The 56,077-nt window shown below is 59.3% G+C and carries 54 protein-coding genes and 1 tRNA gene (2 of these 55 only partly in view); 18 read left to right on the forward strand and 37 right to left on the reverse strand.

What is annotated here, in order from left to right:
• Nucleotides 1-650: the 3' portion of an HD-GYP domain-containing protein gene (locus B149_RS16920; RefSeq protein ID WP_245533211.1), read on the forward strand. The gene continues 43 nt to the left of window position 1, outside the view; only the last 650 of its 693 coding nucleotides appear in the window; the start codon falls outside the window, past its left edge; it ends in the stop codon at nt 648-650.
• A 125-nt stretch (nt 651-775) separates the two neighbouring features.
• Here B149_RS16920 and B149_RS0109875 read toward each other — a convergent pair whose 3' ends face one another.
• The 11 genes from B149_RS0109875 to B149_RS0109925 form a co-directional block, all read right to left on the reverse strand.
• The gene (locus B149_RS0109875; protein ID WP_018125029.1) at nt 776-1,204 is read right to left on the reverse strand and encodes a response regulator; all 429 of its coding nucleotides are present in this window, start codon (nt 1,202-1,204) and stop codon (nt 776-778) included.
• 27 nt (nt 1,205-1,231) lie between these two features.
• Nucleotides 1,232-1,849 (reverse strand): ATP-binding protein, encoded by a 618-nt coding sequence (locus B149_RS17945; protein WP_018125030.1) that lies wholly within the window; start codon nt 1,847-1,849, stop codon nt 1,232-1,234.
• Between the two features lie 19 nt (nt 1,850-1,868).
• Complete coding sequence (locus B149_RS0109885; protein ID WP_018125031.1) at nt 1,869-2,213, reverse strand: response regulator; 345 nt, start codon at nt 2,211-2,213, stop codon at nt 1,869-1,871.
• Nucleotides 2,210-3,946 (reverse strand): sensor histidine kinase, encoded by a 1,737-nt coding sequence (locus B149_RS0109890; protein WP_018125032.1) that lies wholly within the window; start codon nt 3,944-3,946, stop codon nt 2,210-2,212. Before B149_RS0109890 ends, B149_RS0109885 begins: the two co-directional genes overlap by 4 nt.
• Before the next feature lie 21 nt (nt 3,947-3,967).
• Nucleotides 3,968-5,170, reverse strand: coding sequence for a response regulator (locus tag B149_RS0109895; RefSeq protein WP_018125033.1), 1,203 nt, complete (start codon nt 5,168-5,170; stop codon nt 3,968-3,970).
• A 15-nt stretch (nt 5,171-5,185) separates the two neighbouring features.
• Nucleotides 5,186-7,309 (reverse strand): SulP family inorganic anion transporter, encoded by a 2,124-nt coding sequence (locus tag B149_RS0109900; protein ID WP_018125034.1) that lies wholly within the window; start codon nt 7,307-7,309, stop codon nt 5,186-5,188.
• Complete coding sequence (locus B149_RS0109905; protein WP_018125035.1) at nt 7,303-7,914, reverse strand: TetR/AcrR family transcriptional regulator; 612 nt, start codon at nt 7,912-7,914, stop codon at nt 7,303-7,305. The genes B149_RS0109900 and B149_RS0109905 overlap by 7 nt, the downstream gene beginning before the upstream one ends.
• Before the next feature lie 271 nt (nt 7,915-8,185).
• Nucleotides 8,186-8,755, reverse strand: a complete 570-nt coding sequence (locus B149_RS0109910; RefSeq protein WP_018125036.1) for a manganese efflux pump MntP — start codon at nt 8,753-8,755, stop codon at nt 8,186-8,188.
• A 78-nt stretch (nt 8,756-8,833) separates the two neighbouring features.
• Nucleotides 8,834-9,718, reverse strand: a complete 885-nt coding sequence (locus B149_RS0109915) for a universal stress protein (protein ID WP_018125037.1) — start codon at nt 9,716-9,718, stop codon at nt 8,834-8,836.
• Nucleotides 9,719-9,824: 106 nt separating this feature from the next.
• Nucleotides 9,825-10,190, reverse strand: coding sequence for a SpoIIAA family protein (locus B149_RS0109920; protein ID WP_018125038.1), 366 nt, complete (start codon nt 10,188-10,190; stop codon nt 9,825-9,827).
• An 86-nt stretch (nt 10,191-10,276) separates the two neighbouring features.
• Entirely contained in the window at nt 10,277-11,242 is a 966-nt protein-coding gene (locus tag B149_RS0109925) for a D-2-hydroxyacid dehydrogenase (RefSeq protein WP_018125039.1), read from the reverse strand.
• 94 nt (nt 11,243-11,336) lie between these two features.
• Between B149_RS0109925 and B149_RS0109930 the strand changes: the two genes are divergently transcribed.
• The 3 genes from B149_RS0109930 to B149_RS0109940 all read left to right on the forward strand — a co-directional run bounded on the left by B149_RS0109930 (nt 11,337) and on the right by B149_RS0109940 (nt 15,329).
• Nucleotides 11,337-11,981, forward strand: coding sequence for a cysteine hydrolase family protein (locus B149_RS0109930; RefSeq protein ID WP_018125040.1), 645 nt, complete (start codon nt 11,337-11,339; stop codon nt 11,979-11,981).
• 355 nt (nt 11,982-12,336) lie between these two features.
• Nucleotides 12,337-14,214 (forward strand): asparagine synthase (glutamine-hydrolyzing), encoded by a 1,878-nt coding sequence (gene asnB, locus B149_RS0109935; RefSeq protein WP_026167556.1) that lies wholly within the window; start codon nt 12,337-12,339, stop codon nt 14,212-14,214.
• The gene (locus B149_RS0109940; protein WP_018125042.1) at nt 14,214-15,329 is read left to right on the forward strand and encodes a glycosyltransferase; all 1,116 of its coding nucleotides are present in this window, start codon (nt 14,214-14,216) and stop codon (nt 15,327-15,329) included. The genes asnB and B149_RS0109940 overlap by 1 nt, the downstream gene beginning before the upstream one ends.
• 297 nt (nt 15,330-15,626) lie before the next feature.
• Here the strand turns inward: B149_RS0109940 and B149_RS0109945 are convergent, their stop codons facing one another.
• On the reverse strand, nt 15,627-15,884 hold the full coding sequence (locus tag B149_RS0109945; RefSeq protein ID WP_018125043.1) for a hypothetical protein: 258 nt from the start codon (nt 15,882-15,884) through the stop codon (nt 15,627-15,629).
• A gap of 13 nt (nt 15,885-15,897) precedes the next feature.
• Nucleotides 15,898-16,566, reverse strand: a complete 669-nt coding sequence (locus B149_RS0109950) for a YkgJ family cysteine cluster protein (RefSeq protein ID WP_018125044.1) — start codon at nt 16,564-16,566, stop codon at nt 15,898-15,900.
• Nucleotides 16,567-17,047: 481 nt separating this feature from the next.
• On the opposite strand from B149_RS0109950, the gene dsrA reads away from it, so the two are divergent.
• The 4 genes from dsrA to B149_RS0109970 all read left to right on the forward strand — a co-directional run bounded on the left by dsrA (nt 17,048) and on the right by B149_RS0109970 (nt 21,321).
• A complete protein-coding gene (gene dsrA / locus B149_RS0109955; RefSeq protein WP_018125045.1) occupies nt 17,048-18,367 on the forward strand; it encodes a dissimilatory-type sulfite reductase subunit alpha in 1,320 nt (439 codons plus the stop codon).
• An 18-nt stretch (nt 18,368-18,385) separates the two neighbouring features.
• Complete coding sequence (dsrB, locus tag B149_RS0109960; protein WP_018125046.1) at nt 18,386-19,531, forward strand: dissimilatory-type sulfite reductase subunit beta; 1,146 nt, start codon at nt 18,386-18,388, stop codon at nt 19,529-19,531.
• A 75-nt stretch (nt 19,532-19,606) separates the two neighbouring features.
• On the forward strand, nt 19,607-19,855 hold the full coding sequence (locus B149_RS0109965; RefSeq protein ID WP_018125047.1) for a dissimilatory sulfite reductase D family protein: 249 nt from the start codon (nt 19,607-19,609) through the stop codon (nt 19,853-19,855).
• A 74-nt stretch (nt 19,856-19,929) separates the two neighbouring features.
• Nucleotides 19,930-21,321 carry a cobyrinic acid a,c-diamide synthase CobB gene (locus B149_RS0109970; RefSeq protein ID WP_018125048.1) on the forward strand — a complete coding sequence of 464 codons (1,392 nt, stop codon included), beginning with the start codon at nt 19,930-19,932 and terminating at the stop codon, nt 21,319-21,321.
• Between the two features lie 4 nt (nt 21,322-21,325).
• Here the strand turns inward: B149_RS0109970 and ilvN are convergent, their stop codons facing one another.
• Together ilvN and ilvB are read right to left on the reverse strand one after the other, a co-directional pair.
• Nucleotides 21,326-21,619 carry an acetolactate synthase small subunit gene (ilvN, locus tag B149_RS0109975; protein WP_018125049.1) on the reverse strand — a complete coding sequence of 98 codons (294 nt, stop codon included), beginning with the start codon at nt 21,617-21,619 and terminating at the stop codon, nt 21,326-21,328.
• On the reverse strand, nt 21,612-23,291 hold the full coding sequence (gene ilvB / locus B149_RS0109980) for an acetolactate synthase large subunit (RefSeq protein ID WP_018125050.1): 1,680 nt from the start codon (nt 23,289-23,291) through the stop codon (nt 21,612-21,614). Before ilvB ends, ilvN begins: the two co-directional genes overlap by 8 nt.
• 386 nt (nt 23,292-23,677) lie before the next feature.
• Between ilvB and B149_RS0109985 the strand changes: the two genes are divergently transcribed.
• Nucleotides 23,678-24,172 (forward strand): peptidylprolyl isomerase, encoded by a 495-nt coding sequence (locus B149_RS0109985; protein ID WP_018125051.1) that lies wholly within the window; start codon nt 23,678-23,680, stop codon nt 24,170-24,172.
• Between the two features lie 70 nt (nt 24,173-24,242).
• Here the strand turns inward: B149_RS0109985 and B149_RS16930 are convergent, their stop codons facing one another.
• A complete protein-coding gene (locus B149_RS16930) occupies nt 24,243-24,965 on the reverse strand; it encodes a sulfite exporter TauE/SafE family protein (protein ID WP_018125052.1) in 723 nt (240 codons plus the stop codon).
• 124 nt (nt 24,966-25,089) lie between these two features.
• Between B149_RS16930 and B149_RS0109995 the strand changes: the two genes are divergently transcribed.
• The 6 genes from B149_RS0109995 (at nt 25,090) to B149_RS0110025 (ending at nt 32,686) form a co-directional block, all read left to right on the forward strand.
• Entirely contained in the window at nt 25,090-25,272 is a 183-nt protein-coding gene (locus tag B149_RS0109995; RefSeq protein ID WP_018125053.1) for a ferredoxin, read from the forward strand.
• Nucleotides 25,273-25,392: 120 nt separating this feature from the next.
• Nucleotides 25,393-28,071, forward strand: a complete 2,679-nt coding sequence (locus B149_RS17950) for a PAS domain S-box protein (protein WP_083909210.1) — start codon at nt 25,393-25,395, stop codon at nt 28,069-28,071.
• Nucleotides 28,072-28,786: 715 nt separating this feature from the next.
• A complete protein-coding gene (locus B149_RS0110010) occupies nt 28,787-29,989 on the forward strand; it encodes a quaternary amine ABC transporter ATP-binding protein (RefSeq protein ID WP_018125056.1) in 1,203 nt (400 codons plus the stop codon).
• A complete protein-coding gene (locus B149_RS0110015; protein ID WP_018125057.1) occupies nt 29,976-30,812 on the forward strand; it encodes an ABC transporter permease in 837 nt (278 codons plus the stop codon). Before B149_RS0110010 ends, B149_RS0110015 begins: the two co-directional genes overlap by 14 nt.
• A 34-nt stretch (nt 30,813-30,846) precedes the next feature.
• Nucleotides 30,847-31,695, forward strand: coding sequence for a glycine betaine ABC transporter substrate-binding protein (locus B149_RS0110020; RefSeq protein ID WP_018125058.1), 849 nt, complete (start codon nt 30,847-30,849; stop codon nt 31,693-31,695).
• A 103-nt stretch (nt 31,696-31,798) separates the two neighbouring features.
• Nucleotides 31,799-32,686, forward strand: a complete 888-nt coding sequence (locus tag B149_RS0110025; protein WP_018125059.1) for a glycine betaine ABC transporter substrate-binding protein — start codon at nt 31,799-31,801, stop codon at nt 32,684-32,686.
• Nucleotides 32,687-32,760: 74 nt separating this feature from the next.
• Here the strand turns inward: B149_RS0110025 and cysC are convergent, their stop codons facing one another.
• The 4 genes from cysC to B149_RS0110045 all read right to left on the reverse strand — a co-directional run bounded on the left by cysC (nt 32,761) and on the right by B149_RS0110045 (nt 36,578).
• Nucleotides 32,761-33,360: an adenylyl-sulfate kinase gene (gene cysC, locus B149_RS0110030; RefSeq protein WP_018125060.1), complete on the reverse strand. Its 600-nt coding sequence runs from the start codon at nt 33,358-33,360 to the stop codon at nt 32,761-32,763.
• Nucleotides 33,357-34,187 carry a 3'(2'),5'-bisphosphate nucleotidase CysQ gene (cysQ, locus tag B149_RS0110035; RefSeq protein ID WP_018125061.1) on the reverse strand — a complete coding sequence of 277 codons (831 nt, stop codon included), beginning with the start codon at nt 34,185-34,187 and terminating at the stop codon, nt 33,357-33,359. Before cysQ ends, cysC begins: the two co-directional genes overlap by 4 nt.
• Before the next feature lie 131 nt (nt 34,188-34,318).
• A complete protein-coding gene (gene gltA / locus B149_RS0110040; RefSeq protein WP_018125062.1) occupies nt 34,319-35,740 on the reverse strand; it encodes an NADPH-dependent glutamate synthase in 1,422 nt (473 codons plus the stop codon).
• Complete coding sequence (locus B149_RS0110045) at nt 35,730-36,578, reverse strand: sulfide/dihydroorotate dehydrogenase-like FAD/NAD-binding protein (protein ID WP_018125063.1); 849 nt, start codon at nt 36,576-36,578, stop codon at nt 35,730-35,732. Before B149_RS0110045 ends, gltA begins: the two co-directional genes overlap by 11 nt.
• Before the next feature lie 266 nt (nt 36,579-36,844).
• Here B149_RS0110045 and B149_RS0110050 point away from each other — a divergent pair, with 266 nt between their 5' ends.
• The 3 genes from B149_RS0110050 to B149_RS0110060 all read left to right on the forward strand — a co-directional run bounded on the left by B149_RS0110050 (nt 36,845) and on the right by B149_RS0110060 (nt 40,076).
• Nucleotides 36,845-37,246 (forward strand): hypothetical protein, encoded by a 402-nt coding sequence (locus B149_RS0110050; RefSeq protein ID WP_018125064.1) that lies wholly within the window; start codon nt 36,845-36,847, stop codon nt 37,244-37,246.
• Between the two features lie 121 nt (nt 37,247-37,367).
• Complete coding sequence (locus tag B149_RS0110055; protein WP_040372614.1) at nt 37,368-39,851, forward strand: heavy metal translocating P-type ATPase; 2,484 nt, start codon at nt 37,368-37,370, stop codon at nt 39,849-39,851.
• 24 nt (nt 39,852-39,875) lie between these two features.
• Complete coding sequence (locus tag B149_RS0110060; RefSeq protein ID WP_018125066.1) at nt 39,876-40,076, forward strand: heavy-metal-associated domain-containing protein; 201 nt, start codon at nt 39,876-39,878, stop codon at nt 40,074-40,076.
• Nucleotides 40,077-40,112: 36 nt separating this feature from the next.
• On the opposite strand, the gene B149_RS0110065 is transcribed toward B149_RS0110060, so the two are convergent.
• The 17 genes from B149_RS0110065 to B149_RS0110150 form a co-directional block, all read right to left on the reverse strand.
• Entirely contained in the window at nt 40,113-40,307 is a 195-nt protein-coding gene (locus tag B149_RS0110065; RefSeq protein WP_018125067.1) for a hypothetical protein, read from the reverse strand.
• Between the two features lie 199 nt (nt 40,308-40,506).
• Complete coding sequence (gene hslU, locus B149_RS0110075; RefSeq protein ID WP_018125069.1) at nt 40,507-41,871, reverse strand: ATP-dependent protease ATPase subunit HslU; 1,365 nt, start codon at nt 41,869-41,871, stop codon at nt 40,507-40,509.
• Nucleotides 41,872-42,411, reverse strand: a complete 540-nt coding sequence (gene hslV / locus B149_RS0110080) for an ATP-dependent protease subunit HslV (RefSeq protein ID WP_018125070.1) — start codon at nt 42,409-42,411, stop codon at nt 41,872-41,874.
• Nucleotides 42,412-42,429: 18 nt separating this feature from the next.
• Nucleotides 42,430-42,978, reverse strand: a complete 549-nt coding sequence (locus B149_RS0110085; RefSeq protein WP_018125071.1) for a macro domain-containing protein — start codon at nt 42,976-42,978, stop codon at nt 42,430-42,432.
• A gap of 53 nt (nt 42,979-43,031) precedes the next feature.
• On the reverse strand, nt 43,032-43,991 hold the full coding sequence (locus B149_RS0110090) for a hypothetical protein (protein WP_018125072.1): 960 nt from the start codon (nt 43,989-43,991) through the stop codon (nt 43,032-43,034).
• Nucleotides 43,992-44,002: 11 nt separating this feature from the next.
• Nucleotides 44,003-45,832, reverse strand: coding sequence for a chloride channel protein (locus tag B149_RS0110095; RefSeq protein ID WP_018125073.1), 1,830 nt, complete (start codon nt 45,830-45,832; stop codon nt 44,003-44,005).
• A gap of 4 nt (nt 45,833-45,836) precedes the next feature.
• Nucleotides 45,837-46,814 (reverse strand): bifunctional riboflavin kinase/FAD synthetase, encoded by a 978-nt coding sequence (locus tag B149_RS0110100; protein ID WP_018125074.1) that lies wholly within the window; start codon nt 46,812-46,814, stop codon nt 45,837-45,839.
• Nucleotides 46,815-46,925: 111 nt separating this feature from the next.
• Entirely contained in the window at nt 46,926-48,326 is a 1,401-nt protein-coding gene (locus tag B149_RS0110105) for a beta-barrel assembly-enhancing protease (RefSeq protein ID WP_018125075.1), read from the reverse strand.
• A gap of 120 nt (nt 48,327-48,446) precedes the next feature.
• The gene (rho, locus tag B149_RS0110110) at nt 48,447-49,694 is read right to left on the reverse strand and encodes a transcription termination factor Rho (RefSeq protein ID WP_026167561.1); all 1,248 of its coding nucleotides are present in this window, start codon (nt 49,692-49,694) and stop codon (nt 48,447-48,449) included.
• A gap of 355 nt (nt 49,695-50,049) precedes the next feature.
• Nucleotides 50,050-50,577 carry a CarD family transcriptional regulator gene (locus B149_RS0110115; protein WP_018125077.1) on the reverse strand — a complete coding sequence of 176 codons (528 nt, stop codon included), beginning with the start codon at nt 50,575-50,577 and terminating at the stop codon, nt 50,050-50,052.
• A 49-nt stretch (nt 50,578-50,626) separates the two neighbouring features.
• Nucleotides 50,627-51,274, reverse strand: a complete 648-nt coding sequence (gene pth / locus B149_RS0110120) for an aminoacyl-tRNA hydrolase (RefSeq protein WP_018125078.1) — start codon at nt 51,272-51,274, stop codon at nt 50,627-50,629.
• 72 nt (nt 51,275-51,346) lie between these two features.
• Nucleotides 51,347-52,000 (reverse strand): 50S ribosomal protein L25, encoded by a 654-nt coding sequence (locus B149_RS0110125; RefSeq protein ID WP_018125079.1) that lies wholly within the window; start codon nt 51,998-52,000, stop codon nt 51,347-51,349.
• Nucleotides 52,001-52,068: 68 nt separating this feature from the next.
• Entirely contained in the window at nt 52,069-53,007 is a 939-nt protein-coding gene (locus B149_RS0110130; RefSeq protein ID WP_018125080.1) for a ribose-phosphate diphosphokinase, read from the reverse strand.
• Between the two features lie 26 nt (nt 53,008-53,033).
• Nucleotides 53,034-53,109: transfer RNA gene (locus B149_RS0110135), tRNA-Gln, on the reverse strand.
• Nucleotides 53,110-53,116: 7 nt separating this feature from the next.
• Nucleotides 53,117-53,977, reverse strand: coding sequence for a 4-(cytidine 5'-diphospho)-2-C-methyl-D-erythritol kinase (ispE, locus tag B149_RS0110140; protein ID WP_018125081.1), 861 nt, complete (start codon nt 53,975-53,977; stop codon nt 53,117-53,119).
• 44 nt (nt 53,978-54,021) lie between these two features.
• The gene (locus tag B149_RS0110145; RefSeq protein ID WP_018125082.1) at nt 54,022-55,446 is read right to left on the reverse strand and encodes a DegQ family serine endoprotease; all 1,425 of its coding nucleotides are present in this window, start codon (nt 55,444-55,446) and stop codon (nt 54,022-54,024) included.
• 137 nt (nt 55,447-55,583) lie between these two features.
• On the reverse strand, nt 55,584-56,077 hold the 3' end of the coding sequence (locus tag B149_RS0110150) for a Bcr/CflA family efflux MFS transporter (protein WP_018125083.1). The gene runs 661 nt beyond the window's last position; 494 of the gene's 1,155 nt are visible here — the last part of the coding sequence; its start codon lies off the right edge, out of view — the gene reads right to left on this strand; it ends in the stop codon at nt 55,584-55,586.

A 56,077-nucleotide genomic window follows, 5' to 3' on the forward strand; every position in this document is an offset into this window, starting at 1 on the left:
ATGTCCGGGTGACGCTGCATGAATTTGCCGAGTCCCTTGGCAACGCGATCGACGCGCGGGATCACGGCACGTGGGCGCATTCTGACGAGGTGGCGGAGGTGTCGCTGGTGCTGGCGCAGTGCATGGGGGCTTCACCCGTGCAGCGGCAGCTCATTCATATTGCCGGGCATTTGCACGATATTGGGAAGCTGGCACTGCCGGACAATGTGCTCAACAAGCCCGGCTCCTTGAGCGACGAGGAGTGGGCCATGGTGCGCGAGCATCCCGGGCGCGGGGCCGACATCGTGCGTCCCGTGCCGGAGTTTGCGGCCAAGGGCGGCGTGGCGGATATGATCCGGGCGCATCATGAGCGGTGGGACGGCGGCGGCTATCCGGACGGCCTTTCCGGCAAGGCGATTCCTTGTGGGGCGAGAGTGATCGCCGTGGCTGACGGGCTTTCAGCCATGATGCAGGACAGACCCTACCGCAAGGGGATGAGCTTCGTCGATGCCTGTAGGGAGGTCGAGCGATGCTCTGGGACACAGTATGATCCCATGGTGGTTTCGTGTCTGCTGGCGAACCGGAGAGCGGTGTTCGATGCGTTCATGAGCGTGGAGGAGAGCAGGGTGCGTTCGTTCGCTGTGAGAAGGCGAAGTCGCGAAGGAGCATAGCTGTTCGTTGCGCTTCAGCACATCATTTGGCCGCAGTGGACCGCACGACGGTGAGGGCGTCGTTTTCTGCGGTCGGCCTCGCGGAGCCACCGGGACTCCGCGAAACCGATCGGCAAAAGCGTCAGCTACCAGGCGCGTCCGTGAAGGATGTCATGGATACGTTCCTCGGTGGCCTCTTCGACGAGCAGCATCTTCTTGGCCTGAGCCTTCCTGACCTTTTCGCTGAGCACGTCGATGTCCGCGGGCTTCTCGATGAAGTCCATGGCGCCGAGCTTCATGGCCTCGATGCCCTTTTCCACGGAGGCGTGCCCGGTCAGCAGGATGACCTGCAGGCTCGGGTGCAGCTTCTTGATCATCTTCAGGCTGTCGATGCCGTTGGTGCCGGGCATCTGCAGGTCGAGGAAGATGGCGTCGAACTGCTTGTCGGCCATGATGTCCAGCGCTTCGGAGATGCTGGTGCAGGCTTCCACTTCCATGCCGCGCAGGCGCAGGCGCTCGCTCATGGTTTCCAGGAATTCCGGTTCGTCGTCTATGAGAAGGACCTTTTCTGACATATCAGGCTCCTTTTGCTTGAGTTGTGGTTACGCGCCGCTGAAGCGTACAGCGACGTGATGGGGATCGGAGCTGACGATCTCGGCTCCGACGCTCTCCGCGAGGGGGGCCAGAGGCCCCGTTTCCACAGACGTTCCCTCGGGGGCCGCAACGGCCACCGAAGGCGGCCCGGCTTGGGTGGTTACGGACACACCTCCCGATGTCCCGGTCGCTTTCACGGCGGCCTCGATGAGTCCGCAGACCAGCCGGATCACCTCGAATCGCGATGCCGTCACCGAAGTGCTCGTTTCGGCTTCGACCTTGATCGAGGTTTCGTGCAGCTTGGCCACCCGGTTGCAGAGACCCGACGCCAGAAGCGCCGCTTCCCCCAAGTCCACCTGAGACGCATCGTGATCCGTGCTGTGCGCGAAGTCGTTGAGGCGGCGCATGATGCCGTCGCCCCGTTTCACCTGCTCCCGTATCCTCCCGCTGGCGTGTGTCAGTCGGTCAGGGGTAAGTTGCCCGCGTTCGGCGAGAGCGCAAAGGTCTTCGAGCAGCCCGGCGTTTTCGTTCACGATGGCCAGGACGTTCTTGAGGTCGTGGGTTGCCGCTGCCGTGATCCGGCCGAAAAAACGCAGCCGTTCACGTTCGGAATTCACTGTATCCATATTCTCACATCCTCCCGATCTAGGCCTGTTTGACCCGTTCGATGAGTTCATCGATGTTGACCGGCTTCATGAGGTACGAGGAGGCCTTGGCGGACCCCTCGCGGAAATCTTGATGGGATCCGTGTCCGGACAGGAACACGTACCGCATTCCGGGCCGTATTTTCTCCAGGCGTTCCTGCAGTTCGAGTCCGCTCATGCCGGGCATCTTCACGTCCAGCACGGCCACTTCGTATTCGTTGTTGCGGGCCAGTTCGATGGCGTCCTCGCCGTTGTCTGCCCAGTCCGCATCGATGCCACGGAAGGAGAGTCTCTCGGCCAGTGCCGATATGAGTTCGACTTCGTCGTCTACCAGAAGAATTTTCACGTCTGTTCCTTGCCTTGGTCTTTGAGCGGGAGCCGGATGATGAAGGTCGTCCCTGTTCCCACTTCGCTCACAACTTCCATCTCGCCGCCGAGTTCGTTGACCAGCCCGTAGGTGATGGATAGCCCCAGTCCGGTGCCGCTGGTCTGCTTCTTGGTGGAGAAGAACGGCTCGAAGATTCGTTCCAGATTTTCGCGGGAGATGCCGCACCCGTCATCGGAGAAGACCAGCTCGGCCGTGTCTTCCCCGATACTGCGCACGGTGATGTCGAGGCTGCCGCCGTCATCCATGGCCTGAAACGCGTTGTTGATCAGGTTCAGGAATATCTGCTGCAACTTGCCCCGGTCGGACACCACGGTGGGCAACTCGTTTTCGGTGTGAATCTGTACCTCGATGCTGCGGTATTCCGCTTCCTTCTGCACGAAGCTCAGGACTTCGCGGATGACTCCCACGAGGTTCAGGGGAGCCATGAACGTATCCACCTGCCGGGCGAATCCGAGCAACCGCTTGGTGATGGTGCCGCACCGCTCCACAGAGGAGATGATGGAATCCACCATGCGCACGAGCCGGTCGTCGCCCTTGTACTCTTCCCGGAAGGTGAAGAGGTCCCGCAGCAGGCCGGCCTTTTCGTTGATGATGGCCAGCGGGTTGTTGATCTCGTGGGCCACGCCTGCGGCGAGGCGGCCAATGGAGGCCATGCGGTTGGCGTGCTCCATCTGGCGCTGCGCCTTGACCCGCGTCAGCTCGGCCTCGTAGATGCGGCCGACCATGAAGGTGGCCACGGCGAGAATCACCACGATGATGACGACGCCGCTCAGGCCGGAAATCCAGAGAATCTCTTCCACGGCCTCGTGCATGGAATTCATGAGCATGGCCTGCCGCTTGACGATCATCACGATGAAGGGCGTGCCCTCCACGTAGGCGTAGCCGGTGATGAGCGGATCGCCCGAGTCCTTCTTGAGCACCAGCGAGCGGGTGCTTGGGGCGTATTCCGGGATGGGAAGATCCATGTGCTCCAGAACCCCGCCGTGGTAGCGCGAAGGCACCTGCAGAACGCCCTGCCGGTTGACGATGAATGCGTCGCCGTCGCCGGAGAGGTTGAGTCCGGAGAGCAGATTCTTGAAAAGACTGATGTCGATGGTGGTACGCAGGATGGCTTCGTTTCCGTTGTCCATGGTGAACCGCACGGCAAGAACGAAGTGGGGCAGATCCCTGTACCCGAGAAATACGTCGCTGATGTAGGAACCCTGTTGCAGGGTCTCCTTGAACCATGGCTGGTCGCTGTAGTCCTTTCCCTGAAGGTCGAAAGGGCCCACGTAGGCGACCTGTGTGCCGGTGTTGTCGATGAGGCCGATGTCCGTGAAGCCGCCGAAGGCTTCGCGCAGGCCGGAGAGGATGTTGGAAAGCCCCTTTGCGCTCATCAGGTCGTTGCCCGGCACGGTCCGTGTCACCAGGGCAAGCGCCGCGCGGCGCTCTTCAAGGAAGAAGCTCACCGCGCGGCGCGTATTGGATGTGGTCCTGGTGGTCCGCAGGAGGTTTTCGCTCATGATCGCGTTGCGGGTGGCGCGATAGTCCATGGAAGCCACGAAGAGCAGCGGGATGATTGCCACGCATGCCAGCAGCCCCACGGCTATCGCCCAGGCGCGGCGATAGTTCAGGAACCAGCGTCCCGTGCCCACGCCTTCGGTCTCGGCGTGCCAGAACTTCGGGATGAGCATGTTTTTCAGGGACTTCACGAAAACCTCTGCAGTGTTGTCTTATCGGGCCTCGTTGGCCTTCTTGATGGTTTCGCTCAGGGTCTCTATGTCCACCGGCTTGTGCAGGTAGGCGAAGGCGCCCAGCTTCATGCACACGTCGCGATCTTCTTCGGAGCCGTGGCCGGTGAGGATGATCACCTGCACCTCGGGGCGGTTCTCCTTGATGCGGCGCAGTACCTCGATGCCGTCGATGCCGGGCATCTTGAGGTCCAGCACGATGACTTCCGGATCGTCGTTGGAGACGATGTCCAGAGCCGACTCCCCATCATACGCCACCGCGGAACCCATGTCACGCAGGAGCAGTCGCTCGGAGAGCGTCTGGACGAATTCGCGTTCGTCATCGACGAGAAGCACCTTGCTCGGCACCTCGAAGTCCACCTTGCGGTAGATGTCGGACTTGTGGAAGTCCGGGCCGACCTTGGTTTCCACCGACTTCACGCCTTCGACCTTCTCCGCGAGCTCCTTGAGTTCGCGTTCCAGCCGTTCCAGCATGAGCACGTTCTTGTGGATGATGATGGTCACGGCCTGATTTTTGGCGTGCACTTCCACGTGGTGGCCGTTGGAGCCGAGGAAGGTCTCGACCCGGGCCGCGAGCAGGAAGTCCTGCACGGCGCGCTCGGAGGAGGCCGTGGGCTTCACCGCCGGGTTGGCCAGCTGGGTGAGGATCTGTTCGGCGGCGTCGGCGACGCCGGTCTTGTCCACAGGGATGACCAGATCGTAGAGCGAAGTGTCCCACGGGTCCTTGGAGCCGCGGATTTCTTCGGTCCACTCGGCGCGGTCCTCGTCGCCCTTGTGAATGTGACGCTTTGCTTCGGCCTGCGTGACCCCGGCCTTTTCCGCCACGTCCACGCGGTGCTGCAGGCCTGCGATGATGCAGGTGCGCAGCACGTGGCTCACGGACTCCGGCGGAAGCTGGGCCGAGAAGCCATGCATGACCATGGGGCCGCCTTCGGCCAGAATTTCGGCCGCGGCGAGCCTGAGCCAGGAGACGGAGCGTTCCTTCTCATGGCTGAAGCGGTTGAAGATGGACGTTCCCGCGAAGAACGCCTTGGCGATGCGGTCCTCGTCCATGCCGGAAAGGGACGCTGCGCGGGCAACGACTTCACGGTCGGACACGGAGCGGGCGCCGGTGCGGTCCAGCACGATGGAGGCGATCTCGTCGGCCTCGCAGTACAGGCCGCTGAAGAGGCATGCGATGCTCATGGAACTACTCCTTTATTACGTGAGTCGGCACACGGTTGTCAGGGGGCAGGCGTTCTCGTCGCCACCCTTGTGTGCGGTTTCATGCGTTGCGCAGACTGCCATTTCGGTATTCGCGAAGACGTGGTCCTCGCCGATCTTTTCCAGCAGGTGGGTGCGCTCCAGCACGGCCATGACCGATTCGTTGACGCCGGAGAGGGATACGTCCAGACCGGCGCTGCGCACGCGGTCCACGATCAGCGACAGGGCTTCTTCGCCGGAGGCGTCCATGTCGTTGATGCCTTCCGCGGCGATGATGATGTGCTTGAGGTTGGGCATTTCCATCATGCGGGCCGTGATCTGGTCTTCCAGGAAGCTCGCGTTGGCAAAGAACAGCGGGCCGTCGAAGCGGACCACCGCCACGTGGGAGCATTCCCTGAGGCCGTGGGCAGTGGCATCGCGCAGGTGTTCGTCTTCCGCCCGGGAGAGGGTGGCGACGCGCGGACGCATGTTCTTGTAGAGGAACACGCCCAGCGAGAGGACGACACCGACCATGATGCCCTTGTCCAGATGCGGCGCGAAGGCCAGCGTGCAGACGAAGGAGATGACGGAGATGGCGCCGTCGTACCACTGGGCCTTCCATGCGTGGATGAAGCCCGAGGCGTTCACGAGGCCGATGACCGCCATCATGATGATGGATGCCAGCACCGCCTGCGGGAGGTGGTAGAGCAGCGGCGTAAAGAACATCAGCACGATGACCACCATAAGGGAGGTCACGACACTGGAGAGTCCGGAGACCGCGCCCGCCTGCAGGTTGACTGCGGAACGGGAGAAGGAGCCGGACGTCGGGTAGCTCTGTCCGCATGCACCGGCCATGTTAGCAAGGCCCTGACCGATGAGTTCCTGGTTCGGGTCAAGGCGCTGGCCGGTCTTGGCGGCCATGGCCTTGGCGATGGAGATGGCCTCCATGAAGCCGAGCAGCGAGATGATCGCGGCGAACGGCAACAGGCGCAGCATGATCTTGAAGTCGAAGGTCGGCATGGCCAGCTTGGGCAGACCGGACGGAATGGTGCCGACGACCGCGCCGCCGCCCATCATCTTCAGGTTGGAAGTGTCCACCTGACTGTTGCCGATCTTCAGACGCCAGGTGCGGCCGTCGCCTTCTGCTCCGGCGGGCAGGCTGTTCTGCGGGTAGAAGACCAGTCCGCCGCCGGTTTCCACGCCGGTGAAGAGCTGATCGCGCAGCCAGCTGCGGACCTCGTGCTGGTGCTGCTTCTGGCGGGCGATGTTGGTGGCGATGACGTTCAGATCGTGTTCGGCGTCGATGACACCGATGGCGTCGCTGTTTTCCTTGGCGGTATCCAGCGACTCGTTGATGCCGGTACGCTGTTCGCCGAGCTGGTGGATAGCCGTGACGGTCTGGTTGAATTCCTGAACCTTTTCACGGAACTCGGGGTACTTGATGGAGGCGACGTCCACGCGCGCGTCGTGGTTGAAGCCCAGCGACCACGAGAGCAGGGTGGTGATGACCACCGCCACGAGCACATTGGGAATGCGCGGGTTGATTTTCTTCAGGCCCACCATGATGGCGATGGAGAGCGCGCCCATGGCCAGTGTGGGCCAGTGGGTGTAATGGAAGGCGCTTTCCACCACGCGGATGATGGTTTCATAGTGATGGGCCGCCTTGTCCACGTACACGCCGAAGAGCTTGGAAAGCTGGGAGGAGGCGATGATGATGGCCGCGGCGTTGGTGAAGCCGTTGACGACCGGGTGGGACAGGAAGTTCACCACAAGGCCGAGCCGGAGCACGCCGAGCAGGAACTGGAACACGCCCACAAGGAAGGCGAGCATGACGGCATAGGCGATGAACCCTTCACTGCCGGCGGTAGCCAGTGGTTCCAGCGATGCGGCTGTCATGAGCGAGACCACTGCCACCGGGCCGGTTGCCAGCTGGCGGCTGGAGCCGAACAGGGCGGCGACGAGCGGCGGCAGGAAGGAAGCGTAGAGTCCGTAGTATGCGGGCAGCCCGGCCAGCTGCGCGTACGCCATGGACTGCGGAATCAGGACAAGTGCGACGGTCACACCCGCCAGAACGTCCGTCCTCAGGTCACTCAGGGAATACCCCTTGAACCACTCGAGGAATGGGAGTATGCGGCTCAACATGGTGCATTTTCTCCATCAGGCTTGAGCATTCGCTCGCATGAGGTCATCAGGTCGTTGAACAGGGCTCCCGCGTCGTAGAGGTTGAAGCTCTTGAACCGTACCATACCGTCCACCATGGTGAACAGCATGAGCGCGGTTTTCCGCGGATGCACGTCGCCGACGGAGCCGTCCTGCTGTCCCCTGAGGATTCCCTTCTCGAACATGTCCGCGATGCAGTTGTAGATGGCTTCCAGATTTTCCCGGAAAGCCTTGTTCTCCAACGCGAAGCGGTAAAGGAAATGCCTTTGCAGCAGCAGAAACTGGAATTCCATGAGCCCAGCAAGGTACAGGTAGAAGGAGATCATTTCCTTCACCATGTGCATGCCGTCCTCGAACTCCCGTCCGTCAAGAAACCTGTCGAACGCCTCCACGATACTGTCGTTGGTGTCCTCCAGTATCGTGAGCAAGAGATGCTCTTTGTTTTTGAAGTGGTAGAAGATGGTGCCTTCCGCCGCTCCGGTGAGCTCGGAGAGCTCATGCATGGATGTGTCCGAGAACCCCTTATTCGCGAACAGCATCGTGGCGGCCTTCAGGATGGCTTCCTTCTTCTTCGGCATCTTCGACATCAAATATTCTCCTCGTAAAAAAACCGACTGAGCACTCAGTCGGTTTATGAAACGGCAAATTGTTTGTCAAGCGCATGTGACATTTTTCTCAAGGTGGAGCGTGTTTCACAATAAAGACGGTCGCTTGTGACCCAAAAAAAGTCGCTATCCAGCAGTGGGGCGACTTTTCGAGCAGAGGCTGCGTTTTTCCGGTGGTCCGGAAAAGACAAATGGTATCAGTGAAATGGAGTGGGGAAGGGGGAGTCGGGGCGATTACATCTGAGCGATGGTATTAATACGGTATGGCCCCATGGTCCCAAAGAATCTTGAAGCCGATGGCGAGCAGGACCACGCCGCCGACCACTTCGGCAGATGTGCTGAGCAGGCGGGCGCGGGCGGCGCGTTTGCCTATCTGGAGCCCCATGAAGGTGAAGCCCAGTGCCACGAGGCCGATGACCAGCGCGGGCCACCACACGGATATGCCGAGGACCGAAAGGCTCAGGCCCACGGCCAGCGCATCGATGCTGGTGGCGACGGAGAGCATTATCAGGCTCATGCCCTTGGTGGGGTCCTTGAGCTCCTCCGCCTCGTCCTCAAAGGCTTCCCGGATCATCTTGATGCCGATGTAGCCGAGCAGGGCAAAGGCGATCCAGTGGTCGAAAGCCTCGATGAACGTACGGACCTTGACCCCGAGCAGCCAGCCGATGATGGGCATCATCCCCTGAAACAGACCGAAGTGCCATGACAGGCGAAACGTCTGGCGCGGACTGACGCGCTTGAGGGCCACGCCGGTCGCCACGGCCACGGCAAAGGCGTCCATGGCCAGCGCGATGGCGATGATGATGAGTTCCGTGTTGCTCATGAGGGGGATCTCATAGAACGGAACATTGGGGATGGCAAGGATGCGATTTTGCGAATCATCCGAGGGAGAATGCCATCGCTACTTGCTGATCCAGAGAGCCGTTTCATCCAGCAGCCGGAGCAGCCGGATGGAAAGGGAACTGGGGAAGAAGGTATCCATGGTGCCGGGCTTGTTTCCCCGCTTGCCCAGCGCGATGGCGGCGTATCGTCCGTCGCCGTTTTCACGCATGATGGCGCGCGCCACGTTGTCGGACCGCATCACCTTGTATTCGATGCGCTCTTCGGGGATGCCGTTTTCGCGAAGCAGGTCGGTTGCACGGGAGAACATCTCGTCCACCTCGCCGCCGAAGTCGAGCTGTTTTTCCGCCACGTGGGCCAATGTGATGGAGTGCCGGTCCTGTCCCTGAAGCATGTAGCCGACGTGGTCCGCCATGCGCATGGAGGGTTCGGAACCGTCCACGCAGAGCAGGACGTCCTTGCGCGGTTCCTCGGGCGGGCGCTTGCAAATCCAGATGGGAAAGTCGATGTCGCGCCAGAGCAGGCCATGGGAGACGCTGTCCTCGAAGAGTTCCTCGAACCAGGTGTACGCCTTGCGGCCAAGGACTGTGCAGTCGTACAGGCCCTTGCGGGATTCGTCGATGATCTCGCGCACGGTGCCCTTGCGGCTGGGAACGATCTTGGTCTTGACGTTATCGAGGCTGCATCCGGCGATGTCGTGCATCCATTCGCTGGCGGTGCTGAGGGTGGCGTGCCCCTTGCTTTTCTTGATGCGGTCCATCTTTTGCCGTTCCGAAGCGTCGAGCATCGCGTCCGGACCTGTGGACTGCCATGAGGCCGACATGGGCGCGATGTACATGAGGGTCAGTTCGATATCGCAGAAATCTTCGAAGATGCTGCGGACGAAGCGCAGGGAGTAGGACGCGCTGGCCTCGTCCGAAACGGTGACAAGTATATTCTTCTTCACGGGTCCCTCCGGGATGGTATGCTACCTGACATCATACACAAGTGTCCGAAAATCGGAAGCGTTTCCCGCTGCGGGAATACGCGACTTTTGCCATGCGTGAGGTGAATCAGTCTTCTTCGCCTTCGATCCAGCGCCATGCTTCGTCGATCTCGTGAAGGTCGAAATACCGTTCTTCCCACGGCGTGAGCAGGTTCTCCACGCTCGTGGCCGCCTTCCACCAGTCGCGGTTGCTGACCACGGCGAGGCGATCGATGTCGTTCCAGTGCCTGAGACAGAAGCTCACGTCCGCTGCGAACTCCTTGAAGCCGTAGCCGCGAATGTTCTTGATGACGAAAAGCATGTTGATGGTGCCGTGCTTTTCGATGGCTTTCTCAATGGTCGGAAGCACCTCGTTGAAGCGAGAAAGAGAGATGGTGCCGTCGCAGTCGAGGCCGATGGTCCGTTCGCCGGAGCGTTCCAATATGCGTATCATGCCTGCCCCCGTGTCATGGGTCGGACGTTTCGATTCAGTCCGATTGTATGACACGGGGCGGCACTGCGCGCAAGGCTTCGCCGTGCTCAGGAGACGCCGTTGACCACGTTGGTCGGGGCTCCATTTGCAAAGGCGCGGATGTTGTCGGCGGTCATCCTCATGAGCCGCTGTCTGGACTCCAGCGTGGCCCATGCCACGTGCGGGGTGATCAGGCAATTGGGTGCGCGCATCAGCGGGTTGTCCTTTGCGGGCGGCTCCTGCGCCAGCACGTCCAGCCCGGCTCCGGCGATGGTGCCCGCTTCAAGGGCCTTTGCGAGGTCGCCTTCATTGATAAGCGTTCCGCGCGCCGTGTTGATGATAAACGCGGAAGGCTTCATGCGGGCCAGCAGGGCGGCATTGACGAATTCCTTGTTCTCCTCGGTCTGCGGGCAGTGCAGGGAGATGGCGTCGGACTCGGCGAAGACCGTGCCGAGGTCCGCAAACTCCACGGTTCCCCACTGCGGCTGCGGCTTGGGGCGGGGGGCATGGGCAAGAATCCTCATGCCGAAGGCGTGGCCGAGGCGCGCGGCTTCCTGGCCGATGCCGCCAAAACCGATGATGCCGAGGGTCTTTCCGGCAAGCTCCGTCTGGCCGAAGGCGATGTTGCAGAAATCCGGCTGGCCTGACCAGTCGCCGTTTTTGGTGGAAGTGTCATAGTCGCCGGGGCGGGAGGCAAGCTCCAACAGCAGGGCCATGACGTGTTGCGCCACGGCCGGGGTGGAGTATCCCGGCACGTTGGAAACCGCAATGCCGCGAGCGGCCGCGGCCTTGACATCCACCACATCGTACCCGGTGGCGAGCACTGAGATGTATTTCAGCTCGGGCAACTCGTCGAGAATCTCGGCGGGCAGTTTGGTCTTGTTGGTCAGGATCACATCGGCCCCGGCTGCGCGCTGTGCGATCTCGTTGTGAGGGGTCCTGTCGTGCACTTCCAGCGTGCCAAGCGTTTCGATCTCGTCCCACGGGTTGTCCCCGGGATTCAGTGTATATCCATCCAATACGACTATTTTCATGGTGATGCTCCTTGTCTTTTGCCGGAGCCTAGCACCGGCGGGATGCGAACGCCAGACCATTGCGGTTCCCCTGCGCCGATGCTAATGAAGCGAAATGCTTTTAACGGATGAACATACAAGGCCGGATTTCGGATCCTGCGTGCTGGTGGTCGTGGACATGCAGAACGATTTCGTTCAGCCGGAGGGGACAGCCTCTTCCGAACAGGCTCTTGAAATCCTGCCGAGAACCGCAGATCTCGTGGGGTCGTTTCGGGAGGCCGAAAAGCCCGTGGCGCACGTGGTGCGGCTGTATCATCCGGACGGCGGCAACGCGGAACGTGGTCGCCGGACCTTCCTTCGCTCCGGCGGAGAGCTTGTTGTTCCGGGCACTTGGGGCGCGCAGGTTGCCGAAGGGCTTCTTCCCGAAGGGGCGAAAGTGGACCATGGGGAACTCATTTACGGTGAGCCGATCTCCCTCGGTGCCAACGAAAGCATTCTCTACAAGCCGTCGTGGAGCGCCTTCTTCAAGACCCAGCTCGAATGGCGCATCCTCGATACGCTGGCCGAGACCGTGCTCGTCACCGGCACATGGTTTCCCAACTGCATCCGCCAGACCATCTACGACGCCATCAGCCTCGACTACCGCGTGGTCGCCGTGCGCGACTGCATCGCGGGCATCACGGACAAGGACTGCGACGACCTGACCAAGGTCGGCTGCTCCGTGCTGACGGCGGACGAAGTGGCCGAAGCGATCAAGTAATCTTTCCCCATGACGGCCTGTGCAATCCTTCGTGATTGTTTTCCATGCCGTTTCTTTGTACCACCGGCACATGCGGCGGGCGCGCCCTGATGCACTCCGCGCAGATGTTTTGGGCGCTCTTGGACATCGGAATTTGCTAAACGGTAGCGATGACGATCCTCGTAGCCAGTACAAGTATGTAATATATAGGCAAATTTCTGGTGATGGGGGCTCGGGTTATATTTGAATCAAATGTATGAGCTGCTGGGTTTATTAGAACCCGGCGGTGGGTTGTAAAAACCGAATTATGAGCGCAAAGGGCGGGGAAGTGACGGTCGGTTGCGCTTCGAGTTGAATCCCTAGGACGTGACTATTCATGTGTGGCATAACTGGCTTCATTTCTTCAGGCTCAGGATCCGACAGCCATTGCATTGAGCGAATGGTGGAGAGTCTTTCTCACCGTGGTCCCGATCAGTTCGGCGTCTGGAATGATGGCGCGGCGGGGGTGGCTCTCGGGCATCGGCGTCTGTCAATTCTCGACCTTTCTCCACTGGGGCGCCAGCCCATGGTGTCTGCCTGCGGGCGTTATGTCATCGTTTACAACGGTGAGGTATACAATCACCTTACTTTGCGCAATGAATTGCATTCCTACCCATTTAAGTCGTCTTCCGACACGGAAACCATCCTTGCCGCGGTGTCTGCATGGGGGGTGGGTAAGGCTATCGAAAAATTCGTAGGAATGTTCGCATTCGGTTTATGGGATAAAAAAACGCGCAAATTGACTTTGGTGCGTGACCGCCTTGGAATCAAGCCGCTGTATTATGGTATTGCAGAAGATGGTGCCTGGGTATTCGGATCCGAATTGAAGGCGCTACACCGCTATCCTGCCTACTCGCCATCCATTGATCGCAATGCCCTAGCCCTATTTTTTAGACACAACTACATTCCTGCGCCTTACTCCATTTATGAAAAAACATGGAAGCTCGAACCCGGGCAGATGGTCGTACTCGGCGAAGAAGAGCCGGAAGTGACTAGGTGGTGGGATATTGATGCCGTTTGGCGTGAAGGTTTCGATAATCCTTGGCAAATGAGTGACCATGACGCCGTGAACGAACTTGAATCCCTTTTATCCGATGCTGTTGGCATCCGGATGCTTTCTGATGTTCCACTAGGAGCATTCCTATCCGGGGGGATTGATTCTTCTACTATAGTGGCACTGATGCAGAAGCAGGCCACCAGCCCGGTTAAAACATTTTCTATTGGATTTCATGAAGCGGCGTTTAACGAGGCAAAACATGCTAGAGCCGTGGCAGATCACCTTGGGACTGATCATACGGAACTGTATGTGACTTCTGGGGATCTGTTGGATGTCGTTCCTTCCATGCCTCAATGCTGGGATGAACCCTTTGCGGACCTGTCGCAGATTCCGACATACATCCTGAGTAAACTCACTCGCGAACAGGTTACAGTATCTCTTTCCGGAGACGGCGGGGATGAATTGTTTTCCGGATATGCAAGATACTTTTATGCCAGCAAATGGGACACTTTGACGAAGCTGCCCGTGGCTTTTCGTAGGATTATAATGGGGGCTTTGAAAGTTTCCCCGCCATCCCTTTTTAAATTACTTGGCAGCTTTGGGCCAAAGCTCCGTTGGCGGCTTGATCTTTTGGGGATGAGAGAGTTTTGTGAATTTTACCGTTACATCCTATCGCATTTTAAACATCCCGATGAATTCGTACTTGGTGCACAAGAGTGGCCAACGCCGTTGACTGACGGCAATCCTGTCATGTCTGATCGCTTTGCATACATGGCATTGAAGGATTTGCAGATGTATCTACCCGGCGACATCCTAACGAAAGTGGACCGTGCGAGCATGGCTGTTGGCCTTGAAGCGCGGGTGCCTCTTCTTGATCATAGAGTAGTAGAGTTTGCTGCCCGAACTCCTGTTTCTTCCAAAATTCGAGTTGGGGAAGGGAAATGGTTGCTTCGTCAGGTGCTTTACCGCCATGTGCCTCAGAAAATTGTAGATCGGCCCAAAATGGGTTTTGGTGTACCAATTGAGGGCTGGATGCGTAACGAGTTGCGTGAATGGTGCGAAGACATGCTTTCGCCAGAGGCTATCGCTCGGCAAGGCTTTATAGACCCGAAGATGGTTGAACGTATGTGGAACGAGTTTCTAGGTGGTGAGACTGACTGGAATTATTACCTTTGGGATATTCTCATGTTTCAGTCTTGGCTGGAGGAGTGGGCGTAATGAGAGTGTTGCTTTTGGCGCCCTCTCTTGCTGTTGGTGGAGCCGAAAGGCAACTAGTTTGCTTGGCAAATGGGTTGGTCAGTCGCGGACATATTGTTACGGTTGCGCTTTTTCAAAAACACGGTGATTTGCTAGGTCTTTTGAATGGTGCGGTATCGGTTCGTAATCTTGAGAAAAAGGGGCAGAAGGACATTTTCGGCTTTTTGTTTCGCCTCAGGCGAGTCATCAAAGAGCTTAATCCCGATGTCTGCTACTCTTTTTTAGGTGTGCCTAACTTGTGCCTCGTAGTCATGAAAGCCTTGCGCATATCGGTTCCGATAGTCTGGGGTATTCGGGCTTCTAACATGAATCTTAATCAATACGGCTGGCTTTCTCGGGGTTGTCACGTCTTGGAGAGACGTTTGTCCAGATTTGCCGACCGCATAATATTTAACTCCGAGGCGGGGAAAAAACATGCGCGTAAGCATGGGTTTTCGCTAGACTCCTCGCGAGTTGTGTATAATGGCATTGATACGGAGCTGTTTGCTTTTTCACCAGAAGCAGGGATCGCCCTTCGCCGAGAATGGGGGGTGGAGGATGGCCAGAGCCTTATAGGTATTGTTGCTCGATTGGATCCCATGAAAGGGCACGAGGTCTTTATTAAGGCGGCAAAAGAAGCTTTTAAGCGTAACTGTACCCTCCGGTTTGTCAGTGTCGGCGAAGGGGTTTTGAGTGATGACTTGATGAAAACCGTTCGTGCTTATGGCTTGAGTGAGTATTTCATATGGGCCGGCGGGCGGCGGGATATGAACGCGGTTTACAATGCTCTTGATGTGTGCTGCCTTCCATCTTTCGGTGAGGGTTTTCCAAATGTCCTCGGTGAAGCCATGTCTTGCGGGGTGCCCTGCATAGCAACAGATGTCGGGGATTCAGCTGTGGTGTTGGGTAAAACAGGCAAGGTCGTGCCGCCAGGGAGTATAACCGCTCTTGCAACAGCCATGATTGATACTGTTGAGAAAAAGAAAAGTGATACGGTCAACCTCACGCGTGGCAGAATTGTCGAATTTTTTTCGCTAGCAAAAATGGTGGAAAAGACAGAGGCAATATTAATGTCATTGTGCAATAAAAGCGAATGAATAAATACTGGCGCTAGTGAGTCAGAGGGAGTTGTTTTTAAAGAAGGTGTCCTCTGAACCTTTTTTAGCCTTTACTGTCATTGGTGGGCTAAAAACCTACTAGTACAATGGATTAAGAGATAGGATTTTTTGCAAGGAATACAGTTTTCGATAGCTGATCGAGATAGGGACAATTAAGTTTTTTGAAAGACTTGGCGTTGGTTGTTTTTCAAAAAAGGCTCTCGACTCCAACATTCTTGCTGCAATCGAGAGCCCGTGCGGAATCTCTTGTAAATAATCTGGATATGGCCCGGCCCCTTACTTCCCGCTAAGCAACAGTCTCGCCGTCTCCACGTCGTAGAGTGCCATGGGATTGCGGCCGGTGCCGCGCTGGCGGTACATCTCGGCGGCCTGCTCGATCACGCTCAGGGGTAGCCAGCCGTGGCGATCCCAGATCTCGGGCTGGCCGTCGTTGTAAAGGCGGAATTCGATTTCCTCGTCGCCATGGCGCACATACATCCGCACGCTCTTGTCCTGAAGGGAGGGGTGGTAGTAGTAGCCGCGTTCGTCCTTCATTTTTCGAATCTCCTTACTTGCCTCGGAAAACCAGTTTCATGCCCTGTGCGCCCTGTCGAACCCGAACGCCCATGTTGGCCAGCAATGCCTCGATGGACCGTCCGAGGAAGAAGTCCAGGCTTTCTTCGGGAAGCCCCCCTTTCTCGACTGCCAGGCGGCGTATCTCCTGATCGTATGTGATCTTTTCGACAAGCTCCCGGTAAGCGTCCACGTCATCGTTGCGGGCGGCCTTGGCCAGCTGGGTCAGGCCGTGCGGATCGCACTTCGCATCATGATCGGCGATGAGTTCGAACAGGGGGTGCCCTTCCGGCAGCAGGTCGGCGCGGGAGATGCGGTCCTGATCGTACATGGCGGTCAGCGGGGCGGGGTCGTGACAGTCGAGCACGCGGCATTCTGCCGGGCGCTGGTCATACATGGTGCAGGTGTGCCCTTCGGTCTCGTAAAATATGCAGGTCCAGGTGCTGTCCTTGCCGCGGACCTTGATGATTTCTTCGGGGAGCGGGGCCAGCACTTCCTGAACAGGGTCGTGTGCTATCTCGCCCCGGCGCAGGGTTACCAGATCCGTCAGGTCGAGGACGGCCTCGCGGATGAGCGCCATGTCTTCATGGTGCAGGGTCGGGCCGCCTTTGATGCAGCATGTGCCGCACATCTTGCAGCTCGTTGTTTCACCGGGGTTGGTCATCGAAATCTCCTTTGGACGTTTCCCGTCACCGGTATCTGGCCCGGCGCGAATCCGGGGTACTGATACTCTGAGACGGCGGTGAGCGCAAGGGTACGTAAGGTAGGAATTGAAAACGGATTTGAGTGCTTGCCGGGGAAATGATTTTGAGGTAACCAATTGTCAGTTTGAAAGTTGCACCCCTTTGGTTTGTGAAGCAAGGTGCAAAGGGTGCACAGACTGAGGCGAACAACTCCCTGAACGACCCCTTTCAATACCTATATTACAATAGGTTCGGGGGTTTTGGGGTTGACAAAAAACTGGAGGGTCCAGTAGGTTGGGCTCCCCCAGTATCCAGCGAATGGCGCCGCCTCCCATGGGCGCTTTCGTTGGCTTGCCATGTTGAGAAAGGCGTCCGGGGGTACTTTTCGAGTGGAGCTCAATCGTCCCGGACGAAAACAACGGTTGATGGCAACGTTTTAACCAAACTATGGAGGTTAAGGGAATGGCGAAACACAAAACTCCTCTGTTGGACCAGCTGGAAAGCGGCCCGTGGCCCAGCTTTGTGTCCGACATCAAGCAGGAGGCCGAGGCTCGCTCCAAGAACGAGAAGGGTCTCGACTATCAGATTCCTGTTGACTGCCCCGAGGACCTGCTCGGTGTTCTTGAACTGTCCTTCACCGATGGTGAAACCCACTGGAAGCACGGCGGCATCGTCGGCGTCTTCGGTTACGGCGGCGGCGTTATCGGCCGTTACTGTGACCAGCCGGAAATGTTCCCCGGCGTGGCGCACTTCCATACCGTTCGCGTGGCTCAGCCCGCCGGTAAGTTCTACACCACCAAGTTCCTGCGTGATCTCTGCGACCTGTGGGACCTCCGCGGTTCCGGTCTGACCAACATGCACGGCTCCACCGGTGACATCGTGCTTCTCGGTACTCAGACCCCGCAGCTCGAAGAAATCTTCTTTGAACTGACTCACAACCTGAACAACGACCTTGGCGGTTCCGGTTCCAACCTGCGTACCCCCGCCGCCTGCATGGGCATGTCCCGTTGCGAATACGCCTGCTACGACTCTCAGGAGCTTTGCTACAACCTGACCATGGAGTACCAGGACGAACTGCACCGCCCGGCATTCCCCTACAAGTTCAAGTTCAAGTTCGACGCTTGCCCGAACGGCTGCGTGGCCGCTATGGCCCGCTCCGACATGGCGTTCGTCGGCACCTGGAAGGGCGACATCCGCATCGACCAGGAAGCCGTTGCCGCCTACGTCGGTGGCGAATTCGCTCCGAACGCCGGTGCTCACGCCGGTCGTGACTGGGGCAAGTTCGACATCGAGAAAGAAGTTGTTGGCCTCTGCCCGTCCCAGTGCATCAGCTATGCAGACGGCAAGCTCGCCATCAACAACAAGGAATGCGTCCGCTGCATGCACTGCATCAACACCATGCCGCGCGCCCTGCGGATCGGCGAAGAAACCGGTACCTCCATCCTCTGTGGTGCGAAGGCCCCGATTCTCGACGGCCCGCAGATGGGCTCCCTGCTCGTCCCGTTCGTCGAAGTGAACAAGGACGACGACTACCAGGCCGTCAAGGACATCGTCGAAGGTGTCTGGGACTGGTGGATGGAAGAAGGCAAGAACCGCGAGCGTCTCGGTGAAACCATGAAGCGTCTCGGCTTTGCTGCTCTGGCTGAAGCCGCCGGCGTCCCGGTCGATGTCCGTATGGTTCAGGAACCCCGCCACAACCCCTACATCTTCTGGAAGGCTGAAGAAGTGGAAGGCGGATGGGACCGCGACATCAACGAATACCGCGAACGCCACCTGCGCTAAGCTTAGGAGGAAACAGATATGGCTTTCATTTCTTCCGGATACAATCCTGAAAAACCGATGGAAAACCGCATCACGGACATCGGGCCCCAGCACTTCACCGAGTTCCTGCAGCCGGTTATCAAAAAGAACTTCGGTAAGTGGCTCTACCACGAAATCATCGAGCCGGGCGTGCTGCTGCACGTTGCCGAGTCCGGTGACGAAGTGTACACCGTCCGTGCCGGTACCGCTCGCCTGATGTCTGTGACCATGATTCGCGAAATCTGCGACGTGGCCGACAAGTTCTGCGACGGTTACCTCCGCTTCACCACTCGTAACAACGTCGAGTTCATGGTGGAGACCAAGGAAGAGGCGCTGAACCTGAAGAAGTACCTGAACGAACAGAAGTTCGAGCAGGGCTCCTACAAGCTGCCTGTCGGCGGCACCGGCGCCGGTGTCTCCAACATCGTTCACACTCAGGGCTGGGTGCACTGCCACACCCCGGCAACTGACGCTTCCGGTACCGTCAAGGCTACCATGGACGCCGTGTTCGATCACTTCACCGACATGAAGCTGCCTGCTCCGGTCCGCATCGCCATGGCTTGCTGCCTGAACATGTGCGGCGCAGTTCACTGCTCCGACATCGCTATCCTCGGCGTGCACCGCAAGCCGCCGATGATCGACCACCAGTACCTGGACAACCTTTGCGAAATCCCGCTGGCCGTGGCTTCCTGCCCCACCGGCGCGATCCGCCCCTCCAAGGTGGAAATCGAAGGTACTCAGTACAAGACCGTGGCGATCAAGGAAGAACGCTGCATGTTCTGTGGTAACTGCTACACCATGTGCCCGTCCCTGCCGCTGTCCGACAGCCAGGGTGACGGTGTCGCCATCATGGTCGGCGGTAAGATCTCCAACCGTATCACCAAGCCGGCTTTCTCCAAGGTCGTGGTGCCGTTCCTCCCGAACAACACCCCGCGTTGGCCTGAAATGACCGAAGTGATCGAGAAGATCCTCACCGCTTACTCCGAAGGCGCCAACAAGTACGAGCGCCTCGGCGACTGGGCCAACCGTATCGGTTGGGAACGCTTCTTCGAAGTCTGCGACCTGGAGTTCTCCGAACACCTGATCGACGACTTCCGCGATCCCGCCTACTACACCTGGCGCCAGACCACTCAGTTCAAGTGGTAGGAAGCCTTTAGGCAATCAAGGGGTGCGGGATTTCCCCGCACCCCATTTTCTCTCAAACGAGAAGGAGCGAGCGATATGCCTCTCGATTTTGACGCTGCTAAGGAAGAAATCCTTCAGTTCTGCGAATCCAAGTCCAAAAGCAAGTCGAAGTTCTACTTCAATGACTTCACCAAGCTTTTCCCGGACGCCAAGAGCCGCGAGGTCAAGAAGGTCCTCACCGCTCTGGTGAACGAAGAGAAGATGGTCTTCTGGTCCTCCGGCAGCACCACCATGTACGGTCTTGCCGGTGCCGGCAAGCAGTCCGCCGCCGAGGGCGAAGGCTAGTCTTTCTCTTACGACGGTAAGCAAGCCTTGCCCATCCCTTGGGCAAGGCTTTTCTCATTCGGGGTCAAATCAGCGTGTCCATATCCCGCTTCGTCATCACCGGGCTTTCCGGCGGGTCCGGCAAGACCATCGTTTCTCTTGGTCTCTGTCGCGAATTCAGCCGCAGGTCCATCGACGTCAGACCGTTCAAAAAAGGCCCTGATTACATAGACGCGCGCTGGCTTGGCATTGCCGCCGGACAGACCTGCTCGAATCTCGACCCTCACTTCCTCCCCATGGAGCGCATTCGCTCCCAGTTCGCCCACTATTCGGATGGTGGTGAGTTGGCCGTTATAGAGGGCAATCGCGGCCTGTTCGACGGTAAAGACGAGCATGGAAGTTGCTCCACGGCCGAACTCGCCAGACAACTCGACGCTCCTGTGTTCATGGTGCTCGACGCCACCAAGATGACCCGCACCGCTGCCGCCGTCGTGGCCGGGTGCGCCACATTTGAAAAGAATCTGAATCTGGCGGGTGTCATCCTCAACAGGACAGCCGGAGAGCGGCACCGCTCCATTCTGGAAAAAAGTATCCGGACGCATACGGATATCCCTGTCCTCGGGATGCTCCCGAAAATTCGGAACAACCCGATCCCCGAACGCCATATGGGCCTCGTTTCCGACTCGGAGTACGATGCGGAAGGCTACAAGGGGCGTGAACGCGCACTTGACGCCGTTGCCGACCTCATTCGCGATAACGTGGATATCGACGCCATCCGCAGTATCGCCGATCAATCGCCCGACCTTCCCGCCGCTGCCCCTTTGTGGCCTGAAACGACTCCTGAGAAAACGGTTCGCATCGGATACGTCTATGATGATGCTTTCTGGTTCTACTACAGGGAGAATCTGGAAGCGCTTGAACGTGCCGGGGCAGACCTGATTCGCCTGTCATTGCTTTCGGATGAGCCGTGGCCGGAACTGGACGGGCTGTACGTAGGCGGCGGTTTTCCCGAGACGTTTGCTTCCGCCCTGGCCGATAAGACCGTGACCCGCGAGCACGTGCGAGCCTTGTCCGAGGCCGGAGTTCCGATTTACGCCGAATGCGGCGGTTTCATGTATCTCTGCGACGCGCTGGAATTCGAAGGGGCGACGTATCCCATGGCCGGCGTTTTTCCGGTGACGACTTCCTTTTGTCCCAGACCGCAGGGGCTCGGATATACCTGCTCCGAGGTTGTTGCACAGACCCCGTTCTTCAATGTCGGTGACGAACTGCTCGGGCACGAGTTTCATTATTCCCACTGCGTCGGCGAGGCCGAATCGTCCGACTTCGCCCTGCGCATGAAGCGAGGCGGCGGCATGATTCAGGGCATGGACGGGCTGGTGCGCGGCAACACCTTTGCCGCCTATAACCACATCCACGCGCTGGCGGTTCCCGACTGGGCGACACGCTTTGTCGCCGCAGCCGAGACCTGCCGGAGCGGACGCTAGCCCGCTACGCCGCCGAGTATTCCTGTACCATTCGCTCGAAGGATGAGCCCGCTGCTTCTTTGACCTGCACCTCGTGCACGTCGCGAAGCTTTTCCGCCTGCTTCACCATTTGATCCAGCCGTTGGTCAGCGTTGACAAGGAGTTGAATCCGGCTGGTTTCACCACCGCCAAGCGGCAGGACAAGGATGGCTTCCACATTGAAAGCCCGTCGTGCGAACAGGCCACAGACGTGGGACATGACGCCGGGGTGGTTGTTGACGTTCAGTTCCAGAACCACCCGGTTTTCGAGACTAATCATTTGCGGCTCCTTCAATCATGGTGGTGTTTGCGGCACCCGGGGGCACCATCGGGTAGACGTTTTCCGCCGCATTGACGGGAATACGAATCAGCGCCGGCCCATTGCTTCCGAGAATATCGCGTAAATCGGAAGCAGGGTCTTCTGAATTGGCAAGGTCTGCCGATGCGATGCCGAATCCCTTTGCGATGGTGGTGAAGTCCAGTGCGTTGCCATAACTGGATGCAAACTTCCTGTTTTCATAAAATAGCTCCTGCTGTTGTTGCACAAGGCCGAGCGCCCGGTTGTCCGCAAGCACTATCTTGATGTTCAGGTTGTGCTCCGCGGCGGTGGCCAGTTCCTGAATGTTCATGAGCAGGCTACCGTCACCGGTGAAACAGATGACGCTGCGATCAGGATGCGCCAGTGCCGCTCCGATGGCAGCCGGAAGGCCGAAGCCCATGGTTCCGAGTCCGCCGGATGTCAGGAATTGTCGCGCGCGGGTGACTGGGTACGCCTGTGCCGCGCGCATCTGGTGCTGACCCACGTCAGTGGTGACGATGGCATCGGGGCCAACGTATTCCGCGGCGTGTCGGACCAATCCGTATGGAGACAGGGGAGATGCGGTTTTAGGCAACAGGGCGGGAAAATCACGTTTGAGAGTCGCGATACGATCCACCCATTCCCCACGCTGTTTATCCTGAACGTTTGCGAGTAGATGCTCCAGCGCGGTCTTGACATCACAGACGATGCCAACACAGTCGGTTTTGAGTTTGCCAAGTTCGCTCGGGTCGATGTCGATGTGAATGATGTCCGCATCCGGACAGAATTCTTCAAGTCTACCGGTGGCCCGGTCGTCGAAGCGGACTCCTGCCGCGATGAGCAGGTCGCACTCCTGAAGCGCAAGGTTGGTGTGCTTGGCCGCGTGCATGCCCAGCATCCCGAGGGAGAGTGGGTGACTGTGGGGCATGGCGCCGAGTCCCATGAGGGTCATGACCGAAGGCAGGGTATTCTTTTCCGCAAGGCGAGTTGCTGTTTCGGAAGCACCGGACTGCGTCACGCCGCCGCCGAGATACAGGATGGGCTTGCGCGAACGGGAGATCATTTCCGCAGCCCGGTTCAGTTGATCAATATCCGGATCGGGCGAGGTCTCAGGCGTGCCGGGGGCGGGCAGCATGTCGAAGGTGACGCTCTGGCATTGGATGTCCTTGGGGATATCCACGAGCACCGGACCGGGACGCCCGGACGCGGCGATGCGGAAGGCTTCAGGAATGACATGAAGCAACTCGCGGGCCGAGCGGACCAGATAGTTGTGTTTGGTCACCGGGATGCTCATCCCGTAGATGTCCATCTCCTGAAAGGCATCGGTGCCGACAAGGCCGAGGGGCACCTGTCCCGTGATGCAGACGATGGGCACGGAGTCGAGCTTTGCATCGGCTATGGCGGTCAGCAGGTTGGTCGCGCCCGGACCGGACGTGGCCATGCACACTGCGGGCTTGCCGGTTGAGCGGGCCATGCCCTGAGCCATGAAGGCCGCTCCCTGCTCGTGGCGGGCGAGAACGTGCCGGATGCGGGAGCTGCGGCCCAGCGCGTCGTAGATGGGAAGGTTCGTTCCGCCGGGTATCCCGGCGACGGTGGTAATCTCCTGTCGTTCCAGAAGGCGGATGAGCAGTTCTGCTCCGGTCATGGACGGCATGGCAACCTCCTCGGTTTGCCTCCTTCGGTGACCGGCGGCTGCGCATGTTTACCAGGAAAAACATCGCCCCCGCCGGTTTGCACCGGCGGGGGCGTTTCGCTTCGTAGTAGCGTGGACCCCGTTACGGCGCGACCGCATCTACTACGCGTACTACTACTACCAGAGCGCCGGAGGCGGACTGGAAGCGGTTGTCGGTATGGATGCTGTCGCGTTTCATCTTCGGGAATCCTTTTACTTTTTCCGAAAGTAGCATATGCATGAACGCGAAATGCTGTCAAGACGCCTGAAGAAAAAAGATGGCTTTGAGGCAATACTGAGATTGCCAGACCTAACGGGCTTTGATAAGCCGAAGCCCGATTACACGCGCAAACAAGGAGAATGCGATCATGATAAAGTTCGAAACCAGCATGGGCGACTTCGCTCTCGAACTCTACCCGGAAGAGGCGCCCAAGACCGTCGAGAACTTTCTCGGCTACGTCCGGGACGGATTTTATGACGGAACCATCTTTCACCGCGTCATCGACGGTTTCATGGTGCAGGGCGGCGGGTTTACCCCCGAGATGTCCCAGAAGCCGACCAACGACCCGGTGGAAAACGAAGCCGACAACGGCCTGAAGAATGAGAAATACACTGTGGCCATGGCCCGTACCATGGAGCCGCATTCCGCAACCTCTCAGTTCTTCGTGAACGTCTCCGACAACAGCTTCCTCGATTTCCGCGCCAAAAATCCTCAGGGCTGGGGATACTGCGTTTTCGCCAAGGTCGTGGAAGGCACGGACGTCATCGACCAAATCCGTACCGTGGAGACCGGCACCTTCGGCTTCCACGAGAACGTCCCCGTGGAGCAGGTCGTCATCAAGAAGGCCTACGAAGTGGAATAGCGCCGACACCACACGTCAGCACAGGGCCGGGGGGAAACCTCCGGCCCTTTTTTTGTTTCGGAAGATGGGGCTAAATTGCCTTGAAGGTAATCATGAGCCCAAGCCCGAAGGCGAGGATCATGGCGGCGCGCCGGAAGATGTCTTCGGAAAGCTTGCCGTAGCACTTGATGCCGAGAAGCATGCCCAGCGCAAGGGCGGGGACCAGTCGCAGGAAAAGGTCGATGACGTCAGGCGTGATCATTCCGAAGAAGTAGTGCGAGCCGGAGATGCCGATGCCAGCCATCAGAAAGTAGCCGGCCAGAGTGGCCTTGATTTCGTCCTTGGGCCATGGCTGAGAGGTTACGTAGACGATGATGGGCGGGCCGTTCGCGCCGATGCTGCCGCCGAGGAATCCCGCAGTCAGGCCCGTGACCGCGGCCCAGGGTTTGCCCAGCTCTCTCCGGGCGGGACGAAAAAGGAGCTGGTGGCCCATGAAGACGACGATGAGCAGGCCGAGCAGCAGCGTAAGCGACTCGGGCGAGACGTATTTGAGCGCCCATGCCCCGAGCGGTAGCCCGGGCAGGGTGGCGATCAGAAGCACCGTCAGCCGTCCGGGCGAGATGCTGCGGCGCACGGAGTAGCACACCGTCGAGTTCAGGCAGAGCGCCAACAGGCTGATCACCGGAATGACCGTCTTGATGTCCAGCATCAGCGAAAGAAGCGGCAGTGAGATCATGATCGACCCGAAGCCGGTCAAGCCCTGAACGAATCCACCGAGCATCACCACGGAAAAAATGAGCGCGTATTCAATCATCGTTTGAATGGCCTATCAGAGGGGGGAGTGGGGGGCAACAGATACAATGGTCTTTTACCTTGCACATGAAACCTATCTTCTTTTATAAGGGTGGTAATCGTGAAAAAACGTAAGGAGGAAGTACATGGCCATTGTCATTGATGCAGAAGAATGTGTGGGCTGCGAAACCTGCGTGGAGCTTTGCCCCGATGTTTTCGAGATGGACGATGATGGCGAAAAGGCCATTGTCATCAAACCCGATTCCGATGCCGAGTGCGTCGATGAATGCATTGATACCTGCCCTTCCGAGGCGATATCCAGAGAGTAGCACTTCTGAAAGGGGGCGAATCTTCGCCCCCTTCTTCTTTTGAATATTCATTTATAATATGGGCATGTCGGGCCTGTGGCTAGAGTGGGGGCAGTATCTGGAAATCAATCGGAGACCGACATGGCTGGTAGGAACGGAGCAACTGTCAAGACAGACCCGAGAGGGACGTGGATTCGCGTGGCGATCCCCACCCTCATGTCGCTCCTGCTTTTCTTTGTAGCCATATTTTTCGTCGAACTGCCCAACTTCCGCGAAGGGCTTGTGGAGCAGAAAAAGAGCGGCATACGCAATGTCGTTCAGCTTGGCATCGATATCGTCCACCGGCAGTACAAGCTGGAAACAGCCGGAATCATTTCCCGCGAAGAAGCGCAGAAGCGTGCGCTAGCGCTGCTTGCCACCATGCGCTATGGCCCGGAAGGCAAAGCCTACTACTGGGTCAACGATATGGATGGCGTCATGGTCATGCATCCCTACCGGCGCGACCTTGAAAACAAGAACGTCATTGATCTCGAAGACATAACCGGCAAGCAGCTGATCCGTGAGATAGTGGACTCAGTGGCCGAGGAAGGTGGCAGCTTCGTGTCCTACTACTGGCAGTGGCAGGATGAGCCGGGCCGCATCGAACAAAAGCTCTCCTATGTGCAGGGGTTTAAGCCATGGGGCTGGGTAGTGGGGTCCGGCCTGTATCTTGATGACGTCGAGCAGGAGATGAGGCTTTATCTGCGCAAGCAGCTCTGGACCTTGCTGGGCATCACTCTGATCATCCTGCTGTTGGGTGGCCTGTCGATATGGCAGGGCGTTCGCGCTGATCGGGATATGGCCCGGACCGCGGGAATGTTCCGTGCCATCTTCAACCAGACCTACCAGTTCATAGGTCTGCTGCGCGTGGACGGCAGGCTCCTGCGTGCCAACCAGAGCGCCCTCGGATTCCTCGGCATTATGCCCCGTGAAGTCGTCGGAAAGCCGTTCTGGGAAACCGCGTGGTGGAATCATTCTCCCGACCAGATGCAGCAGTGCCGGGAAGCCATCTCCCGCGCCGCACTGGGCGAAATTGTTCGCGGTGAAGCCCGCCACAAGAATTTCCTCGGTGAATTGCGTGTCATCGACTACTCCCTGAAGCCTGTGCGGGATGAAGGGGGACACATCATCTATCTGCTGGCGGAAGGCCGCGACGTAACCGACTGGAAAACCGCCGAACTGGCCCTGCGGGCCAGCGAGCGTTACAGCAGGATGCTGTTTGAGCAGGCTGCGGTTGGGCTCGGCGTGGTTGACGGGGACGGCCGTTTTACAGATGTGAACCAGACCTTTGCAGATATTCTACGCGGTCGGCCCGAGCATATTTCCGGTACCCTGATCTCCGACTGGCTTCCCGGCGGCACCCGCGAGCGGGATCAGCTCATGCAGGCGGACTCCATGGATCCGGTGGAGAAGTGGATGCTTCGGCAGGACGGCAATGTCGTGCCGGTCCGAATCGCCTCCATACGTTTCGAGGCAGCCGATCAGGAGCGATTCATGTTCTCGGTGGAGGATATTACGGATCTGAAGCAGGCGGAAGAGGAGCTTCGCCTGAGTGAAGAGAAGTACCGTGACCTCGTGCAGGATGCCCAGAGTGTCATCCTTCGCTGGCGCACCGACGGCACCATTCTTTTTGCCAACGAGTTCGCACAGAAGCTGTTCGGCTATTCCGATGAAGAGCTTGTGGGCCATGAAATGCAGAACACCATCATGCCCGAGGCCGACATGGAAGAAAGCATGGCCGAGCTGACAAAGACCATCGCCATGACGCCGGACAACTATCACTCAACCGAGATGTGGAACATAAGAAAGGATGGTCAGAAGCTGTGGATGGCCTGGACCAGCAAGCCGCTTTTCGACAGCAACGGCAACCTGACGGAGATACTTTCCGTCGGGCTCGACAGTACGGAGCGTCGCAAGGCTCAGGACGAACTGCGTGCGCTCAATGAGGAACTCGAACTGCGCGTGGAAGCTCGCACCAACGAACTGAAGGAATCTCTGGAATCCCTCAAGAAGGCGCAGGAACAACTCGTGGAGTCGGAAAAAATGGCCTCACTGGGTGGCCTGGTCGCCGGGGTGGCCCACGAAATCAACACGCCCATTGGCGTTGGGGTGACAACCATTTCCTACCTTCAGCAAAAGGCCGATGAAATGGACCGGGTCTACAAGGACGGCAAGCTCAAACGCTCGGACTTCGAAAAGTTCATCAAGCTTTCCATGGAATCATCATCCGCCGTACTGCTGAACCTGAGTCGTGCTTCCGAACTGATACAGAGCTTCAAGCAGGTTGCAGTGGATCAGACCTCAGAAGAGCGTCGCACATTCAAGATCAAGCAGTACATTGATGAAGTGCTGTTGAGCCTGCGTTCCAAGTACAAGCGTACAAAGCATGAAATATCCGTAAGCGGCCCAGAAGTGGAACTGGACAGCTATCCCGGGGCGGTGATGCAGGTGTTGACCAACCTTCTCATGAATTCCCTGAGCCACGGCTTCGATGGTGTCGAGGCCGGTCATATCACGATCAAGACGGAGTTGCAGGGCGAACGGGTGGTTATCGAATATGCCGACGACGGAAACGGTATGGACGAGGAGACGCGAGCCAGAATTTTTGAACCTTTCTACACCACGAAGCGTGGGCGCGGCGGAACCGGCCTCGGAATGCACATGGTCTACAACCTTGTGACCCAGCGGCTGCAAGGCACCATCAGCTGCCAGAGCAGCCCCGGCAACGGTGCCACGTTCCGTGTGACCATCCCTCTTGGCCCCAAGGGTGGCAAGGTCTGAGCCTGTCCGGCACAGCCCTGTATGACCAAAAAAGGGCACCTGCGCACCATTGACTCGGGGGGCGGAGTGCGTTCGTTTTCTGTCGAAAACATGAGTTTGAACGAGCTTGGCGTGGGACGCGAAACCGGCAAATTATTGCACACAAGCATGGGCGAGGGTTGGATGGTCAGGATTCATAAGGATATGATCGGTTGAGCTTTTCGTGTGCTAATCGCTTGAGAGTTGGTTTATTTGCTTCTAGTTGTGTCTATGAAGGAGAAATCTTGAAATCTGACTGCATTTGACATGGGGTGGGTGATTGTGTATTACAATATAGCTCCCGGCGGGGTCTGCACGATAAATCGTGTGGAAATGGTGCTTCTGCACCGCTCTCGCAATTTCGCCGGAGATGCAATTGAAAAAATGCGGGCCGTTACAACGGTGCAACATAGGTGATTGTCGTATTGCAGTGCAAAACGATGTGTTTTGCATTGTTGTTTTTTGTATGTCGTCCGTATTGCTACTTATCATTATTTATGAACTCTTTGAGCGATCCAGACTCTCCCGGCAGGGTGGACGACGTCCCTCCCGCCCGCATCCCCCACACTCATCGCGACCTTCGTGGTCGGTCCCGTCGGCTTTTGCCGGGGATGGTTCATGACTGCCAAACCAAGTATTGTCAGGCGCGGTTCCTTTCGTAGTTAGGGCCGCTTTCATTAATATATCAGGAGCACTTATGGCCAAAATCGAAGTTGAACATTTATACAAGATCTTCGGCCCCAATCCGTCGAAGGTCATTCCCATGCTTGAAAAGGGGATGTCCAAAGACGAGATCATGGAGAAGACAAAACACGGCGTCGGCATCAATGACGCATCCTTCACCGTGGAAGAGGGCGAGATCGTTGTCGTCATGGGTCTTTCCGGTTCCGGTAAATCCACACTGGTCCGCTGCATTAACCGCCTCATCGAGCCCACTTCGGGCACCGTGCGCATCGATGGACAGGACGTAACGAGCCTGGACAGCGAGGAACTGCGCAAGATGCGGCTGACCAAACTGGGCATGGTCTTTCAGAATTTTGCGCTCTACCCGCACCGTACCGTGCTGCAGAATGCCGAGTACGGGCTGGAAATTCAGGGCGTTGACGCATCCGTCAGACGCGAAAAGGCCGCAAACGCACTGAGCGTCGTCGGTCTTGGCGGCTGGGAAGATTCCCTGCCTTCTCAGCTCTCCGGCGGAATGCAGCAGCGTGTGGGCCTTGCCCGCGCCCTTGCTCTGGATCCGGACATCCTGCTCATGGACGAAGCGTTTTCCGCGCTCGACCCGCTCATCCGCAGCGATATGCAGGATGAGCTGATCAACCTGCAGGATGACATGCAAAAGACCATCCTCTTCATCTCCCACGACCTCGACGAAGCCCTGAAGCTGGGCGATCGCATCGTGCTGATGAAAGACGGCCGCATCGTACAGACCGGCACTCCCGAAGACATTCTCACCAGCCCCGCCGACGATTACGTCGAACGCTTCGTGGAGAATGCCGACATCACGCAGGTCCTGACTGCGGAATCCGTTATGAAGCGCTGCGAAGCTGTGGCCTACCTCAAGTCCGACGGGCCGCGCTCCGCTCTGCGCAAGATGCGCAAGCACGCCATCTCCAGCCTGTTCGTTATTGACAGCGAACACCGCGTGGCGGGCGTTCTCTCCGTCGAGGACTGCCGCACCCTGGTCGAGAAAGGCAGCCGCGATCTCTCCAGCGCCATGACCAAGGACCCGAAAACGGTCACGCTGGACACTCCGGCGAGCGAACTCATCCAGATCATTTACGACCTTCCGTATCCGCTGGCGGTCGTCAACGAAAACGGCAGGCTCAAGGGCGTGATCGTGCGCGGAACCCTGCTGGGTGCACTTGCGGAAAGGGGGAACTCTGATGACAATTCCTAGACTGCCTTTAGGCGACTGGATTGAAGCCACTATCGACTTTCTGGTCGAGAACCTCTCGTTCCTGACCAAGGCTTTCTCCGAAATCACGGAAAACGGTCTGGACTGGATTGAAGCCGGTCTCAAGGCCATTCCCGAATGGCTGTTCATTCCGCTGTTCGCGCTCATGGCCTGGCGCCTGACCAAGAACCGCGGTGTGGGCTTCTTCTGCCTCTTCGGTTTCCTGCTCATCTGGAGCATGGACCTCTGGAATGCCACGATCAGTACGCTGGCGCTGGTGCTTGTTTCCACCTTGGTATCCATCGCCATCGGGGTGCCAGTGGGTATTTTCGCGGCCATGAGCCGCCCGGTCTACAGACTCGTAATGCCCATTCTCGACGTCATGCAGACCATGCCCGCGTTCGTCTACCTCATCCCGGCGATTCCGTTCTTCGGTCTCGGCAAGGTGGCGGCAATCTTCTCCACCGTCGTATTCGCCATGCCGCCGTCCATCCGCCTGACCTGTCTGGGCATCAAGCAGGTGCCCGGCGAACTGGTGGAATGCGCCGAAGCCTTCGGTTCCACGCGCTGGCAGCGTCTTTTCAAACTTGAGCTTCCCATGGCTACCCCGACCATCATGGCGGGTGTGAACCAGACCGTCATGCTGGCCCTGTCAATGGTCGTCATCGCGGCCATGATTGGTGCGCGCGGTCTTGGTGGCGAAGTATGGAAAGCAATTCAGCGCATGCAGATGGGCGACGGCTTCGAAGCCGGTATCGGCATCGTTATCGTAGCCATCGCGCTTGACCGTATCCTTCAGAAACTCGGTTCGCGCTCTAAGGCGTAAACCTTTTAACAATTATCCAAACGGAGCTTAACCAATGAAAAAAGTCATCGTTTCCGTCATGGCCATGGTCCTGTGCCTGGCTATGGCACTCCCGGCATTCGCCTCCAAGGGCGAGGTCGAACTGGCCTACGTCGAGTGGTCTTCCGAAGTCGCCTCCACCAACGTCGTGAAGGCCGTGCTTCAGGAGCGCATGGGTTACGAATGCGAAATCATCCCGGTTTCCGTCGGCCCGATGTACGCAGCCGTCGCTGCCGGCGACGTGGACGGCATGGTCTCCTCCTGGCAGCCCATCCAGTCCGACAATCTGAAGCGCACCGAAAAGGATCTGGTCAACCTCGGTCCGAACATGGTCGGCGTGCAGTCCGGCTTTGTCGTTCCGTCCTACGTGACCATCGACTCCATTGAAGAACTCAACGCCAACGCCGACAAGTTCGACGGCGAAATCATCGGCATCGACCCCGGTGCAGGCGTCATGCAGCAGGCTGACAACGCCATTGAGCAGTACGGTCTGGATGAGATGGAACTCATCGACTCCACCGGCGCCATGATGACTGCCGCCCTCAAGGACGGCATCCGCCGCAACGACTGGGTCGTGGTCACCGGCTGGACCCCGCACTGGAAGTGGGGCACTTGGGACCTCAAGTACCTCAAGGACCCCAAGAACGTGTTCGGTGATCCCGAAGACGGCACCATCCTGACCCTCGTCCGCAAGGGCCTGGACAGCGACATGCCCGAAGTGCACGCGTTCCTGGACAACTTCCAGTGGACTCCGGACGAAATGGCTGAAGTCATGGTCTGGATCCGTGAAGGCATGGAACCGTACGATGCTGCCAAGAAGTACATCGAAAAGCACAAGGAACAGGTTGACGGCTGGCTGAAGTAAGCCGTCATCTGTGAGAATAATGATGCCGCCTCTCAAGGGGGCGGCATCTTTTCAGGTCCCGGCAGTGAGCCCAAAAGGAGGGCGCACACCCTTTCCGCCGGGGATGTTCAATTTCAATCAGGAGGTTCTTTTGCGGACCAGATTTGCTCTTCTCATCATGGCCTTGTCCATAGTTCTCTTCAGCTTCCCGGCACTTGCCAACGCAGACAAGGGGCCGGTGAAAATCGCGTATGTCGAATGGGACTGCGCAGCCGCATCCACTAACGTGGTCAAGGCGGCACTGGAAGAGGAGATGGGGTATGACGTGGAACTGTACCCGGTTGCCGCCGCAGCTATGTGGCAGGCAGTCGGAACCGGCGACGTTGACGCCATGGTCACCGCATGGCTGCCGGTCACGCATGCCGATTACTTCAATAAGGTAAAAGACAGCGTGGAAAAACTCGGTCCGATCGCCGGCGGCGCACGCCTCGGCTGGGCGGTTCCGTCCTATGTGACCGAAGTTGATTCCATCGACCAGCTCAACGAAAACGCCGACATGTTCGGCGGAAAGATCTACGGCATCGACCCCGGTGCGGGCCTGATGCGCCTTTCCGACAAGGCCATGAAGGAATACGACCTGGACAAGATGGAGCTGATGGAAGGCTCCGGCGCGACCATGGTCGGTATGCTCGCCAACGCCTACAAGAAGAAGGAACCCATCGTCATCACCACCTGGTCTCCGCACTGGATGTTTGGCAAGTGGGACCTCAAGTACCTCAAGGATCCCAAGGGCGTCATGGGCGGCGAAGAGCAGATCTACACGATCGTTCGCAATGACCTGAAGGACGACATGCCGGAAGTGTATGAGTTCTTCAAGAACTTCAAGTGGAAGTCCTCCAGCCAGCTCCAGATGGTTATGGCCTGGAACCAGGAGGAAGGGGCCGACCGTTATGAAAACGCTCTGCGTTTCATCAAGGAAAACCCCGAACAGGTCCAGAGCTGGGTCAAGTAAGACCGGCCGATCTGTCTTCTCGCAATAAAAAAAGCCCCGCCGAAACGGCGGGGCTTTTTTTATTTGTTTGAAAACTACTTTCCGTTGGCAGTGCACTCTCGCACGTAGTCCAAAACCTGCTGGACCGAATCGTCGATGCTGGTGCGGTCACTGTGGATGACAATGTCCGCGTTCTTCGGCTCTTCATAGGGAGCCGAGATGCCGGTGTAGTTCTTGATTTTCCCTTCGCGGGCCAGTTTGTAGTAGCCCTTCACGTCCCGTTCTTCGCAGACCTCAACGGGGCAGGAAATATATACCTCGTGGAAGTCCCCCTCACCGACGATATCGCGGACGCGGTCACGGTCGGATTTGAGGGGCGTAATAAACGCGCACATGCAGATGATGCCGTTTTCCACGAACAGCTTAGAGACCTCGGCGATGCGACGGATGTTCTCCGCGCGGGCTTCGCGGGAAAAGCTGAGATCGCCGCACAGCCCGTGACGAACATTGTCGCCGTCAAACACATAGGCTTTGCGACCTTCATCGAATAGAGCCTTCTCGACTTTATGGGCGATGGTGGACTTGCCGGAACCGGAAAGGCCGGTAAACCAGAACACCGCACCGCGATGCCCGTTCTGCTGTTCCCGGTCCGGCCGGCAGACCTCGCCTCTATGGGGAGTGATATGTTTTTTCACGCTAATTCAACCTTTTCGCGGGCAGAAGCCGTGAGGATATCCTTGATCTCGGAAGGGCAGTTGCCCAAAACCATGAACAGCGGGTTGAGGATGTCTTCCTTGTTGTAGGCGAGTGGCTCGCCGTCAAGGCGCACGACGCTTCCGCCGGCCTGTTCAACAACGCAGTGTGCGGCAGCCGTGTCCCATTCACTCGTGGGACCAAGACGCGGATATACGTCGGCTCCGGAATCCGCGATGGCGCAGAGCTTGATGGAGCTGCCCATGGCCAGCAGTTCATGCTCAGGCAGTTCGTCAAGAAAGGCCTGCATGGAGGTCGAAGGATGGGAGCGACTGCCGACAATGCGCAGCCCTGAAAGCGACTCGAATCTCCCGGCCTCGATCGGTTCGGCCTCACCGCCTTTTTGCGAGCGCCATGCCCCCAGTTCGTCAGCGGCGAACCACAGGGTGTCCGGCACCGGAGCGAAGACCACGCCTGCAACAGGGCGGCCGTCTTCGATCAGCGCGATGTTTACGGTGAACTCGCCATTTCGTTTGACGAACTCCTTTGTGCCATCAAGCGGATCGATGAGGAAAAACCGTTCCCAGTCACGGCGCTGTTCATAGTCGATGCCCTTGGACTCCTCGGAAAGAACCGGGATGTCGGGAAAATGCTCCGCCAAAGCGTTGATGATGCACTGATGGGATGCCAGGTCGGCTTCGGTGAGCGGCGACTGGTCCTGTTTGGTCATCACCTCGAAATCACGGGCGTATATCTCCATGATGGCTGCCCCGGCGTCCCGTGCGATGCGGTTCAGGGCATAGAGGCTGTCTTTGTCCATACGGTCCATGCGGACTCCTTTCGGTGAGCTTTCTTGCCGGGCTTTTAGCGTTTTCACGGCATTCAGGCAAGAACGACGCAATATGAAACGGGGCGGTCCTGAGACCGCCCCGTGAGTGGAATGGGTTGTTATCCGCGCATCTAAAGAAGTCGCTTGGCGATTTCCTGAGCGGCACGTCTGCCAGCGCCCATGGCGGAAATAACCGTGGCCGCACCGGTGACGATGTCGCCGCCTGCAAAGACGTTCTCCATGGAAGTCTCACCGGTTTCTGGGTCGGCTGCGATGTAGCCCCACTTGTTGAGCTCCAGATCGGGAGTGGCCTCCAGCAGGATCGGGTTGGGACGGGTGCCGACCGCAACCACTGCCATGTCGCAGGGAATCTCCTCGGTTTCGCCTTCGATGCACACGGGGCTGCGGCGGCCGGAATCGTCCGGTTCGCCAAGGCACATCTTCTGGACGGTCATGGTTTCCAGCCGCCCGGATTCGCCGGGGTTGAAGGCGAGCGGTCCGCAAAGCGCGCGAATTTCGATGCCTTCCTCAATGGCATGATGCAGCTCTTCGAGGCGTGCCGGCATCTCGTCCTGCGTGCGGCGGTACACGATGGAGACGCGCTCGGCACCCATGCGTTTGGCGGTGCGTGCGGCATCCATGGCCACGTTGCCGCCGCCGATGACCACCACGTCGTTCGCCTTGAAAGTCGGGGTGTCGTAATTGGGGAAGTCGTATGCACGGCCGAGGTTGACGCGTGTGAGATATTCGTTGGCGGAAAACACGCCCACGAGGTTGTCGCCCGGAATATTCAGGAAGCGGGGCAGACCGGCGCCGACGCCAATGAATATCGCGTCGTATCCTTCGTCCTGCAGATCCTGAATGGTTATGGTCTTTCCGCCGACCCAGTTGGTGCGGATTTCGACACCGAGGTCCTTGAGGGCGTTGACCTCGCGACCCACGATGCTCTTGGGCAGGCGGAACTCGGGAATGCCGTAGATCAGCACGCCGCCGGGTTCGTGAAGCCCTTCGAAAAGAGTGACCTTGATGCCCTTGGAAGCGAGGTAGCCCGCCACGGTGAGCGAGGCCGGGCCTGCGCCGATGCAGGCGACTTGAAGGTCCTCGCGCACGAGGGCGCACTCATGGGTGCCGGTGATTTCTTCGCAGGCGTCCGAGGCCATGAAGGCGTCGGCGATGTAACGCTCCAGACGACCGATGGCCACCGGTTCGTTCTTTTTGCCGAGGATGCACATGCCTTCGCACTGGCTCTCCTGCGGGCAGACGCGACCGCACACGGCGGGCAGCGAGTTGGTCTTGCGGATCACTTCGTAGGCACCGGAGACGTCTTTGTCGACGAGTTTGGCGATGAAGGATTTGATGTCGATTTCGACAGGACATCCCTTTTGGCAAAGCGGTTTTTTGCACTGAAGACACCGCTCGGCCTCTTCGACGGCCTGATCCAGTGTGAAGCCCAGAGTCACCTCGGAGAAGTTTCGGACCCGTTCGTCCGCGGGCTGCTCGGGCATGGGAATGCGGGGCCCGATGTCTGCGGGCTTGCGGGGTTTATTTTCCATGGCAGGTACACTCCTTCTTGAATTTGCCCATGGATTCGTCTTCCTGCTCCTTGAACTGCCAGAGCCGGGCTTTGAGTTCGGAGAAATCCACTTTGTGTCCGTCGAATTCCGGGCCGTCCACGCAGGCGAACTTGGTCTTGCCGCCGACGCTGCAGCGACAGGCGCCGCACATGCCGATGCCGTCAACCATGATGGAGTTGAGGCTGACGGTGGTCTTGACGCCGAAAGGCTCCGTGACCTTGGCCACGGCTTCCATCATGGGAACGGGGCCGATGGCGACCACTTCGGTCACGTTGCTGTCTCGCTCAAGGCGGTCCTTGAGCACTTCGGTGACAAAGCCCTTATGGCCCACGCTGCCGTCATCGGTGGCGACCATGACTTCAGGACAGAACCCGTTGAGTTCGCAGCGAAAGAGCAGTAGGTTCTCGGTTCTTGCGCCGATGAGGGCGACCACGTGGTTTCCGGCTTCCCAGTGTCCTTTAGCGATGTGATGCATGGCCGCAATGCCGGTGCCGCCGCCGACACAGATGACCGTGCCCTGCTTTTCAATGTGCGTGGCCTTGCCCAGCGGGCCGCAGACGTCGAGAATGTCGTCCCCTTCCTGCAGCATGTTGAGCTGTGCGGTGGACTTGCCGACCACGAGAAATACGATGGTTATGGTTCCTGCTTCGCGGTCCTTGTCCGCAATGGTCAGGGGGATGCGTTCGCCGTTTTCGTCAATGCGGATGATGACGAAATTGCCCGGCATCGCCTTTTTGGCGATCTGGGGCGCGTCTATGACGAAAAGCGACGTCTGACCGGGGATGAGTTCTTCCTTCTTGAGAATCTTGAATCCCATGAATACCCGCCTTTATGTGTGGATTTATCGTTTCGCCGACCTGGAGCCGACGAGAGTGGTGCACGGTACAACCTCGGTGGTGACTTGTCAAAAAACATGGATTTGTTTATGGTCGATTCACACGCTTCCGTTTTCGCCAAGGATCGGCGGGGACGGGTCTCGGATCCCTCTGGAGTGAGCGCGGCGCAGTGCCGCAGGGATGCCCGGACCGAAGAACGAGGGTTTCCCCTGTTTCGGGGAAGGCTTCGACTGGTTACGAGGGCACCATGCGCATCGACTCCGATCCTCATAATCTCTACCGTGAAATAGACGGCATACGCGGTCCGGAACGTCAGTCCCGGCCGGAAGCCGTGGTGCGCACCCGCAAGGCCGGTCTGTCCTTCGGAGGCTTTGGGCTTTCCTACGAGTCCGAAGAGATAAGCGTCGATGCCGAATACTCCCCGCAATCGCGTGAAGCCAGGCGCCTTGAACGAGCCTTCGAGACCGAAACCGCGGTGCGCGACCTTGCCGCAGAGGTCACCTCCCGCGCCGTGGACTCCCGCGTGAACTGGGCCGATTCGCTGCCCGGCACCGAAAGTCTGCCCGTGCGTCAGGCCCGCAGCGCATACCACCGCGCCATGCAGCCGGAAAGTCCGCTGCCCGGTGCCTCCTTCTCCGCCATCGCTTAACAGCAAGCATGGCGTCTTCGCTGACATCATTTACCGCTTGTGGTATTTCATCGGAAGGTTGATTTTACATTCGACCCGTGTTGCAATGGATTTTCATTATCAACAAAACAGGCCGGTGTTCATGAAAAAGGAAGCGAAGATAAGCGGCATGCACTGTGCCGCCTGTTCGACCAGAATAGAGAAAGTGGTTGGCGGCATGGAAGGCGTGGACGAGGTCAACGTCAACCTTGCCGCGGAGACCATGAATCTTTCGTTCGATCCGGAGGTGCTGGAGCCGGAGGCGGTGTCCAGGCGAATAGAGGACCTGGGCTTCGGGGCCGAGTTCATTGACGACACGCCTACAGCGGAAGAGGGCGTTCAGGAATTGCGGCTGAATATTGGCGGAATGCATTGCGCCGCGTGTTCCAGCCGCATCGAGCGGGTGGTTGGCGGCATGGAAGGCGTGGAATCTGCCGAAGTGAGCCTCGCCTCGGAGGAAGGCGTTTTCCGCTTTGATTCGGAGACGGTCTCCAGACGTGAAATCAGAAAAGCCATTGCCGATGCGGGCTTCACCACCGAAGTGCAGGACCCCGCAGCGAACATGTTCCAACAGCGCAGACAGGAAGCCGAGGACAGGCTGGCCGAAAAAAGGCGCGAGCTGATCCCGGCGTTTCTTTTCGCCTTTCCGCTGCTCATACTGAGCATGGGCCATATGTGGGGAATGCCGCTGCCCGCGTGGCTGGATCCGATGCATGCTCCGTTGACCTTTGCGCTGGCCCAGCTTGTGCTGACCCTGCCTGTGATCTGGGCCGGACGGCATTTCTATACGCAGGGCATCCCGGCGCTGCTTCGCGGCGGGCCGAACATGGATTCCCTCGTTGCCATGGGCACCGGTGCGGCGTTTCTGTATTCCGTCTGGAACACCGTGGAGATAGGCCTCGGCATTGATCCGCAGGCCCGGGCCATGGATCTGTATTTCGAGTCGGCGGCGGTGCTCATCGCCATGATCTCCCTGGGCAAATATTTCGAGGCATCCAGCAGGCTCAAGACTTCCGACGCCATCCGCGCGCTCATGAATCTCACGCCGGACACGGCCGTGCTGCTGGAAGGCGACGACACTCGTGAAATACCGGTCACCGAGGTAGAGCCGGGAGACACGTTGCTGGTCAAACCGGGGGCGCGCGTGCCTGTGGACGGCACGGTGTTGTCCGGCACCTCCAGCGTGGACGAATCCATGCTCACCGGCGAACCCATTCCCGTGGACAAGGGCGTGGACGATCCTCTTGCGGGCGGTACGCTCAATACTCATGGCTCTCTCACCATGAAGGCCGAGCGGGTGGGCGGCGATACCATGCTGGCCCGCATCATCCGGCTGGTGCAGGAGGCGCAGGGTTCCAAAGCGCCCATCGCGAACCTTGCGGACACCATCAGCTATTACTTCGTGCCCGCCGTGATGCTCGTGGCCCTGATTGCAGGAGTATCGTGGTATGTCTCCGGGGCCGGATTTCCTTTCAGCCTGCGCATTTTCGTGGCGGTGATGGTCATTGCCTGCCCCTGCGCCATGGGCCTTGCCACGCCGGTCTCCATCATGGTCGGCACCGGACGCGGGGCGCAGCTCGGTGTACTCATCAAGAGCGGGCTAGCCTTGCAGGAAGCGGAAAAAATCGACGCGCTGGTTTTTGACAAGACCGGCACCCTGACCCATGGGAAGCCCGAGCTGGTGCGCGTGGCATCCTTCGGCATGAGCGAGGATGACGCACTGCGGCTGGCCGCATCGGCCGAGCGCGACTCGGAGCACCCGCTGGCGCTGGCCATCACCGGCGCAGCCACGGAGCGCGGGCTCAGGCTTTCTGCGCCCGAAGCGTTCAGCACCGTGGCCGGACGCGGCATTTCGGCAAAGGTCGAGGGCCGCGAGGTGCTCATCGGCAATCTGGATTACATGCGTGAACGCAAGGTCACCGGCATTCAGGAGGCCGAAGGGCCCGGAAAGGAGATGGCCGGCGAGGGCATGACCGCCCTGTATCTGGCCGTTGACGGAATGCTGGCTGCGGTGCTTGGCATTGCGGACCGCATCAGGGCCGAGGCGCCGGGGGTCATCTCCCGGCTCAAGGACCGCGACATGGCGGTGATCATGCTCACGGGCGACAATGAGACCACGGCGCGGGCCGTGGCGTCCAGCGCGGGCATCAGCGGCGTGTTGGCGCAGGTCATGCCGGACAGGAAGTCGCAGGAAGTGGAAAAGCTTCAGGCCAAGGGACTCAAGGTGGCCATGGTGGGCGACGGCATCAACGACGCGCCCGCGCTGGCCCGTGCCGACATCGGCATGGCCATGGGCTCTGGCATCGACGTGGCTGTGGAGTCCGGCGACGTGGTACTCATGAAGGGCGACCTGAGAGCCGTGCTCACCGCGCTGGACCTGAGCCGGGCCACCATGCGCAACATCCGGCAGAACCTGTTCTGGGCCTTTGCCTTCAACACCATCGGTATCCCCGTGGCTGCGGGCGTGCTGCACATTTTCGGCGGCCCCACGCTGAACCCCATGATCGCCGGAACGGCCATGGCGCTCAGTTCGGTCACCGTGGTTTCCAATGCCCTCAGGCTGCGTTTTTTCGGCAGCCGTCAATAGAAGAAATCAACAGGAGGAATATCCATGGCACAGGTGAAAGTGAAAGGCATGAGTTGCGGGCACTGCACCGCATCCGTGACGCAGGCACTGGAGGCGCTGGACGGCGTGACGAACGTGAACGTGACCCTTGAAACCGGCATTGCGCAGTACGACGAGGAAAAACCCGTCGATCCGCAGACGGTCAAGGACGCCATCACCAAGGTCGGGTTCGAAGTGGAAGAATAGAACGCGCCGGGCCGCCGGTGCGGCCCGGACGCTTTCCTAGGCTCCGTTGACCACGAGTCGCCATCCCTCGGCGGCTTGTTTCGTCTTTTTGCGCTGAAGGGCGGGACCGTAGGGCGGAACGCTTCGCTTCGCGGCCACGAGGCAGTCGCTACACGCGGGACCGTCTATGGTCTGCATGGCGAAGTCGTGGGACGGAATCTTCTGTCTGCATACGCAGCAGTGTTTGCTCATGATGGTACTCCTGAAATGACGGTGACGGGACGGATTTGCCGTTTCAGGAGATAATGCAGACGACATTCCAACCGGCGCGGTTTTGCGCCTCAAATTTTCCCGTGTTCGGGCCGGAGCAATCATTCCGGCAGGATGGCACGAAAAAGCCCGGCTACCGCATTGGCGGAGCCGGGCATTTGTTTCCGGGCAGGGAGAAGGGCTAGAGGATGAAGCGCGAAAGGTCGCGGTCTTCCACCACGTCGCCGAGATTCTCCTGAACGTAGCTGCGGTCTATCTGTACGGTCTGGCCGCTGCGCTCCGGGGCATGGAAGGAAAGGTCCGCGAGGATTTTCTCCATGAGCGTGTAGAGTCGGCGTGCGCCGATGTTCTCGGTCTCCTCATTGACCCGCTGGGCCATTTCAGAGAGTTCTTCCAGCGCTTCACGGGTGTAATCCACGTTGATGCCTTCGGTCTGGAGCAAAGCCTTGTACTGGACGGTAAGCGCGTTCTTGGGCTCGGTGAGGATGCGGTAGAATTCCTCCTTGCCAAGTGCCTGCAGCTCCTCGCGAAGCGGGAAGCGGCCCTGAAGCTCCGGGATGAGGTCCGAGGGCTTGGAGTAGTGGAAAGCGCCGGCGGCGATGAACAGGATATGGTCGGTGCGCACCATGCCGTGCTTGGTGTTGACCACGCAGCCTTCGACGATGGGCAGCAGGTCGCGCTGTACACCCTCGCGGGAGACGTCCGCGCCGCCCTGCTGGTCCTGACGCGCGGCCACCTTGTCCAGCTCGTCAATGAAGATGATGCCGCCCTGTTCCACGCGTTCGCGGGCGATGTCGGAGACCTTGTCCATGTCGATGAGCTTTTCGGCTTCCTCGTCGATGAGGGCCTCGTAGGCATCACGCACGCGCATCTTGCGGGCCTTCTTCTGGTTGGGGAACATGCGGCCGAGCATGTCCTGCATCTGCATGCCCATGTCTTCCATGCCGGGCATTCCCACCATGCCCATCTGCGGCGCCTGGGAGGTGATTTCCACCTCGATCTCGCGCTCGTCGAGCACGCCACGGCGGAACATGTCGCGGAATTTTTCGCGGGTTTCCGTGTCGCGGGGTTTGGGCGGCTCCTGATCCGGCGTGCTGAGCTGGAAGAAGTTCTTTTCGGTCTTGGGCACGGAGCCGGGCAACAGCAGGTCCAGAATGCGCTCCTCGGCGTTCTTTTCCGCGCGCTGACGCACCCGCTCGGTCTCTTCCTGCCGGACCATGTTCACGGCGATTTCGGTGAGGTCGCGGATCATGGATTCCACGTCGCGGCCGACGTAGCCAACCTCGGTGAACTTGGTGGCCTCGACCTTGAGGAAGGGGCATTTCGCCAGACGGGCGAGGCGACGGGCGATCTCGGTCTTGCCCACGCCGGTGGGGCCCATCATGATGATGTTCTTGGGCGCGATCTCCTCGCGCAGTTCCGGATCGAGTTGCTGCCTGCGCCAGCGGTTGCGCATGGCCACGGCGACCATCCTCTTGGCCGCGTCCTGCCCGATGATGTATTTGTCCAGTTCGGTGACTATTTCGCGGGGCGTGAGGTTGCTCATCTATTTTTCCTGTGTCTCGATGGTGATGTTTTCGTTGGTGTACACGCAGACCGAGGCCGCGATTTTCATGGCCTTTTCGGCGATGTCGCGGGCGCACAGGTCAGTGTTGTCCTTGAGGGCGCGACCGGCGGAGAGGGCGTATGCGCCTCCGGAGCCGATGGCCGCGATGCCTTCGTCCGGCTCGATGACGTCGCCATTGCCCGAAATGATCAGGATGTGCTCCGCGTCGGCAGCGAGCAGCATGGCTTCGAGCTTGCGCAGGTACTTGTCGGTGCGCCAGTCCTTGGCGAGTTCCACGGCGGCGCGGGTCAGGTTGCCGGAAAAGGTCTCCAGCTTCTGTTCGAAACGTTCGCACAGGGTGAAGGCGTCGGCGGTGGCGCCGGCAAAGCCCACGGAGACCTTGTCCTTGTAAAGCTTGCGCACCTTGCGGGCACCGTGCTTCATGCAGATAGCCTGTCCGAAGGTGACCTGTCCGTCCCCTGCGACGGCGGTTCCGTTGTCGTCCTTGACCGCAATGATGGTGGTTCCTTTGAGTTCCATTGTATCCTCGTTGAGTGTCTAGCTGAGTGTGTCGCGTGCCGCGTCGAGCCATGTTTTGTATGATGCTTCGCCGCGCAGGACCATGAAAGCCTCGCAAACCAGCCCCTGTCGGAGGCCGTCGGCGAGGCGGGAAAGAGCGATTTGGGCGGCGCGGTCCGGCGGAAAGCCGTAAACGCCGCAGGATATGGCTGGGAAGGCCACGGTTTTGATGCCGTGTTCAGTCGCTTTGCGAAGGCTGTTGTCGTATGCGTCGGCCAGTAGTTGCGGTTCGTTTTCGGAACCGCCGCGCCAGATGGGACCAACGGTGTGAATGATGTATTTGGCCGGAAGCGAGAAACCGGGGGTTACCACGGCCTGTCCGGTGGGCAGTTCGCCGATTTCCTCGATGATTTCCCGGCAGGCGCGCTGGAGCCGCTGATGGCCTGCGGCCCGGTGGATGGCCCCGTCCACGCCGCCACCGCCCGCGAGGCGGGAGTTGGCAGCGTTGACCACGGCATCGGTTTCCATTTGGGTCAGGTCGCCCTGAACGATATGAAGGGTGGCGTTGCCGAAGGTCCATTGGGTCATGATTCGATTTACATAAGACCTCGGACGCGCTTGGCAAGGGGGGAGCGTCGGATTCAGTAGGTCCAGTTCAGGCCGATGTATCCGCCGCCGGAGCTGGCGATATCGGTCGTGGAGCGGCGGCTGCCGGTGCTGCCGTAGACAGCGTACTGGCGATTGAAGTGGTACTCCGGGCCGAGGATCATGTGGAACCCGCCGTCGAGGTCCAGATCGAGATAGGCGGCAAGCTTGGAGCGTCTGATGCCCACGTAGCCATTGGGGACGAAGTCGCTGTGGGGTGAGAGCCGGTAGGTACGGTCCATGGCGGAGTAGGCGAAGCGCAGGGCGTATCGGTCCTTGGTGCTTTCCTTCTCTTCCACGAGTCCGAGCGCGATCAACGCCTGTCTCACGTGTTTTTGCGAAACGTGTACGGCAACACCGAGTTCGCCGTCGGCGAAGAGGTCCTGATTCAGGGGATTCAAAGCGGTCAGCCGCATGAGGCCGCCGATCATCCAGCCTTCCCATACATCATAGGCCAACTCGCCGCTGAAACCCGCGCCAAGTGCGCCGGGGAAGATTTCTTCGAAGGCCGCAGTCGCTTCGGCGTTGACCCAGTAATGCCAGCGGTCGTTGTAGCTGCCCTTGAGCACTCTCGCCTGAAGCGTCACGTCGTGCAGGGAGTTCCATGGGTTGGAGCTGCCGCCGTCGGGGCCCATGGAGGTGCCGGAACTCCAGTCATACGAAGAATATCCGTAGGCCAGCGAGAAGATGGAGTAATGCAGGTTGACGTCGGTGCGCAGGGCTCTCACGTCCCCGCCCGAGCCGGAAAGCTCGGATGACGGGATAAGGGAAAAGGCGGTGCCTATGGAGAGTTCCTTCTCATTCTCACCTTCCAGAGAGTCGAGCGTCAGGCTCGGCTGGTCCACAATGCCGATTTCCTGCGCCGTCGCCGGGACCGCGCACAGCAGGACGCAGACCACGAGGGTCAGAAGGAGCGGCCCGCAATATGACGGCGTCACGAATTTAGGAACTAGCATCGCGATCCCTCTTAGGCCGGGTGCTTCTCCTCTTCCGGGCGAAGCTCCTTGATGGCCTTGGCGTAGGCGTTGAAGACGTCTTCTCGATTGATGAGCCCGATGATCTCGTCCTCGGAGTCTTCCTTGAGCACGGGAATCTGGCCGTAGTCGGTGTCCACGAAGCGCAGCAGGGCTTGATACAGGTCGTAGTCCGCGCGCACGTAAGCGGGCCGGGTTGCCAGATCACGCACCACCACTAGCTCGAACAGGTCTTCCTCGAACATCCAGTTGCGCACGTTGTGAATCGAGAGCATGCCGGTGAACTTGCCCTCGTCGTTTCGTACCGGGAAAAAGAGCTGGTTGGTGTTGGCGATGATGTCCGTCAGCGCCTTGAGCGTAGTGGCTTCCTCAAGGATGGTCACTCGCTCGGGGCGGAAGAAGTCCTTGACCTTGAGCTGTTCCAGCACGTTGATGGTGGTGTCGCCGAGGTGCGCCGGCGAGTCGAACTTGTTCTCCACCTGGTGCTCGTAGAGCGAGTAGGTGCGGCCAAGCACGATGCACAGCGCGGACGCGAGCATGAGCGGAGCGAGCAGTCCGTAACCCTGTGTCAGCTCGGTGACCATGATCAGCGGCCCGATGGGCGCATTGGCCACCCCCGCAAAGAACGCCGCCATGCCCACGAGGATGTAGGCCCCCGGCTGGGTCACGATCTGCGGGAAGAGCTGGTTGCCGATCTTGCCGACCAGACCGCCGGACATGCCGCCCACGAACAGCGCGGGCGCGAACATGCCGCCGGACATGCCGGAACCGATGGTCAGGGAGGTGGCGAAGGTCTTGCCGATGATGATGGCGCACATGGCCATCAGCGGCATCTGGCCGAGGATGGCCAGTTCCAGCCAGCCGTAGCCGCCGGAGAGCACTTCGGGGTATGCCCAGCCGAGCAGGCCCATGGCCAGCCCGCCGAGGCCCGTGGCCCACATGAGGCCCATCTTGTCCGTAAGGGGCAGGAAAATTTTGTATTTGATGGTGTAGAAAGTCTTCACGTACAGCCAGCCGGACCCGGCGCAGACGAAAGCGAGAATGGTGTAGAAGATGAGTTCGCGCGGGTCGCTGAATTCGAAGCGCGGGATGCCGAAAATGGGTTCGGTCCCGTAGAAGAACGTGAAGATGGAATAGGCCACGACGGAACTCATGACCGAAGGCAGGATGGCCTCGGCCTCGAAGTCCTCGCGGTAGATGACCTCGATGGCGGTGAGTGCGCCGCCAAGCGGGGCGCGGAAGACGGCTCCGAGGCCGCCCGCGGCGCCGGCCAGCAGAAGCAGGCGGCGTTCCTTGGCGGAAAAGTGAAGCCGCTCCGAAATCCAGCAACCGATGCCCGCGCCGATCTGTGTGATGGGCCCTTCCCGGCCCGCGCTGCCGCCGGACGCGATGGTCAGGATCGAGGTGAACCCTTTGATGATGGGCACGAGCGGGCGAATGAAGCCGCCCTTGTTGTGAAATGCGTTGATAGTCGCGTCGGTTCCGTCGGTGCCTCCGGTAACGGTATCCGGAATGAACCGGCTCACCAGCCAGCCCGTGAGCAGCCCCGTCGCGGTGGTGGCGATGGGGATGACCCAGCCGCGAATTTCTTCCGCGTGGGCATGGAAGAGCTGTTCGCCCGCAGGGTGCGGGGAGATGATTCCGGCCAGTTTGGCCTGAATAAGAAATTTACCCAGTTCGATGGCACCGAAGAACAGCACCGCCACCAGGCCGGAAAACACGCCCACGACACAGCCCATGACGAGCCAGCGGAACGAGGCTATGTGTCTGTACGCTTTGACGAAATCTCGCCAGTAATCAAAGATGAAGGAGAGGGCTTTCATGGCCTTATTTCGCCGCCTTTTCGATGTTGGCGCGGGTCAGTCTGATGGCGGCTTCGGGTTCGGCGAGGATCTGTCTGCCGATCTCCACGTCGCGGGTGATGCGGGCCTTGAGCTCGTCGATGCCGTTGAATTTCTTTTCGTCGCGGATGCGCTGGACGAAGTGGACGCGGATGTTGCGTCCGTACAGGTCGGATGCGTAATCCAACAGGTGGGCCTCCACCGACAGGGCGTCGTTGCCGAACGTCGGGTTCTTGCCGATGTTGGCCACGCCGCGGTGCACTTCACCGTCCACTTCCACCCAGATGGCGTAGACGCCGGGCTTAGGAAACAGTTCGTCCACCAGTTTGAGGTTGGCGGTGGGGAATCCCAGCAGCTTGCCGCCGCGCTTCATGCCGTGCACCACTTCGCCTTCCACCTGATAGAATCGGCCGAGCAGGGGCATGGCGTCCCATACGTCCCCGGCGTGCACCAGGTCGCGGATGCGTGTGGAGCTGACCACGGCGCCGTCGTAGGTCACCGGATCGAGCCGTTCCACGTTGAAGCCCATGTCCTCCCCGATTTGCGAGAGGGTGCCGTAGTTGCCGGAACGGCCTTTGCCCATATGGTAGTCGTGGCCGATCACCAGCTCTTTCATGCCGAGGCCGTCCACGAGGAAGCGCTTCACGAACTGCTCGGGCGAAAGCGCGGCGAGCTCGCGAGTGAATTCCAGCACCAGCGCCACCTGCGGCCCGTACTGGGAGATGAGGCGGAGCTTCTGGTCGATGAGGGTGATGAAAGGCGGCGTCTTGCGGCCCGTAAGCACTCGGAGCGGGTGCGGGTCGAAGGTGACGACCACGCTTGTGAGGTCGTTCTGCTGCGCTTTGTCGCAGGTGAGGCCGATCAGCTTCTGGTGTCCGAGATGGACGCCGTCGAAGTTGCCAATGGTCACGCTGGCGCCCTGTACGGCGTCTTGTATTTCTTCAATTGTCTTTGCGACTATCATGGTCCTTTCCACGGAGCGATTTAGGGGGGTATTGCTACCGCAATTCCCGTCCGGCTTCAAGGTTCGTATGTGCCCTGCGGCTGCCGGAAGCCGCGTCATCTGGCATATTGGTTACAGCGCCTTCTTCAGCTCGGCGGCTTTCTTCTTTTGTTCCTCGGTCTTGGCGAGCTGCTGCGCTTTGTCCGCGTGGATGCGGGCCTTGCGCGTCTGCTTGGAATAGACGAAACCCCAGCCCAGCTGGAGGTGTCCGCCGAACAGGTCGCCGGATTCGCCGAGCGTGCGTCCGAGGGAGCTGTGCGCCTCGGCGTTTCGGGGCATGGCGTCGATAGCTTTTCGCAGAAGCTCTTCGGCCTGCTGGAAATTCTTGCGCTGCAGCTGCAGTTGTCCGAGTCGGAGCAGGATCACCGGATCGGTCGGCGCGCGGAACATGGCTTTCTGGAGCAGGGATGCGGCCTTGTCCAGATCGCCCTTGCGGGTCATGAACGCGCCGGTTTCGCGAAGCAGCAACGGGTCGGAAGAATCAAGCGCAAGGGCGCGATCCATGGCTTCCCGTGCTTCGCGGGGCTTGCTGGCGCGTTCGAGCACCAGTCCGTAGCTCATCCAGTCGAGTGCGGTGTACTGGTCTTCGGGCGTGTCCTTGAAGTGACCCAGCGCAACGGTCACGGGGTCGTATTTGCCGTGCAGCAGAGCCTGCACCCGGTGCAGGTCCTTGTTGTCATCCTGTCGGTTCTGAAAGTCGGCGGGCAGGCGCTGGATGCGGTCCTGCAGGTAGCCGATGCGTTCGGACAGGCCGGGGTGGGTGGAGAGGTACGGCGGGATGCCGTTTTCGCCCGGCGATGCGTACCACTGCTTCTTGAGCATGGTCTTGAAGGTGGCGGGCATCCCCTCGGGGTTGTACCCGGCCTTGACCAGCGAGGTGAGGCCCACGTGGTCGGCGTCACGTTCGTCCTGCTGGGAGTAGGTGAGCATGGCCGCGGTTCCGGCAGCCTGAGACCCCACCATGAGTCCCTGCGCGAGCTTGCCGGAAGTGTCTCCGCCGCCGGCCACACCGAGGAAAACTCCTGCGAGCATCCCGGCCATGCTCAGTGCGCCGACCTTGCTGGCTTTTTNCAGTCTGCCCGCGATGTGTCGCTGGGAGACGTGCGCAAGTTCGTGCGAGATGACCGCGGCGAGTTCCGATTCGGTGGACACGCTTTCGATGAGTCCGGTGAACGTGTAGATGTAGCCGCCCGGAATGGCGAAGGCGTTCAGGGACGGATTGCGGATCACCCGGCTCTTGATCTTGAACGGGATTGGATCCTTGGCTTCGACGATGCGGTTGACGATGTTCTCCACGAAATCGGTGACCGCGGGATCGTCGAGGACATGCATCTCGTTGTGGATCTTCTGGTCGAATTCCCGTCCGATCTCTTTTTCCTTGGAGATGGTCAGGGTTTCGCCGAAAAGGGCGAATGCCCGGGCCGGAGTGAGCAGCATCGCGAGCAGCGTTATTATGGTGACCGTCTTTTTCATGGTCTCTCCGTGAGTTTCTGCATCACTGTAAGCATCCGGGCAACCTCGGGCAAGCCACAAAGAAAAAAGGATACGAGGCTGCCTCGTATCCTTTTGGTTTCGTCGGGTGTCGCCGCGAGGCTACCGGTTCATCATGTCCATGAAATCTTTATTGCTCTTGGAGCCTTTCATCTTGTCGATGAGGAATTCCATGGCGTCAATGGAGTTCATGGGAGACATGAGCTTTCTGAGAATCCAGACACGGTTGAGCACTTCCTGCGTAAGCAGCAGCTCTTCCTTGCGGGTGCCGGAGCGGCTGATGTCGATGGCCGGGAACACGCGCTTCTGGGCCAGATGGCGGTCCAGATAGATTTCCATGTTGCCGGTGCCCTTGAACTCTTCGAAAATCACTTCGTCCATGCGGGAGCCGGTGTCGATGAGTGCGGTGGCGATGATGGTCAGGGAGCCGCCTTCCTCGATGTTGCGCGCCGCGCCAAAGAAGCGCTTGGGGCGCTGCAGGGCGTTGGCGTCGATACCGCCGGAAAGAACGCGTCCCGAGGACGGGGTCACGGCGTTGTAGGCGCGCCCGAGTCGGGTGATGGAGTCCAGAAGGACCACCACGTCGCGCTTGCGCTCCACGAGGCGCTTGGCCTTGGAGAGCACCATCTCGGCCACCTGCACGTGACGGCTCGGCGGCTCGTCGAAGGTGGAGCTGACCACTTCGGCGTTGACCGTGCGCTGCATGTCGGTCACTTCCTCGGGCCGCTCGTCGATGAGCAGCACGATGAGGTCCACCTCGGGGTGGTTGGCGTTGATGGAATTGGCGATGGACTGAAGCATGACGGTCTTACCGGTGCGGGGCGGTGCCACGAGCAGGCCGCGTTGCCCTTTTCCGATAGGAGCCAGAAGATCGATGATGCGGGAGGTGTAATTCTTGTCCCCGTTCTCCATGCGGAGCATTTCTTCGGGGAAGAGGGGGGTCAGGTTGTCGAAGAGGACGAGGTTTTTGGATTTTTCCGGTTTCTCAAAGCCGATTTCGCTGACCCGTAGCAGGGCGAAATATCGTTCCCCTTCCTTGGGCGGGCGAATCTGCCCGGCTACCACATCCCCTTTTCTCAGGCCGAAGCGTCGTATCTGGGAGGGGGAGACGTAGATGTCGTCCGGTCCGGGCATGTAGCTGTACATGGGCGAGCGCAGGAAGCCGAAGCCGTCCGGCAACACCTCCAGCACGCCGCCGCCGAAAAGCTGCCCGTTGCGTGAGGCGCACTGCTGCAACAGAGCAAAGATGAGCTCCTGCTTGCGCATGCCGCTGGGGTTTTCGACGTTGTACTGCTGCGCAAGATCCATGAGATCGGGCATGGAGCTGCGCTTGAGTTCGGTGAGATTCATTTTCTCGCCGGTGCCCTGTTCTTTTTTGGGAGCGTTTTTTTTCTTAACTGTCATGGTCTACTGGCGTTGCGTGTAAGAAAACAGTTCTGCCAACCTGAGGCTGACAGCTGCATGCCTGCATCATTGTATCTCGACCCCGCTGAGGCGGGGGTGTCTGCAAGAGCGTGTATCTATCGGAGGGGCCGGAAAACCGGCCGGATTGTCATCGGCGGGGGACCGGGTCGGTGGGACGTGTCTCCTGTGTCTTCTTCAAGGGGGAGTTGCGTTGCCAGCGAGCACCTGTCGGCGAATTAACGCCTGCCGATGCAGAGGTCTTCTGTGCACCTACCCGAAAGCGTACCGGATGACAAGTCGTTTACGAAGGCTCTTCGTCATTTTCGTCATCCGTTCGAATGACATCGGCGAACATCTCGTGAATGTCGTCCTTGATCTCTTCCTGATCGCGGTCGAGCGAATAAGCCAGCTCCATGGAAACCAGCCCCATGGCCTGTTCAAGAAGTCTGCGCTCACCAAAGGAAAGTTCCTTGTCACGGCCGATGAGGAACAGCTCCTTGAGGACGTAAGCCACGTCTTCGAGGTCGCCACTCTTGAGTTTTTCGGAGTACTCGCGGTAGCGTCTGTTCCAGTTCTGGCCGGTGTATCCCGTGAATTCGGAGCGGTCCTTGAGAGATTCGAAGATCTCCTGTCCCACACGCAGACTGCTGACGGCCCGGAGACCGACGTTCTCTGCATTGATGACAGGCACCATGAGCGTGACGTTGTTGCTCAGGATGCGAACGATATATAACTCGGCGGTAGCACCGCCGATTTCCTGCGTTTCGATACGCTCTACCTTTCCAACACCTTGGGAAGGATATACGACCAAGTCATTTAACTTGAACACTGGAAGGGGACTCCTTGGTTGCTCTCTGCCGGAAGCGGCAAAGTACACTTTACCCCATTTGCCGCCCGGAGTCCATGACCTCATTGTCGGATTCGCTATCAGGCCGGAATCGATGCAGGAATTGCTGGGCCATGCCGTGTCCTCGGCGCAGGTACAGATCCAGCCCCTTGAGGGTGGCTTTCACGGTCTCATCCACGGTTTCTGCGCTTTCTTGCGGAAAATCGTCCAGAACCCAGCCGCTGACATCCGGACGTTCGGACGGTGGGCGGCCGATGCCGAGCCTGATGCGCCAGAAATCGGGAGTGTTCAGACGCTGCTGAATATCTTCCAGTCCGTTGTGGCCGTTGTTGCCACCGCCCTTTTTGAGCTTGATGCGACCAAGCGGCAGGTCCAGCTCGTCGTGCATGACCACGACGTTCTCGGCGCTTATGCCGTGACGCCCGCAGATTCGGCCAACAGCCTTGCCGGAGAGGTTCATGTAGGTCATCGGCTTGCAGAAAAAGCACGGTTTGCCGCCGTAAGCGGCTTTCCAGAGCTCGTAGTCGCCGGACTCGTCGAGCTTTTTCAGGCGCATGCTTTTGCGTGTCTCACCAAGCGCAAGCAGGGCGTCCACAACCATGAAGCCGAAGTTATGGCGGGTATGTTCGTATTTCGGACCCGGGTTGCCGAGCCCGACGATGAGCGTGTCGGAATCCATGTGGTCTGCCTATCAAAAAAGGCCCCGGACCGCATCAACGATCCGGGGCCGTATGGTTTCGGCTGGGAAGGGTTATTCGGAGGCCTCTTCGCCGGCTTCCTCTTCACTCTCTTCCTGTTCGGCGTCGAGTTCTTCCAGCTCGTCCTCAACGCCGCTTGCGGCGCCCTTGGCGAGGATGGTCAGAATGGCGAAGTTATCGTCAAACTGCGGGCTGACGCCTTCGGGCATGGGCACGTCTTCGATGTGGACGCGAGCATTGATGCCCAGCTTGGTGATGTCGATGGGGATGCTGACGGGAATGTCGCTGGGCAGGGCGATGATTTCGCACTGTTCGCGGTACTGTTCCAGACGACCACCGGCCTTGACGCCCTTGGCGGTACCTTCGAGCTTGAAGGGCACGGTGACCTTGAGGGGCTTTTCCATGTCCACGCCGAAGAAGTCAACGTGAATGGGCAGCGGTTTGACCGGATCGTATTTCATGCGCCAGATGAGCGAAGTGATCTTTTCGACCTTGCCGTCGCGCTCCAGTTCGAGGTCCAGCAGCTGGGTGTTGCGCAGCTTTGCGTAGGCCTTCTGCAGCGGAGCGTAGGGAACCTTCACCGGGATGTTGACGCCCTTCTGGTTGTAGAAGACGCCGGGAACGAAGCCGCTGCTGCGCAGACGGCGGTTGGGTCCCTTGCCGGTTTCCTTGCGCTCGAAAACTTTGACGGTGATGCGATCGGACATTTAGTTTCTCCTTCAGTACGCCGTGGCCGTCCCCCATGGACGGACGGGCGCGGCCCTAAGGGCCGTAGTTATACGAAAAGAACGCTCACCGACGATTCGGTATGAACGTTGTTGATGGCTTTGGCGAGCAGGCTGGCAACGGAAAGCTGCTTGATCTTGCTGCACTGCTTCTTGGTTTCGTCCAGCGGAATGGTGTCGGTGACGACCACCTGAGAGAAGACGGACTCCTCAAGGCGCTGGATGGCCGGGCCCGAAAGGACCGGATGGGTCACGCAGGCCATGACGTCCTTGGCGCCGTTCTCGCGCAGGACATTGGCGGCCGCACACATGGTGCCGGCGGTGTCGATCATGTCATCAATGACCACGGCCACCTTGTCGGTGACGTCGCCGATGATGTGCATGGCCTGAGCCTGGTTGGGCGCGTCGCGGCGCTTGTCCACGATGGCCAGCGATGCGCCGAGGCGTTTGGCGTAGGCGCGGGCGCGCTCCACTCCGCCGGCATCCGGAGAGATGATGACGAAGTCCTCGTCCATCTCCTTGAGGTGCTCAAGCAGAACCGGTGCGGCGTAAAGATTGTCCACCGGGCAGTTGAAGAAGCCCTGAATCTGACCTGCGTGCAGGTCAACGGTCACGAGGCGCTGCATGCCTGCGGTGGAAAGGATGTCCGCCACCAGCTTGGCACTGATGGGGGCGCGGGGGACGACCTTGCGGTCCTGACGGGAGTACCCGTAGTAGGGAACCACCGCGGTGACCCGGGAGGCGCTGGCGCGCTTGAGCGCGTCGAGCATCAGGCAGAGTTCCATGAGGTGGTAGTTGACCGGGGAGCAGATGGGCTGGACAACGAACACGTCGTCGCCGCGGACGTTTTCCCCGATTTCGATGCGAATCTCACCGTCGCTGAAGGTTTCCCGCAGTGCGGGAGACAGCTTGCAGCCGAGATGCTCGCAGATGGCCTCTGCAAGCTTGGTGTTGGCGGATCCGCTGATGATTTTCAATTCGCCGTGCATGGACTTTCGCCCCCTGAAAGAAATTATGGCTGGGATGGCAGGACTCGAACCTGCGAATGACGGGACCAAAACCCGTTGCCTTGCCAACTTGGCTACACCCCAGTATTGATCAGAGCATGTTTTCCCACACGCCGCAGCCCTTGGCCCGGGCGAGTTCTGCCGCCCGTTTCATGGCTTTCTCGGTTCGGAAAAGTGCGAATACGCTGGAACCCGAACCACTCATGGCTGCCGCGCGGGCACCCTCGCGAAAGAATAATTCCTTGATTTTCCGGATAGCTGGATGCGCCCGGAAAACCGGCTCCTCAAAGTCGTTGGCAACAATGAGGTGCGCCGCGGGAGTCGAGTTCTTATTATCGTCATTTGCGCTTGTCAAGGGCTGGCCGGTTTTCCTTTTCGCAGGCAGGCAGGTGCGGTCCCATTCTCCGTAGGCCCAGCCGGTATTCACGTGAATACCGGGGTTGGCGACAAGCAGGTAGGTCCCGGAAAGGTCGGTTTCGGCTTTTGTCAGCCGTTCGCCGATGCCCTCGGCCCATGCGGGCACCCCGTCAAGAAAGAAGGGGACGTCCGCGCCGAGCCGGGTCGCGACCCGGTGCAGCCTGTCCTCGCCGAGGCCGTTGTTCTGTGCGTTCTGCTCCAGCCAGCGCAGCAGGGCGGCCGCGTCCGTGCTGCCACCGCCGAGTCCGGCTCCCATGGGAATACCTTTGTTCAGCGTGACGTGCATGGCGGGCGCCGGTCCTCCTGCCTCGCCGTAAGCTGCCCATGCGCGGTGCACGAGGTTGTCCGGCCCTTCGATGTCCTCATGCCCTGGGCAGCTCAGGGAGAATTCGGCGGCGGGCTCAATGCGCAATTCGTCGCACGGCAGCGGCACTGGCAGAAACAGCGTGCGGAGTTCGTGATATCCGTCCTCGCGCAGGTCCAGCAGTTCAAGGGTCAGGTTGACCTTGCACGGGGCAGTGAGGGTGACGTTCATGGCATGAAAAAAGGGAGGGACCCGGAGGCCCCTCCCTGTGTCGGTTATTCGTCGAAGGGGATGGAGACGAAGATGGTGCGGCCCTGACGCTTGACGAAGAGCATGATCGCGCCGCGGTCCTGTGCTTCCTCAAGGGCACCGCGCAGATCGCTCACGCTGTTCATGTCTTCCTGGTTGGCCTGAAGGATCACGTCGCCCTGACGCAGGCCGTTGCGCTGTGCCGGGGAGTTGGCGGTGACGCCTGTGATGACGAGTCCCATGGGGCTTTCCAGTCCGAGGGCGCGGGCTTCCTGCTCCGTGGTCACCGGGCGCAGGGTGATGCCCAGTTCGCCGGACTTTTCGTCCTTGGGCGGGCGGGTGCCTTCGGGACCGGCCTTCTTGGCCTGATCGGAACGATCGCCGAGCACCACGGTTCGCTTGATGGTCTCGCCGTTTCGCCACAGCTTGAGGTGAGCCTTCTCACCGGGCTTGAGGCCTGCGATCTTGCGCAGCAGGTCGTTGTTGTCCTCGACCGGCTGGCCGTTCACGCCGATGATGACGTCGCCCTGCTTAACTCCGGCCTTTCCAGCCGGATCTTCGGGGAAGACCTGCGCCACGAGTGCGCCCATGGGCTTTTCCAGTCCGAGCGCCTTGGCATCGGTCTCGGAAAGGCCGCGGATGCTCACGCCGAGCCAGCCGCGCTTGATGGACTTGCCGCTCTTGAGCTGGGCGATGATGTCGGAGGCCATGTTGGCCGGGATGGCGAAGCCGAGCCCCTCACCGGAGGGAATGATGGCGGTGTTGATGCCGATGACCCGTCCGTTGAGGTCCACGAGCGGTCCGCCTGAGTTGCCGGGGTTGATGCTGGCGTCGGTCTGCAGGAAGTCGTCGAACGGTCCTGCGCCGAGGATTCTGCCCTTGGCGCTGATGATTCCCTGCGTCACGGTATGGCCGAGGCCGAACGGGTTGCCGATGGCCAGCACCCAGTCGCCCACTTGGGCCGTGTCGGAGTCGCCGAAGGCCAGAACCGGCAGCTTGCGGTCCGCCTCGATCTTGAGCAGAGCGAGGTCGGTTTCGGGGTCTCCGCCTACGACGTCCGCTTCATATTCCTTTCTTTCTCCCTGTAGGCGCACGGTCACCTTGTCCGCGTTCTGGATGACGTGGTTGTTGGTGACGACGTATCCGTCAGGGGAGATGATGAATCCTGAGCCGAGAGAACTCTGTTTTCGGGGCTGATTGGGCATTTGGCCGCCGAAAAAGCGATCGAAGAACTCGCGGAAAGGATGTCCTTCAGGCAGTTGTTCCTGATTGAAGAACTGTTGCATCTGGCCGCCGCTGCTCGTGCTTTCCGTGCTGATGTTTACCACAGCACGTCCCGCCGAGGCGGCGAGGTCGGTAAAGACGGGCAGTGTCGCCTTGGCCAGCGCCAGAGCGGGCATGGCCATGATGATTACCGCGGCAAGCGCCAGCGGCTGGAGTTTGCGAATCATGAAGTCCTCCTGAACTACTTGAAAACGGTAGAAAGGGCATTGCTACCCTGATCAGACAGTATAAGCCGTCGCTCGCATTTGTAAATAGGTGCGGCGGTATTGATTGCGTCTGTCCGGCGCGGCGGACTGCATTACGGCTAGACAGCTCTGCCCCTGCGCATGATTCTGAAAAGGAACAGGAAGGGGATCAGTGCGCCCGCCACACCGGCGGCAGAGATGAACATCGGCTTGGAATCCCAAGGGATTGTAATGATTTCCATGGCGATGGCACCGACGATGAAAAAGAAGAAGGTGATGACCGAGGCCGCGGTGCCGGTGTCGGTGTTGACCTGCTCCAGAATCACGTGGTTGCTCAGGGGCCTGCTCAGGCCGAGGAAGAACGTATATCCGAACATGGGCATCGCGAAGCTTGCGGCCGTATCGCCCACGGAAAGATAGATGGCTGCGGCGGACAGGATCATGCCGGTGAAGGACATGATCAGCAACTGTTTGGAGTCGAAGGTTACGCAGAGCCTTGAGCAGAGGAAGGAGCCGAGCATCAGCGCCAGCGCGTTGAAGGCAAAGTAGAGGCCGTAGGTCTGCTCGCTCATGCCGAAACTGCCGATGTAAATCTCTGCGGAGCCGCCAATGA

Source organism: Desulfovibrio oxyclinae DSM 11498 (assembly GCF_000375485.1).
Taxonomy (GTDB): domain Bacteria; phylum Desulfobacterota; class Desulfovibrionia; order Desulfovibrionales; family Desulfovibrionaceae; genus Pseudodesulfovibrio; species Pseudodesulfovibrio oxyclinae.

What these genes read in the sequence shown, in the direction of transcription:
- B149_RS0109875 (WP_018125029.1), bottom strand. Translation starts at nt 1,204, where the DNA reads ATGTCAGAAAAGGTCCTTCTCATAGACGACGAACCGGAATTCCTGGAA.
- B149_RS17945 (WP_018125030.1), bottom strand. Translation starts at nt 1,849, where the DNA reads ATGGATACAGTGAATTCCGAACGTGAACGGCTGCGTTTTTTCGGCCGG.
- B149_RS0109895 (WP_018125033.1), bottom strand. Translation starts at nt 5,170, where the DNA reads ATGAGCATCGCATGCCTCTTCAGCGGCCTGTACTGCGAGGCCGACGAG.
- B149_RS0109900 (WP_018125034.1), bottom strand. Translation starts at nt 7,309, where the DNA reads ATGTTGAGCCGCATACTCCCATTCCTCGAGTGGTTCAAGGGGTATTCC.
- B149_RS0109905 (WP_018125035.1), bottom strand. Translation starts at nt 7,914, where the DNA reads ATGTCGAAGATGCCGAAGAAGAAGGAAGCCATCCTGAAGGCCGCCACG.
- B149_RS0109910 (WP_018125036.1), bottom strand. Translation starts at nt 8,755, where the DNA reads ATGAGCAACACGGAACTCATCATCATCGCCATCGCGCTGGCCATGGAC.
- B149_RS0109920 (WP_018125038.1), bottom strand. Translation starts at nt 10,190, where the DNA reads ATGATACGCATATTGGAACGCTCCGGCGAACGGACCATCGGCCTCGAC.
- B149_RS0109925 (WP_018125039.1), bottom strand. Translation starts at nt 11,242, where the DNA reads ATGAAAATAGTCGTATTGGATGGATATACACTGAATCCCGGGGACAAC.
- B149_RS0109930 (WP_018125040.1), top strand. Translation starts at nt 11,337, where the DNA reads ATGCTTTTAACGGATGAACATACAAGGCCGGATTTCGGATCCTGCGTG.
- asnB (WP_026167556.1), top strand. Translation starts at nt 12,337, where the DNA reads ATGTGTGGCATAACTGGCTTCATTTCTTCAGGCTCAGGATCCGACAGC.
- B149_RS0109940 (WP_018125042.1), top strand. Translation starts at nt 14,214, where the DNA reads ATGAGAGTGTTGCTTTTGGCGCCCTCTCTTGCTGTTGGTGGAGCCGAA.
- B149_RS0109945 (WP_018125043.1), bottom strand. Translation starts at nt 15,884, where the DNA reads ATGAAGGACGAACGCGGCTACTACTACCACCCCTCCCTTCAGGACAAG.
- B149_RS0109950 (WP_018125044.1), bottom strand. Translation starts at nt 16,566, where the DNA reads ATGACCAACCCCGGTGAAACAACGAGCTGCAAGATGTGCGGCACATGC.
- dsrA (WP_018125045.1), top strand. Translation starts at nt 17,048, where the DNA reads ATGGCGAAACACAAAACTCCTCTGTTGGACCAGCTGGAAAGCGGCCCG.
- dsrB (WP_018125046.1), top strand. Translation starts at nt 18,386, where the DNA reads ATGGCTTTCATTTCTTCCGGATACAATCCTGAAAAACCGATGGAAAAC.
- B149_RS0109965 (WP_018125047.1), top strand. Translation starts at nt 19,607, where the DNA reads ATGCCTCTCGATTTTGACGCTGCTAAGGAAGAAATCCTTCAGTTCTGC.
- ilvN (WP_018125049.1), bottom strand. Translation starts at nt 21,619, where the DNA reads ATGATTAGTCTCGAAAACCGGGTGGTTCTGGAACTGAACGTCAACAAC.
- ilvB (WP_018125050.1), bottom strand. Translation starts at nt 23,291, where the DNA reads ATGCCGTCCATGACCGGAGCAGAACTGCTCATCCGCCTTCTGGAACGA.
- B149_RS0109985 (WP_018125051.1), top strand. Translation starts at nt 23,678, where the DNA reads ATGATAAAGTTCGAAACCAGCATGGGCGACTTCGCTCTCGAACTCTAC.
- B149_RS16930 (WP_018125052.1), bottom strand. Translation starts at nt 24,965, where the DNA reads ATGATTGAATACGCGCTCATTTTTTCCGTGGTGATGCTCGGTGGATTC.
- B149_RS0109995 (WP_018125053.1), top strand. Translation starts at nt 25,090, where the DNA reads ATGGCCATTGTCATTGATGCAGAAGAATGTGTGGGCTGCGAAACCTGC.
- B149_RS17950 (WP_083909210.1), top strand. Translation starts at nt 25,393, where the DNA reads ATGGCTGGTAGGAACGGAGCAACTGTCAAGACAGACCCGAGAGGGACG.
- B149_RS0110010 (WP_018125056.1), top strand. Translation starts at nt 28,787, where the DNA reads ATGGCCAAAATCGAAGTTGAACATTTATACAAGATCTTCGGCCCCAAT.
- B149_RS0110015 (WP_018125057.1), top strand. Translation starts at nt 29,976, where the DNA reads ATGACAATTCCTAGACTGCCTTTAGGCGACTGGATTGAAGCCACTATC.
- B149_RS0110020 (WP_018125058.1), top strand. Translation starts at nt 30,847, where the DNA reads ATGAAAAAAGTCATCGTTTCCGTCATGGCCATGGTCCTGTGCCTGGCT.
- B149_RS0110025 (WP_018125059.1), top strand. Translation starts at nt 31,799, where the DNA reads ATGTTCAATTTCAATCAGGAGGTTCTTTTGCGGACCAGATTTGCTCTT.
- cysQ (WP_018125061.1), bottom strand. Translation starts at nt 34,187, where the DNA reads ATGGACCGTATGGACAAAGACAGCCTCTATGCCCTGAACCGCATCGCA.
- gltA (WP_018125062.1), bottom strand. Translation starts at nt 35,740, where the DNA reads ATGGAAAATAAACCCCGCAAGCCCGCAGACATCGGGCCCCGCATTCCC.
- B149_RS0110045 (WP_018125063.1), bottom strand. Translation starts at nt 36,578, where the DNA reads ATGGGATTCAAGATTCTCAAGAAGGAAGAACTCATCCCCGGTCAGACG.
- B149_RS0110050 (WP_018125064.1), top strand. Translation starts at nt 36,845, where the DNA reads ATGCGCATCGACTCCGATCCTCATAATCTCTACCGTGAAATAGACGGC.
- B149_RS0110055 (WP_040372614.1), top strand. Translation starts at nt 37,368, where the DNA reads ATGAAAAAGGAAGCGAAGATAAGCGGCATGCACTGTGCCGCCTGTTCG.
- B149_RS0110060 (WP_018125066.1), top strand. Translation starts at nt 39,876, where the DNA reads ATGGCACAGGTGAAAGTGAAAGGCATGAGTTGCGGGCACTGCACCGCA.
- B149_RS0110065 (WP_018125067.1), bottom strand. Translation starts at nt 40,307, where the DNA reads ATGAGCAAACACTGCTGCGTATGCAGACAGAAGATTCCGTCCCACGAC.
- hslU (WP_018125069.1), bottom strand. Translation starts at nt 41,871, where the DNA reads ATGAGCAACCTCACGCCCCGCGAAATAGTCACCGAACTGGACAAATAC.
- hslV (WP_018125070.1), bottom strand. Translation starts at nt 42,411, where the DNA reads ATGGAACTCAAAGGAACCACCATCATTGCGGTCAAGGACGACAACGGA.
- B149_RS0110085 (WP_018125071.1), bottom strand. Translation starts at nt 42,978, where the DNA reads ATGACCCAATGGACCTTCGGCAACGCCACCCTTCATATCGTTCAGGGC.
- B149_RS0110090 (WP_018125072.1), bottom strand. Translation starts at nt 43,991, where the DNA reads ATGCTAGTTCCTAAATTCGTGACGCCGTCATATTGCGGGCCGCTCCTT.
- B149_RS0110095 (WP_018125073.1), bottom strand. Translation starts at nt 45,832, where the DNA reads ATGAAAGCCCTCTCCTTCATCTTTGATTACTGGCGAGATTTCGTCAAA.
- B149_RS0110100 (WP_018125074.1), bottom strand. Translation starts at nt 46,814, where the DNA reads ATGATAGTCGCAAAGACAATTGAAGAAATACAAGACGCCGTACAGGGC.
- rho (WP_026167561.1), bottom strand. Translation starts at nt 49,694, where the DNA reads ATGAATCTCACCGAACTCAAGCGCAGCTCCATGCCCGATCTCATGGAT.
- pth (WP_018125078.1), bottom strand. Translation starts at nt 51,274, where the DNA reads ATGGATTCCGACACGCTCATCGTCGGGCTCGGCAACCCGGGTCCGAAA.
- B149_RS0110125 (WP_018125079.1), bottom strand. Translation starts at nt 52,000, where the DNA reads ATGTCCGATCGCATCACCGTCAAAGTTTTCGAGCGCAAGGAAACCGGC.
- B149_RS0110130 (WP_018125080.1), bottom strand. Translation starts at nt 53,007, where the DNA reads ATGCACGGCGAATTGAAAATCATCAGCGGATCCGCCAACACCAAGCTT.
- ispE (WP_018125081.1), bottom strand. Translation starts at nt 53,977, where the DNA reads ATGAACGTCACCCTCACTGCCCCGTGCAAGGTCAACCTGACCCTTGAA.
- B149_RS0110145 (WP_018125082.1), bottom strand. Translation starts at nt 55,446, where the DNA reads ATGATTCGCAAACTCCAGCCGCTGGCGCTTGCCGCGGTAATCATCATG.